Source organism: Ruegeria sp. CDSA141 (assembly GCF_059612005.1).
The window spans coordinates 230,085-287,755 of the sequence record NZ_JBXWPT010000004.1 but is presented as its reverse complement, the minus strand read 5'-3'; the positions used below and the strand labels follow the sequence as shown (position 1 = coordinate 287,755).

Annotated in this window: 52 protein-coding genes and 1 pseudogene (2 of these 53 cut by a window edge); 36 read left to right on the top strand and 17 right to left on the bottom strand. The window is 57.0% G+C overall.

What is annotated here, in order from left to right:
* The 5 genes in view from AC2FLP_RS09255 to nqrF are tightly spaced (at most 10 nt apart) and all read left to right on the top strand, a layout consistent with a single transcriptional unit that may run on beyond the window.
* Positions 1-1,017, top strand: partial view of an NADH:ubiquinone reductase (Na(+)-transporting) subunit B gene (locus tag AC2FLP_RS09255; RefSeq protein WP_117873113.1) — the 3' portion only. Its footprint begins 192 nt before the window's first position; 1,017 of the gene's 1,209 nt are visible here — the last part of the coding sequence; the start codon falls outside the window, past its left edge; it ends in the stop codon at positions 1,015-1,017.
* Positions 1,010-1,825, top strand: a complete 816-nt coding sequence (locus AC2FLP_RS09250) for a Na(+)-translocating NADH-quinone reductase subunit C (protein WP_496682785.1) — start codon at positions 1,010-1,012, stop codon at positions 1,823-1,825. Before AC2FLP_RS09255 ends, AC2FLP_RS09250 begins: the two co-directional genes overlap by 8 nt.
* Complete coding sequence (locus tag AC2FLP_RS09245) at positions 1,825-2,478, top strand: NADH:ubiquinone reductase (Na(+)-transporting) subunit D (protein ID WP_117873115.1); 654 nt, start codon at positions 1,825-1,827, stop codon at positions 2,476-2,478. Before AC2FLP_RS09250 ends, AC2FLP_RS09245 begins: the two co-directional genes overlap by 1 nt.
* Positions 2,478-3,086 (top strand): NADH:ubiquinone reductase (Na(+)-transporting) subunit E, encoded by a 609-nt coding sequence (gene nqrE, locus AC2FLP_RS09240; RefSeq protein ID WP_050603817.1) that lies wholly within the window; start codon positions 2,478-2,480, stop codon positions 3,084-3,086. The genes AC2FLP_RS09245 and nqrE overlap by 1 nt, the downstream gene beginning before the upstream one ends.
* 10 nt (positions 3,087-3,096) lie before the next feature.
* Positions 3,097-4,320, top strand: a complete 1,224-nt coding sequence (nqrF, locus tag AC2FLP_RS09235) for an NADH:ubiquinone reductase (Na(+)-transporting) subunit F (protein WP_117873116.1) — start codon at positions 3,097-3,099, stop codon at positions 4,318-4,320.
* A 59-nt stretch (positions 4,321-4,379) separates the two neighbouring features.
* Here the strand turns inward: nqrF and AC2FLP_RS09230 are convergent, their stop codons facing one another.
* Complete coding sequence (locus AC2FLP_RS09230) at positions 4,380-5,393, bottom strand: NAD-dependent epimerase/dehydratase family protein (RefSeq protein WP_496682789.1); 1,014 nt, start codon at positions 5,391-5,393, stop codon at positions 4,380-4,382.
* 184 nt (positions 5,394-5,577) lie between these two features.
* On the opposite strand from AC2FLP_RS09230, the gene AC2FLP_RS09225 reads away from it, so the two are divergent.
* Positions 5,578-6,342 carry a metallophosphoesterase family protein gene (locus AC2FLP_RS09225; RefSeq protein WP_299897946.1) on the top strand — a complete coding sequence of 255 codons (765 nt, stop codon included), beginning with the start codon at positions 5,578-5,580 and terminating at the stop codon, positions 6,340-6,342.
* Between the two features lie 11 nt (positions 6,343-6,353).
* Here the strand turns inward: AC2FLP_RS09225 and AC2FLP_RS09220 are convergent, their stop codons facing one another.
* A complete protein-coding gene (locus AC2FLP_RS09220) occupies positions 6,354-6,878 on the bottom strand; it encodes a CBS domain-containing protein (protein ID WP_496682793.1) in 525 nt (174 codons plus the stop codon).
* 123 nt (positions 6,879-7,001) lie between these two features.
* Here AC2FLP_RS09220 and AC2FLP_RS09215 point away from each other — a divergent pair, with 123 nt between their 5' ends.
* The 7 genes from AC2FLP_RS09215 (at position 7,002) to AC2FLP_RS09185 (ending at position 14,457) form a co-directional block, all read left to right on the top strand.
* Positions 7,002-7,187, top strand: a complete 186-nt coding sequence (locus AC2FLP_RS09215; protein WP_496682796.1) for a hypothetical protein — start codon at positions 7,002-7,004, stop codon at positions 7,185-7,187.
* Positions 7,188-7,262: 75 nt separating this feature from the next.
* The gene (locus AC2FLP_RS09210; RefSeq protein WP_496670975.1) at positions 7,263-8,279 is read left to right on the top strand and encodes an FAD:protein FMN transferase; all 1,017 of its coding nucleotides are present in this window, start codon (positions 7,263-7,265) and stop codon (positions 8,277-8,279) included.
* 15 nt (positions 8,280-8,294) lie between these two features.
* Complete coding sequence (gene nqrM, locus AC2FLP_RS09205) at positions 8,295-8,531, top strand: (Na+)-NQR maturation NqrM (protein WP_117873122.1); 237 nt, start codon at positions 8,295-8,297, stop codon at positions 8,529-8,531.
* A 71-nt stretch (positions 8,532-8,602) separates the two neighbouring features.
* A complete protein-coding gene (locus AC2FLP_RS09200; protein ID WP_496682798.1) occupies positions 8,603-10,273 on the top strand; it encodes a sulfatase-like hydrolase/transferase in 1,671 nt (556 codons plus the stop codon).
* A 192-nt stretch (positions 10,274-10,465) separates the two neighbouring features.
* Entirely contained in the window at positions 10,466-11,983 is a 1,518-nt protein-coding gene (gene gpmI / locus AC2FLP_RS09195) for a 2,3-bisphosphoglycerate-independent phosphoglycerate mutase (RefSeq protein ID WP_299897960.1), read from the top strand.
* Entirely contained in the window at positions 11,980-13,110 is a 1,131-nt protein-coding gene (locus AC2FLP_RS09190) for a murein hydrolase activator EnvC family protein (RefSeq protein WP_117873125.1), read from the top strand. The genes gpmI and AC2FLP_RS09190 overlap by 4 nt, the downstream gene beginning before the upstream one ends.
* Before the next feature lie 6 nt (positions 13,111-13,116).
* Entirely contained in the window at positions 13,117-14,457 is a 1,341-nt protein-coding gene (locus AC2FLP_RS09185; protein WP_117873126.1) for a S41 family peptidase, read from the top strand.
* Between the two features lie 41 nt (positions 14,458-14,498).
* Here the strand turns inward: AC2FLP_RS09185 and AC2FLP_RS09180 are convergent, their stop codons facing one another.
* From AC2FLP_RS09180 to AC2FLP_RS09170, 3 genes are all read right to left on the bottom strand, one after another.
* Positions 14,499-16,025, bottom strand: a complete 1,527-nt coding sequence (locus AC2FLP_RS09180; protein WP_496682803.1) for an MFS transporter — start codon at positions 16,023-16,025, stop codon at positions 14,499-14,501.
* Between the two features lie 79 nt (positions 16,026-16,104).
* Positions 16,105-16,464: a hypothetical protein gene (locus AC2FLP_RS09175; RefSeq protein ID WP_117873128.1), complete on the bottom strand. Its 360-nt coding sequence runs from the start codon at positions 16,462-16,464 to the stop codon at positions 16,105-16,107.
* 11 nt (positions 16,465-16,475) lie between these two features.
* Positions 16,476-17,237, bottom strand: coding sequence for a DUF6478 family protein (locus tag AC2FLP_RS09170; protein WP_496682806.1), 762 nt, complete (start codon positions 17,235-17,237; stop codon positions 16,476-16,478).
* A 252-nt stretch (positions 17,238-17,489) separates the two neighbouring features.
* Here AC2FLP_RS09170 and AC2FLP_RS09165 point away from each other — a divergent pair, with 252 nt between their 5' ends.
* The 4 genes from AC2FLP_RS09165 to AC2FLP_RS09150 are packed head-to-tail and all read left to right on the top strand — an operon-like array spanning position 17,490 to position 23,735.
* The gene (locus AC2FLP_RS09165) at positions 17,490-20,597 is read left to right on the top strand and encodes an ABC transporter transmembrane domain-containing protein (protein WP_496682809.1); all 3,108 of its coding nucleotides are present in this window, start codon (positions 17,490-17,492) and stop codon (positions 20,595-20,597) included.
* Positions 20,590-21,474: a CPBP family intramembrane glutamic endopeptidase gene (locus AC2FLP_RS09160; RefSeq protein ID WP_496682812.1), complete on the top strand. Its 885-nt coding sequence runs from the start codon at positions 20,590-20,592 to the stop codon at positions 21,472-21,474. The genes AC2FLP_RS09165 and AC2FLP_RS09160 overlap by 8 nt, the downstream gene beginning before the upstream one ends.
* 60 nt (positions 21,475-21,534) lie before the next feature.
* On the top strand, positions 21,535-22,464 hold the full coding sequence (gene accD, locus AC2FLP_RS09155; RefSeq protein ID WP_299897979.1) for an acetyl-CoA carboxylase, carboxyltransferase subunit beta: 930 nt from the start codon (positions 21,535-21,537) through the stop codon (positions 22,462-22,464).
* Positions 22,461-23,735, top strand: a complete 1,275-nt coding sequence (locus AC2FLP_RS09150) for a bifunctional folylpolyglutamate synthase/dihydrofolate synthase (protein WP_496682815.1) — start codon at positions 22,461-22,463, stop codon at positions 23,733-23,735. The genes accD and AC2FLP_RS09150 overlap by 4 nt, the downstream gene beginning before the upstream one ends.
* A gap of 62 nt (positions 23,736-23,797) precedes the next feature.
* Here AC2FLP_RS09150 and zapE read toward each other — a convergent pair whose 3' ends face one another.
* Positions 23,798-24,865: a cell division protein ZapE gene (gene zapE / locus AC2FLP_RS09145; RefSeq protein ID WP_496682818.1), complete on the bottom strand. Its 1,068-nt coding sequence runs from the start codon at positions 24,863-24,865 to the stop codon at positions 23,798-23,800.
* A gap of 148 nt (positions 24,866-25,013) precedes the next feature.
* Here zapE and AC2FLP_RS09140 point away from each other — a divergent pair, with 148 nt between their 5' ends.
* Positions 25,014-26,249 carry an MFS transporter gene (locus AC2FLP_RS09140; protein ID WP_496682821.1) on the top strand — a complete coding sequence of 412 codons (1,236 nt, stop codon included), beginning with the start codon at positions 25,014-25,016 and terminating at the stop codon, positions 26,247-26,249.
* A gap of 45 nt (positions 26,250-26,294) precedes the next feature.
* On the opposite strand, the gene AC2FLP_RS09135 is transcribed toward AC2FLP_RS09140, so the two are convergent.
* The 6 genes from AC2FLP_RS09135 to AC2FLP_RS09110 form a co-directional block, all read right to left on the bottom strand.
* Positions 26,295-28,334, bottom strand: coding sequence for a bifunctional aldolase/short-chain dehydrogenase (locus AC2FLP_RS09135; protein ID WP_496682824.1), 2,040 nt, complete (start codon positions 28,332-28,334; stop codon positions 26,295-26,297).
* Between the two features lie 75 nt (positions 28,335-28,409).
* A complete protein-coding gene (gene mtnA, locus AC2FLP_RS09130; protein ID WP_299897997.1) occupies positions 28,410-29,504 on the bottom strand; it encodes an S-methyl-5-thioribose-1-phosphate isomerase in 1,095 nt (364 codons plus the stop codon).
* A 122-nt stretch (positions 29,505-29,626) separates the two neighbouring features.
* Positions 29,627-30,082 carry a YaiI/YqxD family protein gene (locus AC2FLP_RS09125; protein ID WP_496682827.1) on the bottom strand — a complete coding sequence of 152 codons (456 nt, stop codon included), beginning with the start codon at positions 30,080-30,082 and terminating at the stop codon, positions 29,627-29,629.
* Positions 30,079-31,536 carry a Si-specific NAD(P)(+) transhydrogenase gene (gene sthA, locus AC2FLP_RS09120; protein ID WP_496682829.1) on the bottom strand — a complete coding sequence of 486 codons (1,458 nt, stop codon included), beginning with the start codon at positions 31,534-31,536 and terminating at the stop codon, positions 30,079-30,081. Before sthA ends, AC2FLP_RS09125 begins: the two co-directional genes overlap by 4 nt.
* Positions 31,537-31,539: 3 nt before the next feature.
* Positions 31,540-32,373, bottom strand: coding sequence for an S-formylglutathione hydrolase (gene fghA / locus AC2FLP_RS09115; protein ID WP_496670544.1), 834 nt, complete (start codon positions 32,371-32,373; stop codon positions 31,540-31,542).
* A gap of 103 nt (positions 32,374-32,476) precedes the next feature.
* Positions 32,477-33,406, bottom strand: a complete 930-nt coding sequence (locus tag AC2FLP_RS09110; RefSeq protein ID WP_496682832.1) for an AEC family transporter — start codon at positions 33,404-33,406, stop codon at positions 32,477-32,479.
* Between the two features lie 146 nt (positions 33,407-33,552).
* On the opposite strand from AC2FLP_RS09110, the gene AC2FLP_RS09105 reads away from it, so the two are divergent.
* Positions 33,553-34,170: a TetR/AcrR family transcriptional regulator gene (locus tag AC2FLP_RS09105; RefSeq protein WP_117873141.1), complete on the top strand. Its 618-nt coding sequence runs from the start codon at positions 33,553-33,555 to the stop codon at positions 34,168-34,170.
* Positions 34,171-34,657: 487 nt separating this feature from the next.
* Here AC2FLP_RS09105 and AC2FLP_RS09100 read toward each other — a convergent pair.
* The 4 genes and pseudogenes from AC2FLP_RS09100 to AC2FLP_RS09085 all read right to left on the bottom strand — a co-directional run.
* A pseudogene (locus AC2FLP_RS09100) lies at positions 34,658-34,870 on the bottom strand (IS3 family transposase); the annotation flags it as partial.
* A 46-nt stretch (positions 34,871-34,916) separates the two neighbouring features.
* Complete coding sequence (locus tag AC2FLP_RS09095) at positions 34,917-35,051, bottom strand: hypothetical protein (protein WP_496682836.1); 135 nt, start codon at positions 35,049-35,051, stop codon at positions 34,917-34,919.
* A 389-nt stretch (positions 35,052-35,440) separates the two neighbouring features.
* Entirely contained in the window at positions 35,441-36,142 is a 702-nt protein-coding gene (gene hutC, locus AC2FLP_RS09090; protein ID WP_299898008.1) for a histidine utilization transcriptional repressor HutC, read from the bottom strand.
* A gap of 78 nt (positions 36,143-36,220) precedes the next feature.
* A complete protein-coding gene (locus AC2FLP_RS09085) occupies positions 36,221-37,582 on the bottom strand; it encodes a formimidoylglutamate deiminase (RefSeq protein ID WP_117873143.1) in 1,362 nt (453 codons plus the stop codon).
* Positions 37,583-37,664: 82 nt separating this feature from the next.
* Here AC2FLP_RS09085 and hutI point away from each other — a divergent pair, with 82 nt between their 5' ends.
* From hutI to AC2FLP_RS09020, 13 genes are all read left to right on the top strand, one after another.
* Positions 37,665-38,876 carry an imidazolonepropionase gene (gene hutI / locus AC2FLP_RS09080; protein ID WP_496682840.1) on the top strand — a complete coding sequence of 404 codons (1,212 nt, stop codon included), beginning with the start codon at positions 37,665-37,667 and terminating at the stop codon, positions 38,874-38,876.
* Between the two features lie 5 nt (positions 38,877-38,881).
* Positions 38,882-40,411, top strand: coding sequence for a histidine ammonia-lyase (hutH, locus tag AC2FLP_RS09075; protein ID WP_496683153.1), 1,530 nt, complete (start codon positions 38,882-38,884; stop codon positions 40,409-40,411).
* A complete protein-coding gene (gene hutG, locus AC2FLP_RS09070; protein ID WP_299898017.1) occupies positions 40,408-41,202 on the top strand; it encodes an N-formylglutamate deformylase in 795 nt (264 codons plus the stop codon). Before hutH ends, hutG begins: the two co-directional genes overlap by 4 nt.
* Positions 41,199-42,881, top strand: coding sequence for a urocanate hydratase (hutU, locus tag AC2FLP_RS09065; protein ID WP_496682843.1), 1,683 nt, complete (start codon positions 41,199-41,201; stop codon positions 42,879-42,881). The genes hutG and hutU overlap by 4 nt, the downstream gene beginning before the upstream one ends.
* 142 nt (positions 42,882-43,023) lie before the next feature.
* Entirely contained in the window at positions 43,024-44,073 is a 1,050-nt protein-coding gene (gene nadA / locus AC2FLP_RS09060; RefSeq protein ID WP_496682846.1) for a quinolinate synthase NadA, read from the top strand.
* A gap of 6 nt (positions 44,074-44,079) precedes the next feature.
* A complete protein-coding gene (locus AC2FLP_RS09055; protein WP_496682848.1) occupies positions 44,080-45,648 on the top strand; it encodes an L-aspartate oxidase in 1,569 nt (522 codons plus the stop codon).
* Positions 45,645-46,493, top strand: a complete 849-nt coding sequence (gene nadC / locus AC2FLP_RS09050) for a carboxylating nicotinate-nucleotide diphosphorylase (protein ID WP_496682850.1) — start codon at positions 45,645-45,647, stop codon at positions 46,491-46,493. The genes AC2FLP_RS09055 and nadC overlap by 4 nt, the downstream gene beginning before the upstream one ends.
* A 115-nt stretch (positions 46,494-46,608) precedes the next feature.
* Positions 46,609-47,589 carry a biotin synthase BioB gene (gene bioB / locus AC2FLP_RS09045; protein ID WP_117873155.1) on the top strand — a complete coding sequence of 327 codons (981 nt, stop codon included), beginning with the start codon at positions 46,609-46,611 and terminating at the stop codon, positions 47,587-47,589.
* Positions 47,586-48,719, top strand: a complete 1,134-nt coding sequence (locus tag AC2FLP_RS09040; RefSeq protein WP_496682853.1) for an 8-amino-7-oxononanoate synthase — start codon at positions 47,586-47,588, stop codon at positions 48,717-48,719. Before bioB ends, AC2FLP_RS09040 begins: the two co-directional genes overlap by 4 nt.
* Positions 48,716-49,336 carry a dethiobiotin synthase gene (bioD, locus tag AC2FLP_RS09035; RefSeq protein ID WP_496682856.1) on the top strand — a complete coding sequence of 207 codons (621 nt, stop codon included), beginning with the start codon at positions 48,716-48,718 and terminating at the stop codon, positions 49,334-49,336. Before AC2FLP_RS09040 ends, bioD begins: the two co-directional genes overlap by 4 nt.
* A complete protein-coding gene (gene bioA, locus AC2FLP_RS09030) occupies positions 49,333-50,619 on the top strand; it encodes an adenosylmethionine--8-amino-7-oxononanoate transaminase (RefSeq protein ID WP_299898037.1) in 1,287 nt (428 codons plus the stop codon). Before bioD ends, bioA begins: the two co-directional genes overlap by 4 nt.
* Positions 50,616-51,236: a DUF452 family protein gene (locus AC2FLP_RS09025; RefSeq protein WP_117873164.1), complete on the top strand. Its 621-nt coding sequence runs from the start codon at positions 50,616-50,618 to the stop codon at positions 51,234-51,236. The genes bioA and AC2FLP_RS09025 overlap by 4 nt, the downstream gene beginning before the upstream one ends.
* Positions 51,233-51,988 (top strand): methyltransferase domain-containing protein, encoded by a 756-nt coding sequence (locus AC2FLP_RS09020; RefSeq protein ID WP_299898041.1) that lies wholly within the window; start codon positions 51,233-51,235, stop codon positions 51,986-51,988. The genes AC2FLP_RS09025 and AC2FLP_RS09020 overlap by 4 nt, the downstream gene beginning before the upstream one ends.
* Positions 51,989-51,992: 4 nt before the next feature.
* Here the strand turns inward: AC2FLP_RS09020 and AC2FLP_RS09015 are convergent, their stop codons facing one another.
* Positions 51,993-52,766, bottom strand: a complete 774-nt coding sequence (locus tag AC2FLP_RS09015) for a DeoR/GlpR family DNA-binding transcription regulator (RefSeq protein WP_117873168.1) — start codon at positions 52,764-52,766, stop codon at positions 51,993-51,995.
* Between the two features lie 217 nt (positions 52,767-52,983).
* Here AC2FLP_RS09015 and AC2FLP_RS09010 point away from each other — a divergent pair, with 217 nt between their 5' ends.
* From AC2FLP_RS09010 to AC2FLP_RS08995, 4 genes are all read left to right on the top strand, one after another.
* The gene (locus AC2FLP_RS09010) at positions 52,984-53,928 is read left to right on the top strand and encodes an ABC transporter substrate-binding protein (RefSeq protein WP_117873170.1); all 945 of its coding nucleotides are present in this window, start codon (positions 52,984-52,986) and stop codon (positions 53,926-53,928) included.
* Positions 53,929-54,002: 74 nt separating this feature from the next.
* Positions 54,003-55,025, top strand: a complete 1,023-nt coding sequence (locus AC2FLP_RS09005) for a quaternary amine ABC transporter ATP-binding protein (RefSeq protein WP_117873172.1) — start codon at positions 54,003-54,005, stop codon at positions 55,023-55,025.
* On the top strand, positions 55,022-57,013 hold the full coding sequence (locus AC2FLP_RS09000) for an ABC transporter permease (RefSeq protein ID WP_496682862.1): 1,992 nt from the start codon (positions 55,022-55,024) through the stop codon (positions 57,011-57,013). The genes AC2FLP_RS09005 and AC2FLP_RS09000 overlap by 4 nt, the downstream gene beginning before the upstream one ends.
* A gap of 1 nt (position 57,014) precedes the next feature.
* A protein-coding gene (locus AC2FLP_RS08995; RefSeq protein ID WP_496682865.1) for a choline/ethanolamine kinase family protein crosses the window boundary here: on the top strand, positions 57,015-57,671 show its 5' portion. It continues 225 nt past the right edge of the window; 657 of the gene's 882 nt are visible here — the first part of the coding sequence; the start codon lies at positions 57,015-57,017; its stop codon lies beyond the right edge, outside the window.

Sequence of the window (57,671 nt, the reverse complement as noted above, 5' to 3'; positions counted from 1 at the left end):
ATCCCCTGTATCTTATGGGGGATGTGGAACACCGGTTATCAGGCCAATTCAGCCATTGCTGAGCTTGGGTCGGACTCGGCTACCGGCTGGCGGATCGCGATTTTGCAGGTATTTGGCATTTCGCTGAACCCGGACAGCATTTTTGCCAATGTCATGCACGGGCTGATGTACTTCTTGCCGATATATATCGTCACGCTGGTGGCAGGCGGCATCTTCGAGGTCATTTTCGCGACCGTTCGCGGGCATGAGGTGAACGAAGGTTTCCTTGTTACATCAATGCTGTACACGCTGATCATGCCTGCAACCACGCCCCTTTGGCAGGTCGCATTGGGCATCATCTTCGGTGTTGTGATCGGCAAGGAAGTGTTCGGTGGAACGGGTAAGAACTTCCTCAACCCGGCATTGGTTGGACGGGCCTTTTTGTACTTTGCTTACCCCGCGCAGATGTCGGGCGATGCGGTTTGGACCCCGGTTGACGGGTTTTCGGGCGCAACGGCTCTGGCGGTATCGGCTGCTGACGGCGTGCAGGCCCTGGCTGCTGACGGCATCACGTGGTCGAGCGCGTTCTTCGGCCAAATCCAGGGCAGTTTTGGCGAGACATCGACACTGGCCTGCATGATCGGTCTGGCTTTCCTTCTGATGACCAAGATCGCCAACTACCGCCTGATTGTGGGCTGTCTGGCGGGCACCATCGGCTTTACCCTGCTGCTGAACCTGATCGGATCGGACACGAACCCGATGTTTGCGATGCCATGGTACTGGCATATCGTGTTGGGAGGTTACGCTTTCGGCCTGGCCTTTATGGTGACGGAACCGGTTTCGGCCAGCCACACCAATGTGGGTCGCTATGTCTACGGCGCGCTGATCGGTGTGATGGTCGTGATGATACGTGTGATCAATCCGGCTTTCCCCGAAGGCATGATGCTGGCAATCCTGTTCGGGAACGTTTTCGCACCGCTGATCGACTATTTCGTCGTGCAAGCCAACATCAAACGGAGGGCGCGTCGCCATGTCTGATACGCAATCCCACGAACCCAAGGGCGCATTGGCCAAGTTTCTGGCGGCATCGCCGGATTCAGTTGGCAAGACGATCTTCATCGCCGTTGCCGTCTGTCTGGTCGCCTCAATGGTAGTGTCCGCGGCCGCAGTCAGTCTGCGCCCGGTGCAAGAGGCCAACCGCCTGAAGGACAAACAGGTGAACGTTCTGCAAGTTGCGGGCGTGTTCGAGCCCGGCATCGACGTAACAGAGGCTTTTGCCGCGTTCGAACCACATGTGTTGGAACTGTCCACCGGTGCGTTCGTCGATGATCAGTTTGATCCGACCACGTTTGACGACATCGCCGCCGCCAGCGATCCAGAGATGAGCGTCGCGCTGGACAACGACCCCGCCGGTATCGGACGCAAATCCAAGTACCGCGTTATATATCTGCTGCGCGATGACGCAGGTGAACTGGACAAGGTGATCCTGCCTCTGCACGGCTATGGTCTGTGGTCGACGCTCTATGGTTTTATCGCGCTTGAGAATAACGGCAACGATATCTACGGCTTGCAATTCTATCAGCATGGTGAAACACCGGGCCTTGGGGCCGAAGTGGACAACCCACGCTGGAAAGCATTGTGGAACGGTAAAAAGCTGCGCGACGAAGCAGGTGAATTGCAAATCACCGTTGCCAAATCGCAGCCCTCAGCCGGACCAGATTTCTATGTCGATGCGCTGGCGGGAGCCACGCTGACGTCGGTCGGTGTCGATAACCTTGTGAAATTCTGGATGGGCGATGCGGGCTATGGTCCCTTCCTGGCCAAACTGCAAGCAGGAGAGATTTGATGTCCCAGACCAAAAAAGAGATGCTGGTCGACCCGCTTGTCGACAACAACCCGATTACCTTGCAGGTGCTTGGTATCTGTTCGGCACTGGCGGTGACATCATCGCTGCAAGTGTCGATGGTAATGGCGCTTGCGGTGATCTTCGTGACCTCTTTCTCGTCCTTCTTCATCTCATGCCTGCGCAACCAGATCCCAGGCTCGATCAGGATCATCGTTCAGATGGTGATCATCGCCTCGCTGGTGATCCTCGTGGATCAGATCCTGAAGGCTTATGCGTTTGAGATTTCGAAAACCCTGTCGGTCTTTGTCGGCCTGATCATCACCAACTGTATCGTGATGGGTCGCGCGGAGGCGTTTGCGATGAAGAATCCCCCGGTTGCGTCCTTCATCGACGGGATGGGCAACGGAATGGGCTATGGCCTGATCCTGCTGCTGGTCGGCTTCATTCGCGAGCTTTTTGGGGCAGGGTCGCTGTTCGGAATCACGATTCTGGAAACCGTCAACAACGGCGGCTGGTACGTGCCCAACGGCATGCTGCTGTTGCCGCCTTCGGCGTTCTTCATCATCGGTCTGATCATCTGGGCCTTCCGCACCTGGAAGCCGAACCAGGTGGAAGAGCGTGAATACAAAATTCAGCAGGTAGAGGCCCACTGATGGAAGGTCTGATCTCACTGGCCGTAAAGGCCATCTTTGTCGAAAACCTTGCGCTCAGCTTTTTCCTTGGCATGTGCACTTTCATCGCCGTGTCCAAGAAAATATCAACCGCGCTGGGTCTGGGTATTTCGGTCATGGTTGTTCAGGCCATCACCGTACCTGCCAACAACCTGTTGCTGAACTATCTGCTCAAGCCGGGCGCGCTGGCCTGGGCAGGGTTCCCGGATGTGGACCTGACCTTCCTTGGCCTGATCTCCTATATCGGTGTGATTGCGGCGATGGTGCAGATACTTGAGATGGTTTTGGATAAGTACTTCCCACCGCTTTACAATGCGCTGGGGATCTTCCTGCCGCTGATCACAGTAAACTGCGCCATCCTTGGCGGGTCTCTGTTCATGGTGGAGCGTGACTACAACTTTGCCGAGGCGGCGACTTATGGCTTGTCTTCCGGTTTTGGCTGGGCACTGGCAATCACGGCAATGGCCGGAGTTCGGGAAAAGCTGAAATATTCGGACATCCCCGATGGCCTGCAAGGTCTTGGCATTACCTTCATTACCGCAGGTCTGATGGCTATGGCCTTCATGTCCTTCTCAGGCGTGAAACTGTAAGGGGGCGTTGATGGAAACCTTTACCCTAGGCGTAGCTCTTTTCACCTTAATCGTTCTGGCATTGGTGGCCATCATCATGGCCGCCCGATCCAAGCTGGTTTCGACTGGCAACGTCAACATCACGATCAACGGCGAAAAGACCATTTCCGTTCCAGCAGGTGGCAAGCTGTTACAGACATTGGCTGCCGAGAAGCTCTTTGTTCCTTCGGCCTGCGGTGGCGGCGGCACCTGCGCGCAATGTCGAGTGCGGGTGCATTCGGGGGGCGGGTCGATCCTGCCAACCGAAGAAAGCCATATCACGAAACGCGAAGCGTCGTGTGGTGATCGCCTGTCTTGTCAGGTTGCCGTCAAGCAGGACATGGACATCGAAGTTCCGGAAGAAGTTTTCGGCGTTAAGAAATGGGAATGTACCGTTCGTTCGAACGAGAACGTGGCGACCTTTATCAAAGCGCTGACCCTGGACCTTCCGGAAGGTGAGGATGTGAATTTCCGCGCTGGTGGCTACATCCAGATCGAAGCTCCGGCGCACCAGTTGAAATACACCGATTTCGACGTGGAAGAAGAATATCGTGAGGATTGGGATCGCTTCAACCTGTGGCAGTACGATTCGGTCGTTAATGAGCCGATCGAACGCGCCTATTCGATGGCCAACTATCCAGATGAAAAAGGCATGATCATGCTGAACGTCCGCGTCGCCTCGCCCCCTCCGGGCTCAGAGGGTATTCCGGCGGGTCAGATGTCGTCTTACATCTTCAACCTGAAACCAGGCGATAAAGTCACGATCTCTGGTCCCTTTGGTGAGTTCTTCGCCCGCGAAACCCAAAAAGAGATGGTGTTTATCGGCGGTGGCGCGGGCATGGCGCCGATGCGCAGCCACATCTTTGACCAGCTTAAGCGTTTGGAAAACCGTGATCGCAAGATCAGCTTCTGGTACGGTGCGCGGTCGAAGAAAGAGATGTTCTTTGTTGAAGATTTCGACCAATTGGCCGAAGAGTTCGACAATTTCGATTGGCACGTCGCCTTGTCGGACGCACAGCCCGAGGATGACTGGAAAGGCTATACTGGCTTTATCCACAACGTTCTGTTTGAAGAGTACCTCAAGAACCATCCCGCGCCCGAGGATTGCGAATACTACATGTGTGGTCCGCCAATCATGAACCAATCGGTCATCAACATGCTGCTGGATCTGGGCGTGGACCGTGAAGACATCATGCTCGACGATTTTGGTGGGTAAGAAACAAAGAAAAACCGGCGTTGAACACGCCGGTTTTTTCAATTGGCGGCTGGCCCGCGCTATTTTCCGTAATAGTCCCGATACCACGCGACGAATTGAGCGATACCGTCACTCAGCTCTGTCTGTGGACGATAGTTCGTCAGTCGTTGTAGCAGTCTGTTGTCAGCCCAAGTGGCGTAAACATCACCCAACTGCATCGGCATGAAATTCTTCACGGCTTTCTTTCCTACGGCCTGCTCGATGGCTTCGATGAAATCCATCAGACGCACTTTGTCTCCGTTGCCGATGTTTACGACGCGGTAGGGCGCGACGGGTGACAGGCTGTCACCGTCCACGATGTCATCACGACTGGCTGGCCGTACCGGAGGCACGTCGATCAGCAATCTGATCCCGCGCACAAGGTCTTCGACATGGGTGAAATCCCGATACATGTCACCGTGATTGTAGATATCGATCGGGCGGCCATCCAGGATGGCTGCAACAAATTTGAAATACGCCAGATCGGGCCGTCCCCAAGTGCCGTAGACAGTGAAGAACCGGAACATTGTCGTCGGTAAGTCCCACAGATGCGCGTAGGAATGCCCCATCGCCTCATTCGCCTTCTTTGTCGCGGAATAGATGGTCAGTTGGGTGTCGGCTTTTTCCGTCTCGGTGAACGGCATCTCTTCGTTGGCACCGTATATCGATGAGGTCGATGCCATCAAAAGATGTTCCACCTTATGCTGACGCGCAATTTCCATCACGTTGAAAGTTCCAACGACGTTTGATTCAATATAGCTGCGGGGGTGTTCCAAACTGTGTCTAACACCGGCTTGAGCCGCCAGATGAACAATGACATCCGGCTGAAATTCTTCGGCGACCTGCAGCAGCCGATCATAGTTTTCCAACCGATCCTCGGTTGCCGTAAAGCCGGGTGTCTGAAGCAGAATTTGATGGCGGCGCTGCTTCAGGACCACGTCATAATAATCCGTCATCCCGTCGTAGCCATGCACGCGGTACCCTTCCACCAACAACAGTTTCGCCAGATGGAACCCAATGAACCCCGCAGAGCCCGTAATCAAAACCCGTTTCATAGAACCCTCAATACGCCCTGCATGACTATTGCTGATCAAAAGACTTTGTCCCTGGTATCGGGGCAAGTACTTTTGACCACTTCGAAAGTCATATCGGACATCCCGACGTCATTGGTCAACTCTTTGCCGATTCAATCAGTTGTTCATTGCCGCCAATTGACGAGAAGGGTAGGGATCAACGTGCATGATTACGAACTGGATCAGACGGCGGTTCGACCGCGCACCGGGGCAGACAACGGATACAGTGCCTTGCGACATCGCTCCGGCTGCGAAAGTGACGGCCGTGGGCGATATTCATGGTCGTCTGGACTTGCTGCAGGCGTTGTTGCCCAGGCTGGACGATCAGTGCTCGCTGGTTTTTGTCGGCGACTACATCGATCGGGGGCCGTACAGCGCACAGGTATTGCACCATCTGCGTCACCTGAGCGAGACGTCAGAAGGTCGTGTTCACTGTCTTCTTGGAAACCACGAAGAGATGCTATTGCGATTTCTGGATGTGCCGGAATGCAATGCCCGGCTCTGGTTTCAAAACGGGGGCGTGCAAACGCTGGCGTCTTTCGGGCTAAAACCGCCTGAAAATACCAATGAAAACCAGCAGGTTCAAAAGTTGGCGGATGACCTTCGCCTGAAGATGGGAGAAAGCCTGCTCAACTGGCTTGCCGATCGGCCCCTGGCCTGGACCAGCGGCAACGTCACATTTGTTCATGCGGCCCTGGACCCCCGACAGCCGGTTGAGGTCCAGGAACCACAGATTTGCCTCTGGGGGCATCCCATGTTTCCCAGGCTCGCACGCAGCGATGGCCAATGGGTGGTGCATGGCCACACCATCGTAGACCTTCCCCGGGTCAAGAACCGGGTGGTGTCTCTTGACACAGGAGCTTTCGCTTCGGGTCGCTTGACAGCCGCCGAGATCAACACCGGCTGCGTTCGGTTCACCTCAACCGTTTGAACAATGGACGATTAACCGACGATCATTTGCTTCATGCGAAGGGCTTCGTATTCCAGCTCTTTCAGGCGGAAGTGGACAACGTCTCCGATCGTGATAACGCCGCATAAATTACCGTCGCGCAGCACCGGCATATGGCGAAAACGGCCTTCGGTCATTGTTTTCAGGACTTGATTCAGCAGATCATCGGGTGTGCAAGTCTTTACGTCCTTGGTCATCAGGTCTTCGACCGATTGCGGCAGGGTCTGGCCGGGTGTATCTGCCATCCGCCGGACAATGTCCCGTTCTGACAGAATCCCCTGCAACACCCCGTTCTGATCCGTCACAAGTACAGCGCCAATCCGTTTTTCCTTCAGCGTGTTGACCACAGAATGAATGGTGTCGTTTGGGCGCACCGAAAAAACCGCGTCCCCTTTACCTTCAAGCAGCTTGGCCACAGTTGTCTGCGAGTGCGAAAGGTTCGATTCCGCTGACTGGCTGTACGTCGTCTTGTCAGCCTTGTCGCCGCGCGAGGGCGACTGGTAAGAGGTTGGAGCCATGGGCAATCTCCTTGTGGTTCTTGCAAAGTCTTTCCCTTTCACCTTAGCGCAGCTAAACGACCTGTATAGGGTGCAATTGCGCGGATCGGCAAAAACGCGGGCCCGGAAAGGACGTTTAAGCTATTGAGTGAACTCTATCTTACTCCACCCATAGCGGCATTGATCTTCTTTGCGGTTGTCGTATGCGGCCACAATTTTCGCATGGAGTGGAAGCAGCAGCCGCCGGGTTGGCAAAAACGTGCGTGGTTCTTTGGCGTGCCGGCGGGGGTCGGCCTGTTGGTGCTGGGATTCCTGCCGCTAAAGATGTGATCGCAGTTTGACTCTGGCCGGGGCCACTGGCATATGCCGGGCACAGAATTTCCCGGAGATCGACCGATGCGTCTTATGCCTGTACTGGCCGTTGCCACCCTCCTTTCCGGCTGTCTGTTCGACAAGGAACCCGAGGTGGTTCGTCTGTCGGGCGAAACAATGGGCACGACCTTCAATATTACCGCGATCGGTGAAGATATTGATGAGGCCGCATTGGCCGCCGCGGTCGAAGAGACGCTGGCCGAGGTCAACGCCAAAATGTCCAACTGGGATCCAAAGTCCGAGGTTTCTGTCTTTTCGGCTTCAACCAGCACAGCCCCGGTTCCGGTTTCAGACGAACTCGCGCTGGTCCTTTCGGCAGCCAATGACGTGCACGAAAAAACCGGTGGGACCTTTGACGTAACTCTGGGCCCGCTGATCGAACTTTGGGGCTTTGGCCCGCGCAAGCCCGAGGATCCGGTGCCATCGGATGCCGAAATCGAGGCCGCGTTAAGCGGCGTCGGGCAAGCCAGTTTGCTGACGCTCAACACCGAATCTGGCACTCTGTCAAAATCTGATCCGCAAGTGGGCATCAACCTGTCGGCGATTGCGAAGGGCTATGGCATCGATGCGGTTGCCGGCGCTTTGCAGGATGCCGGTATCGACGATTACCTTGTCGAGATCGGCGGTGATCTTGTCGCCAAGGGAAAGAATGAGCAGGGCGAAGCCTGGCGCATTGGCATCGAAAAGCCTGAAACGGGCACTCAGAGCATTCAATTGATCGTTTCCCTGGATGATCGTGGCATGGCCAGCTCGGGTGATTACAAAAATTTCTTCGAACAGGACGGTGTGCGTTATTCGCATATCATCGATCCGACCACGGGACGCCCGATCACACATCGCACGACCTCTGTCACGGTTCTGGCGGGAAACGCTATGTTGGCGGATGCCTGGGCAACAGCCATGCTGGCTTTGGGTCAGGAGAAGGGAATGGACATTGCGGAAAAGCATAAACTTGCCGTGTACTTCATTTCGCGGGATGTGACAGGCGGCGAAGATGCCTATATTACGTCGCACAGCACCGCGTTCAAAGACGCTTTGGGAACCAACTGACAGGCAGGGACCAAGATGAGCACTTTTATTCTGGCATTTATTCTGCTGGCACTTGTTATGGTCGGTATGTCTTTGGGTGTCATACTGATGGGTAAGACCATCAAGGGCAGCTGTGGTGGCCTGAACGCGATTTCGGGCGCTGATAAGTGCGTTGTGTGCCAGAAAGATGTTGACCCGGACAGCCCGCTGCGCGACCAATTGCAATGCAAACGTGCCAGGAAGATGCTGGAACAAATGGAACAGCAGACCTGAAGCAAGTTTTTCTTCGCTCTGCGGGCGGAAATGGCTAACTAGGTCCCCATGACTTTCGGAGAGGCGTCGCGTTGGCCAAGGCAAAGAATATCCTGTTCATCATGTTCGACCAGCTGCGCTGGGATTATCTGAGCTGTTATGGGCATCCACATCTGCACACTCCGAATATCGATCGTCTGGCCGCGCGCGGTGTCCGCTTTGACCGCGCCTATATCCAGTCCCCGATTTGCGGCAGTTCACGTATGTCGACCTATACCGGACGATATGTGCATTCCCATGGTGCATCATGGAACAACATCCCTCTGAAAGTGGGCGAGATCACGCTGGGCGACCACCTGCGCAAAACGGGAATGGATTGCTGGCTTGTTGGCAAGACACATATGGCCGCGGATGCCGAGGGGATGGCCCGTCTTGGGCTGGAGCCCGACAGCGTCATCGGTGCCCGCGTGGCGGAATGCGGGTTTGACGTGTTCGAACGCGATGACGGGTTGCGTGCCGAGGGTCCGGATGGGTTCTATGATCCGGACGGGGCAAAGAAATACAACCAATACCTTGCGGACAAGGGATACGAGAGCGACAACCCTTGGCATGACTTTGCCAATTCCGGTCTGGATGCCGATGGCAATGTTCTGTCAGGCTGGTTCCTGAAGAATTCATCCGAGCCTGCAAACATTGCAGAAGAGGACAGTGAAACTCCATATCTGACGACCCGTGGGATCGAGTTCATGGAAAGCCATGAAGGACCATGGTGCTGTCACCTCAGTTATATCAAGCCGCACTGGCCTTACGTTGTGCCAGAACCTTACGCTTCGATGTATGGACCAGAGCATGTTGTGCCCGTGGTCCGCTCTGAGGGCGAGCGAATGACTGCACACCCCGTCCTGAAGGCCTTTATGGACACCAAGGTCGGGCAGGCATTTTCGCGTCAGGATGTCCGCGAGGCGGTGATCCCAGCTTACATGGGGCTAATCAAACAAGCTGATGACCAGATGGGTCGCCTGTTCGACTGGATGGAGAAAACCGGGCGGATGGACGACACGATGATCGTGTTGACCTCAGACCATGGCGACTTTCTGGGCGACCACTGGATGGGTGAAAAGACGTTTTTCCACGATGCCTCAACCAAAGTGCCGCTGATTATTTATGATCCGTCACCTGAAGCAGACCTCACGCGCGGCACCACCTGCGACGCGCTGGTCGAGTCGATCGATCTGGCGCCAACGTTTCTGGAACAGGCAGGCGGTGGAAAAGCCGGTCATATTCTCGAGGGGTATTCTCTGCTGCCGATCCTGCATGGTCAGTCCGACAAAACGCCCCGAACGGTCGCAATCTGCGAGTACGACTATTCCGCGTCTCCGATCGCGCAGCGGCTGAACGCATCTGTTCGCGATGCGGTGATGTTCATGGTCGCGAATGAAAAGTGGAAGCTCATCCATTGCGAAGGTGGGTACAGGCCGATCCTGTTCGATCTGAAAAACGACCCGGATGAGCTGATCGATTTAGGTGAAAGCGCGGACCATTCGGATGTTATCGCGCAGATGTATGATCACCTGTTCGCCTGGGCGCGGCGCACGTCTCAGCGCACTACCCGATCCGAACAGCAGTTGGTCGATGTGCGGACGCGAAGTGGGGGTACAGGAATCATGATCGGTATTTACGACGAAAACGACACGCCGTTGGAACTGACGGTCAAGTATCGCGACCGCATGGCGCAGCCATACAAAAGCTACCTAAAAGATTAGTTTTGTCCGCGTTTTCATCGAACAAAACATGAGGCCCTTTAATCGAGTTGTTCAGGGGTTCGTTGTCTTCCAGCGGGAGATCTTGGGCACCCGGCGGCTTGATTAATTCTGCGCAAATTAACGCAAAGACGGTTCACCCCTTGCCAGCCAGACGGTAGAAGATGACCCAAGAGCAGTAATCGGAGAATTTCAATGTCCACCCCCAAACCAGTTGTACTGTGTATTCTTGATGGTTGGGGCCTGTCTGACGACAAGCAGGCGAATGCGCCTTTACTGGCGAACACTCCGACCTTTGACGCGATCATGGCCAAGTTCCCGCACGCCACGCTGGTAACGCACGGCCCTGATGTGGGTTTGCCCAACGGGCAGATGGGTAATTCCGAAGTAGGCCATACCAATATCGGCGCAGGTCGCGTTGTTGCCATGGATCTGGGTCAGATTGACCTGGCCATCGAAGACGGTTCATTTTTTGGCAATGAGGCCCTGCAGGCTTTTATTTCCAAGGTCAAAGCCTCCGGGGGGACGGCTCACCTTATGGGGTTGGTCTCGGACGGTGGTGTCCATGGGCATCTGAACCACATCATAGCTGCAACCAGGGCCATTACGGACGCCGGCGTTCCTGTCGCCCTTCATGCCGTTACCGACGGGCGCGATGTGGCCCCCAAATCTGCGCTGACCTATTTGTCCCGGTTGGAAGAGCGGCTGCCCGAGGGTGCCCGCGTTGTCACGGTGAGCGGTCGCTATTTCGCCATGGACCGCGACAATCGCTGGGAGCGGGTATCAGAAGCTTACGACGCGATGATCAACGGCAAGGGCAGGGCGGCCAACACCGCACATGGCGCCGTGGACCACGCCTACAACCAGTCGGAGTCTGACGAATTCATCACGCCAACCGTACTGGAAGGTTACGAAGGCGTCGTCGACGGAGATGGCTTCTTCTGTCTGAATTTCCGAGCAGATCGCGCTCGCGAAATTCTGCGCGCGATTGGTGAACCGGGCTTTGCAGAGTTCGAAACCGGGCCGCGGCCAAAACTGTCGGCGCTGCTGGGTATGGTGGATTATTCGGACGGTCACAACGCATACATGACCACGGTTTTTCCGAAACGGGCGATTGAGAACACGCTCGGGGAATGGGTGGCTAAGCAGGGATTACGTCAATTCCGGCTGGCTGAAACTGAAAAATACCCCCATGTAACCTTTTTCCTGAACGGGGGTAAGGAAACCCCGGAACAGGGTGAAGATCGATGTATGCCCAAGTCACCTAAAGTCGCGACCTATGACTTGCAGCCCGAGATGTCCTCGGCTGAGGTCACAGCCAGGTTTGTCGAGGCGATTGAACAAGGGTATGACCTGATCGTGACCAATTACGCCAACCCTGATATGGTCGGGCATACCGGCGATCTGCAAGCTGCGATCAAGGCATGTGAGGCTGTCGATACAGGGTTGGCACAGGTCGTTGCTGCCTTGGAAAAGGCAGGCGGTGCAATGATTATCACCGCCGACCACGGAAACTGTGAAGTGATGGTTGATCCGGCAACCGGTGGTGCACATACGGCGCACACGCTGAACCCAGTGCCCGTTGCGTTGGTTGGCGGACCTGAAGGGGCGCGATTGCGTCAAGGTCGATTGTCTGATCTGGCGCCGACGCTGCTTGACTTGATGAACCTGCCCAAACCGCCAGAAATGACCGGAGAAAGCCTATTGTCATGAGGCTGACCGCCCTTGCACTATTTTTGCTGTCAACCTTGCAGGCTCTGGCCCAGACTGACTCATCCCAGGCTGCACTTGAAGCCGCAGAGATGCTGGAACAGGCGTCTATCTCTCTGACTGAAGCCGAAGGTGCCCGGGATCGGGTGCGCGCGTTGACCGAAACGATACAGGCCTATGAGGCCGGGCTAAGCGCGATGCGGAATGGACTGCGCAAAGCTGCGACGCGCGAAGCGCAACTGAGCGCGCAACTGAGGGTGCGCGAAAAGGATGTCAGGCAATTGCTTGGCGTTTTGCAGACCATTGAAACGACCGCCCCGCCGGTGCTGATGTTGCACCCTTCAGGCCCATTGGGCGCGGCGCGGGCCGGAATGATACTGTCTGAGGTCACGCCTGGTCTCAACGCTAAAGCGCAAGCGCTGGCACAGGACCTGAACGAAGTTCAGACACTGCGCCTTCTGCAGCAAAGCGCCTCGGAAACTCTGACAGAAGGGCTGAGCGGTGTGCAAGAGGCCCGCACACGGTTGAGTGAAGCGATTGCCGACCGCACTGATTTGCCGCGTCGATTTGTTGAAGACCCGGTGCGCACGGCCATTCTGATATCATCCACCGAGACTCTGGATGGCTTCGCAAGCGGCCTGTCAGAAATCTCGGAAGGTGAGATCATGGAATCCGACGCTAGCGTCTTGGACCAGAAAGGGCAGATCGCTTTGCCAGTTCAAGGCGTCGTGCTTCGGAAGGCAGGTGAGCCGGACGCGACAGGGGTTACCCGCGCAGGTCTGGTTATCGGCACTCGTTCCCGTGCGCTTGTAACATCCCCAACCGCGGCCACGATCCGCTATCGCGGGCCATTGCTGGATCTGGGAAACCTGGTCATTCTGGAGCCGCAACCGGGCCTGTTGTTCGTGTTTTCGGGCTTGCAAGAGGTCTATGGTCACCCCGGGCAGGTGATCCCAAAAGGCACTCCGGTTGGTCTGATGCCGGGTGAAACGCCGGAAATCGGCGCAATATTGTCAACAAGCGGTGATGGCACTGGAACTGATCGCCCAGAAACGCTCTATATAGAGGTAAGAGAAGATAACAGCCCGGTGGACCCGGAAACGTGGTTTCGGACCGACAAGGATGGATAAACGAGTATGAAGAAATTTGTGATGGCCGGTATGGCCGGAACGGTGGCAGGCATTCTTGCTACAACGCAGATCGCAGGCCCCCTGCTGGCGCAAGAGGCCGTGAACAAGGCCAGCGTCTATGAACAGCTTGACCTGTTCGGTGACATTTTCGAGCGCATCCGTGCACAATATGTCGAAGAGGTTGAGCCCGAAGAACTGATCGAGGCTGCTATCGATGGCATGCTGACCTCTCTTGATCCGCACTCCAGTTATCTTTCGCCCGATGATGCCGAACAGATGCGCGTGCAGACTCGGGGCGAGTTCGGTGGGCTGGGCATTGAGGTCACGCAGGAAGACGGTTTTGTCAAAGTCGTGTCTCCCATAGATGACACACCCGCTGACGAGGCCGGGATCGAAGCCGGCGATTTCATCACACATGTGGATGGAGAAAGCATTCTGGGCCTGACGCTGGACAAAGCGGTGGATCTGATGCGTGGTCCGGTCGGCTCAGAGATTGTCATTACCGTCGTGCGCGAAGGCGAGCCTGATCCCTTCGATGTCACCATTATCCGTGACACGATCAAGCTGACCGCCGTTCGTGCGCGCACCGAAGGCACTAGCGTCGTCCTGCGCGTAACGACCTTCAATGATCAGACCTTCCCAAACCTGCAGGAAGGGTTGCGGGAACAGATCGAAGAAGCCGGTGGCATCGACAAGGTCAATGGTGTCGTATTGGACCTGCGCAACAACCCCGGCGGACTGTTGACACAGGCCATAAAAGTTTCGGATGCGTTCCTGAACGAAGGTGAAATCGTGTCGACCCGTGGACGGGACCCGGAAGAGGGTGAGCGGTTCAACGCTGCGCCCGGAGATCTGGCGGAAGGCAAACCCATTGTCGTGCTGATAAATGGCGGATCGGCTTCAGCGTCCGAAATCGTTGCCGGTGCCTTGCAGGATCATCGCCGCGCTATCGTCGTCGGCACCAAAAGCTTCGGCAAGGGGTCGGTTCAGACGGTGATGCCGCTGCGGGGTGATGGTGCGATGCGCCTGACCACGTCCCGGTATTACACCCCATCAGGGCGGTCGATTCAGGCTCTGGGTGTCAGCCCTGATATTATCGTGGAACAACCCCGCCCGGCGCCTGAACCGGAAGAGGAAGAAACCAACGCCCGTTCGCGGTCCGAGGCCGATCTGCGGGGCAGCCTCAACAATGACAGCCTGAGCGAAGATGAGATCCGCCAGATCGAAGAAGATCGCGCCAAGGCTGAGGCGACGGCTGAGTTGAGGGAAGAGGATTACCAGCTGGCCTATGCTATCGACATCCTGAAGGGGCTGTCGGCCTTCAACCCCAACGGGCCGTCACAGTAAACTGTAGGGGCTGCGCATGTCGCAGCCCTTTCTGACCGGCTTCAGCTTTCGATCCTGTGCAGTTTCTTTTCATCGAGAAGCAGCGCCAGAACGAGACCGACCGAGACCGATAAGGCTGAAAAGACGAAAGCCATACTCATCCCGCTGTCAAACGCTGCCGACAATGCCCGATGAACCGTCTCTGCTTCGCTGGATGACAACCGGCTGATAACCGCGTGGGCGGACGGCGTATCAAGTGTTCCGCCATTGATCGCCCGAAGCTCTGCTTCCGTCAACTTGATACCGGAAGCAACCACATACTGGCGAAGCTCAGACAGGCTGACGACGTACATAATGGCCGTGGCACACGCGACAGAAATTGCGCCATAAACCAGATGGGTCATAAAGCTCAGACCGCCGACCAGCCCAGCCCGTTCCGGCTTCACTGCACACATTGCAGCCGTGCCGGACGGTCCGACGGTCAGGGTTGCCCCCAGTCCGATCATCGCCATGCCGGGCAGGATACGAAAGTATCCCAGATCGCTGGGCATCACCACAATCGTCGCAGCCCCAATCGTGGCAATCAGGTACCCCCAAAACAGTAACCGCTTGGGGCCGAAATCATTGTAAAGCGTGCCTGAAACGACTGACCCCACCGCGAGCAACACGGTTAGCGGTGCCAACCCCAGTGCAGATTCAAACGTGGACCAGCCCAGCACCTTTTGCATGTATTGCGGGAAATACAGCAGCCCCACAAAAGCCGCGGACACGTTGAACATGTTCAGGCCAAGGGTGATGCGAAACTCGCGGTTTTGCATCATCTGCGGTAAAAGCAGTGGCTCTGTTACGCGTTGCTCGACTTTCGGGAACAGAATGAATAGCGCAGCGCTGATGAAAAAGAGCATCAACAACGGTACGGACGTCCACCCCCAATCCGCGCCCACATCCAGACCGTAAAGCAGAATTAATACGGCAAAGGACAATACACCCATTCCGGCGAGGTCGAGATGCTCACCCTGTTTGTGATGGGTTTCCCGTTCCATCAGGATCAGCGCGGTGGCCATCGAAATGCAGGAAAAGACGACATTGGCGAGGAAGAAGTACCGCCACTCTCCCAGGTTCACAGCCAGCCCGCTGATCATCGGGCCAAACACATTACCGGTCGTCACACCCGCCAGAATAAGCCCCATCACCAACGCCCGATGCTCAGGCTTCGACACCTTGGTTGCCCCGAACGCCAAAGTGCAAGGCCAGACGCATCCCGCGCCAATACCTTGCAACGCACGTGCAACGATCAGGAAGTCAAGGCTAGGCGAAACAAAGCACATGACCGAGGAAAACAGAAAGATCGACAAGCCAAAAAGCATCATCCTGCGGTGGCCATACATGTCGCCAAGCCGCCCGCCTGCGACCATGGTCATGGCAAAAAACAACGCATAGATGTTCAGAACCCATTGGGTGCTGGTGATATCGGCGTCAAAGCCGTTTTCGATTGCAGGCACCAGCATGAGGGCACCGGTAAAATCGATACCGATGCCAAATCCTGTCACCATCAACGCGATGACTTTGACAATGCTGCTGCGGTCCATGGCTGGGCACGATCCGTTTCGAATGCAACCATGATGCACGGAATCGGTGAAAAGGATAGAAAAAACAGGCCAGAACGGATCAGTAGCCGTCCCGGCAGATACGACGAAATGCGCGTTTCAGCATATCCAGCTCTGCACGCAACAAATCTACTTCGGCCCTGAGATCATCTGCTGCAGGCTCACCCGAGATTACCGTGAAGTGTCCCAGTTTTTCAGCATTAGCTGCGTCTGCAATGACGAACGTGTGCACGCCTTCGGATAGGGCGGCAACAGGCACCTGTATGCGTAAATCCCATCCGTCTTCTGCGGGCGACAGGTCAACATTGTTAAGGGTTTCGCCCTGGTAGCTGACCTCCAGAATCGGCTCACTGCTGGCTTGAATATGGCCTTGCCAGCTTCCGTTTTCGAACCGAATGAAGGTTAACGTGGTTTGCGTCATGTCTGATCTTCTCACAAGTCGGCGCGATGAAAACGGCAAAACGTAAGATCCCGCACCACTATGCGGTTCATCTCGGGCATTTCAAAAATCAGGTCCAGCCAGATTTTTTCGATCCTGCGCTCATTCAGGGGGAGGTGCGCCAGATCAAAATCCACCGCATTCGACGCCTCAGTGGGATCAAGGCTTCGCAACACTTGCTCCATATTGGGCCCGTGCTGAATGTTGAGGCGCGCGAACACGCTCGATGGCTTTTCACACTCGATCAGGGTTTCCACCCTCACAAGGTGCTCGCGTGTGAGGTTAACTGCTGCATCCTCAGGTAATTCGACCGAAACTGACAGAAAGGATCCTTCAAAGCTGAAAACCTCGACCACGAGACTGAACGGGGCCAGATCCCTGCCTTCCCTGTTGCGGACCTGCCGCACGGCAATTTCAGAATGCGGGCAATCGTGGAACAGGCTGACCTGCCTATCCAGAACGGCCTTTCGCGGGGCCGAAGCCACACCCGGTTGCGTCAGGGGGCCACGCCAAAGGTCGGGGCGACAGCTCCAGTCCGTCCCGAGGGGCTTGGAAAACTGCGTGGACCCAACCTTTGGCCGGATAAGGCGGCTGTCCGCCTGCTGAATCAAATGATCAAGATGCCGGCGCAAACCGCGGGCCTGGTCTCGTTGCAACCGCAAATCTGCCTGCGTGGCATACGGGGCCTGGTGCGCGGCCCGGCGCCAACGCCCCATAATCTTGCGATGAATATAGCGATCCAGAATCCTGCTCATGGCCACGTCGTCCGATAATGCCCGTCGTTAGTCAAGGAGAAGAGCATGAACAAACCCGCAATAACAAAATTGCTATCGAAAGCCTGCGGTTTTCTGTTGGGGTCGGACCATAATTTGGATAGGCGCGACGTGTTGGATATGAACTGGTCTATTCTTGCAATACACAGGGTCAGTGCTTACCGTCTGGTACCTGCAAAGTGGGTCACCCCAAAAACAGCCACGCAACAGTTTAGCTCATGACAAGGCCAGGTTATGGAGTCCACTTTATTTGCCTTCATTTGGAAACATTCGAAGAAACAGCAACTTGTTCTTCTTCTGCTGACAGTCTTGTCGTTCCCGTTTCTTTATGCCTCGCTGGAATTGCCCAAACAAATCATCAACGACGCAATCGGCGCGCCGGGTGACACGGTAACCATCTGGAATTTCACCGTGACGCAGGTGCAGTATCTGATGATACTGTGCATTGCATTCCTGGCGACGGTGATCGCAAGTGGTGTGATGAAGATGCGCATCAACACGATGAAGGGCATCCTTGCGGAACGCATGCTGCGGCGCCTGCGTTATACGTTGATCCAGCGCTCGATGCGGTTTCCGAAATCCTATTTCGCGACCACCAGCCAGGGTGAGCTGGTATCGATGATCACATCCGAGGCCGAACCGATGGGCGGCCTGATGGGGGATGCCATCGCACAGCCGGTTTTTCAGTTCGGCCAGATGATGACGATCGTCACATTCCTGTTCATGCAAAGTGTTTGGTTCGGACTTGCCAGTATCGCGCTGATCCCGCTTCAGGCCTGGCTGATCCCCAAGCTTCAGCGGCAGATCAATCTTCTGAACAAGGACCGCATTCAGGAAGTTCGACGTCTGAGCTCGGAGATCGGCGAAACTGCGGCGGGTATCAGCGATCTGCGTACCAATGGCGGTTGGCGCTATCGCCTGGCGCAATTCAGCCATCGGTTGGGGACCCTGTTCGAGATCCGCTTCAAGATCTACAACAAAAAATTCTTCATGAAGTTCCTCAACAATCTGATTACTCAGATAACGCCCTTTCTGTTTTATTCAGTGGGTGGATATCTGGCGATTACCGGTGAAGTGACCGTAGGCGCTCTGGTTGCTGCATTGGGTGCCTACAAGGATCTGAGCGGCCCATGGAAGGATCTGCTGACCTATTACAACCAGGTGCAGGACATGTCTTTGCGGTGGGAGATCGTCACCGAGAGATTTGCTCCGGATAACATGATACCGGAAGAGCTGTTCGAGGGTGAACCTGAAACCATCCCGCGTCTGACTGGCGATATCGAGCTGCGAAATGTGACGGTCCGCGATATTGATGGTAAAACCGTTCTAGAAGATCTCGATCTGACCATTCCACGTGGCGCGCGTGTCGCGATTCAGTCTTCACACGCGTCGGAGCGTAGTGCGTTGGGGCAGCTCCTGACACGTGAAGTGTTACCGGTGCAGGGCGAGGTGATCATGGCCGGACACAATCTACGTGGCCTGCATCAGTCCGTCATTGCGGCCCGGATCGGCTATGCCTATTCGCGCCCGTACCTGTTTGACGGGACGTTGGGCGATAACCTCATGATGCCCTTGCGGACGCACCCACGTCATGAAGCAGAAACGCTCAAAGCCCCGACACGGTGGCAGATCGAAGCTGTTCGTGCAGGCAATTCACCGGATTCTCTGGGCGATGAATGGATTGATCCGGGTCTCGCTGGCCTTGACGATATCGAAGACATACGTGACTGGTGGTTCCAGCTAGTGGAAGCGATGGGCATTGATGAGTTCATGTTCCGCCGCACATTGCGTACGCAGTTTGACCCCGAAATTCACCCGGTTCTGGCACAGGAAGTGGTCAATCTACGAGGGACAATCGCCAAGCGCCTGGCGGAAAAGGGGCTTGACCGCTATGTGTACCGGTTTGACCCCGATCGCTTCAACCCGGCAGTTCCGCTGGGCGGCAACCTGTTGTTCGCGGCACCATCCAGGGACATATCTCCGGACATTCTGGCAGGTGACGAACGGTTCGTTCAGATGCTCAGCGCCCATGATCTGGCTGACGACGTGATTAGTATCTCTCAGGCCGTTATGGATACGCTCAGCAAGACCTTCGGGAGGGACGGAGCGGATCACCCGCTTTTCCTAAGGCTTGGTATGTCCAAGGACATGTATCACAAATTGCTGGATATCGAAGAACGGCGCAAAGCCAAAGGTGATATGGCTGTGAGCGATCAGGAGCGTGCATTGCTATTGACGGTGCCGTTCCTGTTGACGGCAGAACAGATCGGTCCGGACTTTCCGGACGAGTACAAGGAAAAGATTCTTGCCATTCGCAAAGGTCAGGCCAAGCGGCTGCGGGATGCGATGGGTGGTATGTTCATAACGGTTGCGCCGGATATCTATGTGCCACGCCTGACAGTATTGGAAAATGCGATCTACGGCCGGGTGTCTTTGATGGCAGGTGCACATGCAGACGACATAGAAGACGTCGTGGCCGAAGCCATGAACGAAGCCGGCTTGCGACGCCGGGCAGCGGCCATCATTTATGATCTGCCAACGGGTCTGGGCGGGAACAATCTGCCGACCGTCTTTCAGGAACGTGCCGCTTTCTCTCGCGCCGGTATCAAGCGTCCTGACATCCTGATTTTGGATAAGGCTCTGGCAAGTCACGATTCTGAAAGCCGACTGCGCACCCGCCTGAAGCTACGGGAGTTGCTGCCGGATTCCATTATGATCTTTATGGAAGATCACTTTGCACATCCCGAAGCTTATGATTTGTTTGTGGAAATCAAAGAAGGTCGTATCGACGGAGTATCACGCACTTCTTCAACAAAAGAAGACAGCACTTCGGACGACCTGAGCCGAAAGCTTGAAATCCTATCCGCCACTGAGTTGTTTTCCGGCGTGGACGGTCGCAACCAGCGACTGCTGGCCTTCTCAGCGCAATGGTACGAGGCTGCAGCTGGGCAAGTCATCTTCTCGCGTGGTCAGGCACCGGACGCGGCGTATCTGTGCATCTCAGGTCGGGCCAGACTGGACTGGCCTGCGGATGATGGAACAAAACGCCCAATCTCGATCATCGAGCCCGGGCGTCTGATCGGTGATCTATCCATCATTACAGGAGAACCCAGACAACTGGATCTGGTCGCCATCGAAGACTGTAGTTTCCTGCGTATCGGTGCAGAGGAACTGCGTGCCGTGGTCGAAAGCGACGCTTCGGTTGCAACACAATTGCTGCAGACTGTCGCGGGGTATCTGACTACGCTGTCCACAAGAATCAACGCAGCACAGAACCCTGAGGAGCTGCTCCCTGCCATTGCGGATCAGGTGACTCCGGAAAGCACGGATAAAAATGCCTAAAGCATATACCGCTCATAGCAATTTGGTCGAAACGGCACGCGCCAAACCGGAAATCTGGCGCCTGTTGCTGGGGCTCTTGCTGGTTGCAGTGCTGGTCAGCGTTCTGAATATCGTGTTTTTTACCGTGATCGCCGGGATGGGGCCGGAAAGCTGGGCGCAGACGCTTTTGATGGGCAGTTCACCCCTCGAGCTGCTGTTGCTGTTGGCCAGTTTCGGTTTCATCATTCTAGGCGTGGCAGTCGCCGCGCGGCAAGTTCAGCAAAGGTCTTTGGCGTCTATCATCGGCGGGTACCGATTGGCAGCGGGGCAATTCCTGAAAGTGTTGAAAGCACTTCTTATTTTGGGTGTGGTCGGGTTCTTGTTGCCGCCTTATGGCTTCGGCGGATCTCTATCGCAGAACCTGCCATTGTCGACCTGGCTTCTTCTGTTGCCGGTTTCGGCGTTGGTTGTTCTGGTACAGACCAGCGCCGAAGAACTATTGTTCAGAGGGTATATCCAGCAAACTCTGGCAGCCAGATTCCAATCTCCTGTCATCTGGATGGGGGTACCCTCAATCCTTTTTGCCGTTGGACATTACACGCCCGACATGGCTGGCGACAATGCGCTGCTGATTGCGCTATGGGCTTGCGTTTTCGGTCTGTTGACGTCGGACCTGACGGCCCGGGCTGGAACACTGGGACCTGCTATTGCGTTGCATTTTTTCAACAACATCATTGCGTTGCTGTTCATCTCGTTGCCTGACAACCTGAACGGGCTGGCCCTGTTTACCCTTCCGTTCGACGCATCTGACGCCGAGCAGCTTCGTCCCTGGCTTCTGGTGGACCTGGCTGTGATGTTCGTTTGCTGGCTGGCCGCGCGACTTGCGCTCAGGCGTTGATTGCAATTCCTTCCGTGGCGTCCTATTTGACGTCAACACCGCACAAGCCAAGGTTCCGACATGAACTGGATCACAAACTACGTCCGCCCCCGGATCAACTCGATCTTCTCACGCCGCGAAGTGCCCGAAAACCTCTGGCACAAATGCGACGAATGCGGAACGATGCTGTTCCATCGCGAGTTGGCGGAAAACCAGAATGTCTGCACACAGTGTGACCACCATATGGCGATCACGCCGCGTGAACGGTTCAAGCACTTGTTTGACGGCGGAGTCTTTGCCGAGGTTGAGGTGCCCACCCCAAAAGACGACCCGTTGCAATTCCGCGATCAGAAGAAATATCCCGACCGCATGAAAGCAGCGCAGAAAAAGACCGGCGAAAAGGAAGCCATGCTGGTCGCCTTGGGTGAAATTGGCCGCACCCCAATCGTGGCCGCAGCCCAGGACTTTTCGTTCATGGGCGGATCGATGGGGATGTATGTCGGCAACGCGATCATCTCTGCCGCGCAGGAAGCGGTAAAACTCAAGCGTCCTCTGATCCTTTTCTCGGCTGCCGGTGGGGCCCGTATGCAGGAAGGCATCCTCAGCCTGATGCAGATGCCGCGCACCACTGTGGCAGTTGAGATGCTGAAAGAAGCCAACCTGCCATATATCGTTGTTCTGACTCATCCGACGACTGGCGGGGTCACTGCATCTTATGCGATGCTGGGCGATGTCCACATCTCGGAACCCAATGCGCTGATCTGCTTTGCCGGACCTCGCGTGATCGAGCAGACGATTCGCGAAAAACTACCCGAAGGCTTTCAGCGCGCCGAATACCTGCTGGATCACGGTATGCTGGACCGTGTCACCAAACGTACCGAATTGCGTGACGAGTTGATCACCATCACGCGCATGCTGATGAAGCTGCACCCTGCGATCAAGGGTGATCTACCCGCACCGGAACCAGCCGACGCAATCGAGGCCCCAGTGGAAGAGACAGATCCAAAATGAAGGCCAAGACGTCTGACGCCATCCTCGACCGGATGATGGCGCTGCATCCCAAGATCATTGATCTGACCTTGGACCGCGTTTGGCGTTTGCTGGCGGCGCTGGACAATCCTCAACTTAAACTGCCGCCGGTCATTCATATTGCCGGCACCAACGGCAAGGGCTCGACTCAGGCGATGATCAGAGCGGGGCTTGAGGGGGCAGGACGCTCGGTACACGCTTATACGTCGCCGCACCTGGCACGATTTCATGAACGCATTCGATTGGCCGGAGAGCTGATCTCGGAAACAGAACTGACGGCGGTTCTGGATGAATGCTACGCTACCAACGGCGGTGAAAACATCACCTATTTTGAGATCACCACATGTGCTGCCCTGCTGGCCTTTACCCGTGCCAAAGCAGATTACACACTGCTCGAGGTCGGGCTGGGCGGGCGTCTGGACGCTACAAACGTGATCGAAAACCCGACCGTCACAGTTATTACACCCGTATCCATCGATCATGAACAATTCCTGGGTGATACCTTGGGCAAGATCGCGGCGGAAAAAGCGGGTATAATCAAGCCCGGCGTTCCGTGCATTGTCGGCCCACAACAGGACGAAGCGCTTGAGGTCATCGAGTACAACGCCGCCCGTTTGGGTGCGCCTTTGCTGGTCCATGGGCAGCACTGGCATGTGCAGGAAGAAAACGGGCGCCTGATCTATCAGGACGAAACAGGTTTACGCGATGTGCCTCTGCCCAACCTTCTGGGCGCGCACCAGGTTCAGAACGCCGGCGCAGCGTTGGCAGTTCTACGTCACCTGGACATGGGCGACAACGCATACGAAGCCGCTGTCACCAAAGCCGAATGGCCGGCACGCATGCAGCGTCTGAAATCCGGCCCGCTCGTAGATCAGGCCCCGCAGGCCGAGCTTTGGCTGGACGGTGGTCATAACGCCGCCGCAGGTGTCGCGTTGGCGGATGTGTTGACGAATCTGCCACTAAAACCGACCCACATGATTTGCGGCATGCTCAACACCAAGGATGTGACCGGGTATCTCGCACCTCTTGCTGAGAAGGCCGCAAGCCTTACAGCCGTCTCCATTCCGGGCGAAGCGGCGACGCTTAGTGCAGAAGAAACCGCTGCGGCTGCGACCAAGGTCAACCTGCCCGCATCCACCGCAGACAGCGTAGCGGACGCATTGAAAGTGATCACGGACAATGACCCACAGGCGCGTGTTCTGATCTGCGGTTCGCTTTATCTGGCCGGAAAAATTCTGCAAGAAAACGCGTAGGCGCGTTCCAGCCCCTTGACCTGGCTGACATAGTCTTGGGTGGGGCACGCGATACGGGCGGATCAGCGCCTAAGTTGCCCCCAATCCTGATCCTGCATTTCCCGCAGGCGCGATGCGGTGCGTTCAAACTCGAATGTCCCTTCGCCTTCGACATACAGCATCTCGGGTTCGGCCGCGGCCGAGCAGATCAATCGCACCCTGGCTTCGTAGAGCGCATCGATCAGGGTGACAAAACGCTTGGCCTCGTTGAAATTGTTCCGCGACAGGCGCGGGATATCCTCAAGCACCAGCACCTTCACTTCTTCCGCAATCGCCAGATAATCCCCCGGTCCCAGCATGCGCCCACACAGGTCATAAAATGAAGCCCGGGCCACTCCGTTGCGAAAGGCTGGCAGTTCAACGGCACGGCCTTTGACTTGCAATAAAAGCGGTTCTGCGGGTCCACCGGCAAGATCTGTCCAGACCTCTCTGATTTTCTGCCGGGCTTCTGGGCCAATCGGTGTGAAGTAGACCGGGGCACCCTCCAACCTGTTTTGCCGGTAATCCGTGGGTGACACCAATTCCCACACCTGCGACTGCTCTTTGATATGCGCGATGAAAGGCAGGAACAGCTGCCGGTTCAGCCCATCCTTGTACAGATCGTCGGGATGCCTGTTCGACGTGGTTACAACGACTACGCCGCCCTCGTGCAGCAAGTCAAACAGCCGCCCGACAATCATTGCGTCCGTAATGTCGGTGATCTGCATTTCGTCAAATGCGAGCAAGCGAACTGAATTGACCACCTCTTTCGCCACTGGTGCCAGGGCATCCTCGACATTTTGTTGTCGTGCCTTGTGCATTCCAGCATGGATTTCCTGCATGAAAGCATGAAAATGCACACGTCGTGCGGGGATGTCGCTCAGCGTACCGACGAACATATCCATCAGCATCGATTTTCCACGCCCGACACCGCCCCATAGATACAGTCCTCTGGGGGGCGGAGGTGCCTTGCGGAAGAACCCGCGTTTGACCGGCTCGGACAAAGCGGCTCGGATACGTTCGAATTGAGGCAGAACGGCCTCTTGCGCGTCGTCGCGTGTCAGGGTTCCATCCGCGATGCGGGCCTCGTAGAGCGAAATTAGATCCGTCATGAATCTGAGCCTTACCCGTCACCTCGCCTGTTGAAAAGAAGCCATTTTTGGCGACACATCAATTTTGTATATCCGTGACCGCAAATCTGCTGAATTGACGCTGACACCAAAACTAATACGGTCCTTCGGACGCAATGCCTGAGGTCCCATGCCCCAATACGCCCGCTTGTTGAATCCGATCCTGATCGTCGGATGCATCATCGTCACGGTCAGTTTCGCCGTGCGCGCCTCTTTCGGCTTATTCCAGATTCCGATAGCGGATGAGTTCGGCTGGCTGCGGACCGATTTCTCAATGGCGATTGCAATTCAGAACCTGGCTTGGGGTATCGGACAGCCGATCTTTGCCGCTATTGCCGAAAAGGTAGGCGACCGACGAGCCATCATTCTTGGCGCTCTCACCTACGCGGCCGGCATGGTGCTGACAGCGTGGTCTGTCACACCGTTCGAACATCAGATGTATGCGTGGCTGGTGGGTTTCGGTATCGCCGGGACCGGGTTTGGTGTGGTTCTGGCGGTCGTCGGTCGCGCGTCTGCCGACGAAAACCGGTCCATGTCGCTTGCCATCGTTACCGCCGCGGGCAGCTTTGGGCAGGTTGTGGGGGCGCCAACGGCGGAATGGCTGCTGTCATTCTTGCCATGGCAACACGTCTTTGTCGTGTTCGCCGTGGCGATTCTTGCGCTTGTGTTGACCTTGCCCTTTATGCGCGCACCACAGACGATCTTGAAGGCTGAGCTGGAAGAAAGCATGAGCGAGATACTGGGCAAGGCGTTCCGCGATCCTTCCTACGCTCTCATTTTTCTGGGGTTTTTCAGCTGCGGATATCAACTGGGCTTCATCACCGCGCATTTCCCGGCTTTCGTAACCGAGATGTGCGGGCCAATCCAGCCCGGAGGTGTACTGCATTCCATCGGTATCACCTCCACATCGGCGCTTGGTGCGGTGTCGATTTCATTGATCGGTCTGGCCAATATCGGCGGTACGCTTCTAGCAGGTTGGGCCGGCAATCACTTTCACAAGAAATACCTTCTGGCCGCAGTCTATACGGGCCGGACGATTGCCGCGGCATTGTTCATCCTGTTCCCGATCACACCACTTACGGTCATCGTATTCTCGTTGATGATGGGATCTCTTTGGCTGGCTACCGTGCCGCTGACTTCGGGTCTCGTCGCGCATCTTTACGGTCTGCGCTATATGGGCACGCTCTATGGTTTTATCTTCCTGAGCCACCAGATCGGCAGCTTCCTGGGCGTCTGGCTTGGCGGTCGCATGTATGACCAGTATGGCGACTACAACATGGTTTGGTGGATCGGGGTCGCGATCGGTGCCTTCAGCGCGATAGTACACCTGCCGATCCGTGAAGACCGATCCGCAGTTCCTGCCTGAGGCACATCGGTACACCACAGGCAGGGAAACAATCGGGCAAAGGCGTTACCGAAGTTCGGCTTCGGTGTTGCCGCCATCCACCGTCACGACATGACCGGTGGTGCGTTCCATCAGCGCCAATGCAACAAAGGCATTTGCGACGTGCTTTGCCTCGACTTCGCGGCCCAGCAGGTTGCCTGACATATAGGTCTCCTCGGAAACGCCACGTGCGGCAGCGCGTTCCTGAATGAACCCATCCGTCAGCAGGCCAGACCGAATTCGGTCTGCATTCACCCCATTCACACGGATTCCATATTCGGCCAATTCAAGTGTCAACTGGCGCAACAGGAACAGGGTGGCGGCTTTTGGCGTGCCATAGGCCCCCATGTTCCGGCCCGGGTTGATCGCCTGTTTCGAGATATTGAACAGGATCTGACCGCCGCGGCCCTGAGCTTGCATAACTCGGGCTGCCTGTGTCGCAAACGCCTTGTGCGCGAAGAAATTCAGTTCAAAAGCAGCACGGAATTCCTCTTCGCCAAGATCCAGCAATGCGCCCGAGGTCGCGGCCCCGGCATTTGACACCATTACATCGAGCCCACCAAACCGGTGTATCACCGCGGCTATTGCGGCATCCGCGGCGCCTCTTTCGGTTACGTCGCAAGCGTATGTCGAATGCCATGTGCCAAGGGTCGATTTGGCCTCGGCCAACGCGCCTTCATCACGATCCACCAGAACGACATTTGCACCGGCATCAGCAAAGGCCTTGGCGGTCGCCAGACCTATCGCCCCTGCACCGCCAGTCACCATCACGATCTTACCCTGAAGCGGAGGTGGTGAGCTTTTGCCCAGCTTCGCCTGCTCCAGCGACCAGTATTCACAATCAAAGCGATCTTTTTCATTGATAGGGAAAAACCCGCCCGCGTCTTCGCCCACTGATCGGACTCGCAGGTTTTGCTCCGCAAGATCCGCCGCTGTCGAGGCAGCCTTCGCGTTTGGGCCTATTCCAATGATCCCAACACCCTCGATCCAAGCATGCTTGGGGTCTTGGGACAGCAGTTTCTTGGGCTCGTCGGCCTGCGGGGCCTGCCGTTCAAAATATTCCCGATAGTCTTTGGCAAACTCTGCGACCTTCGCCTTGATCCGCGCCCGGCCCCCAGACAAATCCGATGCTCGCAATATAAGCGGGCAGCCTTTTGTCCGTAATACATGATCCGGCGACGCCATGCCTCGCTGGGCCAATGAATCAATATCCGGACGATCAAAAAACTGCATGACATCCGGCCCGTTGCGGAGGTCAAAAACCGGCATCGGGTCATCCCGTTGGGCTGCAACTTCGGCAATGACCCCGCGCAGGATCGGCAATACCTCAAGATTCTCAGCCGGATCGCGACGGCCAATTGTCGTCAGGTCCTTCATTCCGAAATAGGCAGCGACTTCGTTGGTATGGGCCACGATCCGGTCATAGCTTTCCTGCGCCGTCGCGCCGAACGTAAAATGCCCATGCTGAAGCAGCAGAAGTCCTTCGACATTCGGGTTTTTGTCAAACACCTCGGCCGCCTTTTTGGCCAGCCCAAAGCCAGGCATGATATAGGGTACAATGCCCAATCGGTCACCAAAAATCTCGCGGCAAACCTCCTCGGAGTTTGGCAGATTGGCGAGCACCAGAAAGGGTGTCGCGTGCGTATGATCCACATATTTGTGCGGCAGAAACGCATGCAACAGTGTTTCTACAGAGGGGTTCGGTGAGCCCGAGTCCAGCAGATTGGCGCGCTGAACATTGACCATCTGCGCATCTGAAAGGTGGTCCAGCGCGCGCAGTTTCATCAAAGGATCAAGCCAAACACCTGGCAGGCCCGGCGCCTCGATGCTGTCCAGATCCCACCCAGACCCCTTGACATGCAGAACACGCCGCGGATCGCCGAACAGATCAGGGCGTTCCAGCTTGACTGACGTGTTGCCTCCACCATGCATCAGAAGGTCCGGGTTCTGACCGATCAGCCGCGAGGTGTAGACACGTTCGCCCAGTTCCTGATCTGCGGGATCTGTTCCGGCCTGAACCCGCCATTTTCGTGCCTCATCGGCCCTGTACCAGTTTTCAATCATCATTCATTCTCAGCAAGTTAAGCGGGTGCATGATCCGCGGGGGCGATTGCACAATTCAGGACTGCGCTAAACAAAGTATTAACCAGCCCGTTCGGGAAACAACCGGGCAAGCCCGTCGGCAGAAGCCTCGCTGATGCCGCGCTCGGTGATAAGCCCCGTCACCAGACGGTTTGGTGTGACATCAAAGGCAGGATTGCCACCTTCTGTGCCATTTGGCGTCACGCGTACGTCCGAGATATTCCCCTGCCCATCAACCCCCATGACATGGGTTACTTCCCTTGCGTCACGTTCCTCGATCGGGATTTCGGCCACACCGTCGCGAACTGTCCAGTCAATCGTAGGAGAGGGCAGGGCGACGTAAAATGGCACACCGTTGTCACGTGCAGCCAAAGCTTTCAGATAAGTCCCGATCTTGTTGCAAACATCACCTTGGGCCGTGGTTCGGTCTGTGCCCGTAATCACCAAATCAACCAAGCCGTGCTGCATCAAATGACCGCCGGCATTGTCCACGATGTAACGATGGGGAATGCCATGCTCACCCAATTCCCAGGAGGTCAGTGCGCCCTGGTTGCGCGGTCTGGTTTCATCCACCCAGACTTGCAGGGGGATACCCGCGTCATGCGCGTGATACATCGGGCTTGTCGCGGTGCCCCAGTCCACAGTCGCCAGCCATCCCGCGTTGCAATGGGTCAACAGCCGTACCGGCTCACCGGCGGGTTTTCGGGCGGCGATGTCCTTGATCAGTTCCAGCCCGTGCCGGCCAATCGAGGCATTGATTTCAACATCTTCGTCCGCGATCTCTTGCGCCAACGCCCAGGCCCGCTCGGCCCGCTCACCCGGAGCAAGTGGCATCAGCGCTTCTCGGCATCTGTCCAATGCCCAGCGCAGGTTGATTGCGGTGGGTCGGGTTGTGTGCAGAACGTCATACGCAGCGTCGAAGGAAGCTTCCGAACTGTCCCGAGACATCTGCTCGGCAATTCCAAACGCAGCGGTCGCACCAATCAGGGGCGCACCCCTGACCCACATATCCCGTATCGCAGCCGCGAATTCATCCAGCGTTTTCAGGGTTACGACCCGAAAATCATGCGGCAACCATCGTTGGTCGATGATCCGAACCTCACCTGCCGGTTTGTCCCACCAAATCGACCGGTAATGGGTGCCCTGTACTTTCATAATGCAGTCTCCGTATTCGAATGGCCTGGCCAGAATTCAATTACAGGGTGCTTTCTTATGAAGAACTTGTAAACGGGCGTTTCTGATTTCGCGTCAGTAATTTGGGCAGGCCGCCGCCTTGGCTATCCCCGTCTGGCGGCACGTAATTCCCGTTCCAGGGCGTCCAGAAATCGCGAGCGGTCTGCCTTGCCGAACGGTCGACCACCACCGCCGGTTCCCAACGGATTGGCCGCGCGCAGATCGGCCATCAAATCACGCATGGCCAGTTGCTGACCAATATTCGCCGCGGTGAAGGTTTCACCGTTCGGGCGCAGCACGCGCGCACCCGCTTCGACGCATTTTGCAGCCAAAGGGATGTCGGACGTAATGACGACATCCCCCGCTCCACAGCGTTCGGCAATCCATTTGTCGGCCTCATCGGCGCCTTCGGAAACGACAATGACCTGCACCAGCGGGTTGGCCGATGGTCGAAGACCACCATTAGACACCAGCGCCATCGACACTTTGTGTCGCGTTGCGACCCGTTCGGCCTCGGCCTTTACTGGACAGGCATCGCCATCGACGTACAGCGTCGTCACGCTTTCTTCGCCTCTTTCTTTGCCGGTTCCGCGGGTTTCTTTTTTACCTTGAATTCCTCTGGTATGGGCATTCGGTTGAACGCATCCAGGCCCGCAATTTTGTAAGCTTCGGCAAGTGTCGGGTAGTTGAACGTGTTCTGAACGAAGTAGTCCACTGTGCCTTTCAGGTTCAGCACGGCCTGCGCGATGTGAATCAGTTCAGTCGCGCCTTCACCGACGATCTGAACGCCCAGCACCCTGCGGGTCTTTAGCGAGAACAGCATCTTCAACATGCCGTGTTCCAGCCCCATGATATGCCCGCGTGACGTCTCGCGGAACCGTGCCACACCGACCTCGTAGGGTATGTTGCGCTCCTGCAATTCTTCTTCTGACATTCCGCAGGTTGAGATTTCGGGCACTGAATAGATGCCGTACGGATACCACGGGCTTTCCGGCAGCGTGGGCGTCTCGAGCGCATGACAGGCAGCCACTCGCCCCTGTTGCAAAGAAGTTGACGCCAGTGACGGATGTCCGATCACATCGCCTGTGGCATAGATATGCGGCACAGCCGTTTGATAGGTCTTGCGGTCGACCTTGATCCGGTTGCGGTGGTCCGTCTCCAGCCCGACGGCATCCAGATTGAGTTTGGACGTCGCTCCCATGCGCCCGGCCGCGAACAGAAGCATTTCAGCACGAACGTGGCGACCGTTGTCGAGGGTCACTTCCACATGTTCGCCGGCGTCTTCAATCTTCTCGACAGCCGAGCCCAAACGCAGGTCGACACCGTTTTCCCGAATCTGGTGGGTGAAGTCGTGGATCAACCGGCTGTCGATGAAATCCAAAAACGTGTCGCGGGGTTCAATCAACGTGACGCGGACGTCCAGTGCCGAAAACATTGTGGCGTATTCCACGCCAATGACCCCGGCACCGATGACAACCAGCGAGCGCGGAATCTCTGCCATTTCCAGAAATTCGTCACCATCGACCACGGTTTTGCCGTTGAACGGAACATAATCCGGGCGATAGGTTTTCGTGCCTGTCGCAATCAGGAACTTCGCGGCCGTCACTCGCGTTGTTTCTCCGGCATCGGTTGCGACTTTTACTTCTTGCGGTCCAACAAACCTGGCCAAACCGTCCAGAGTTTCGACGTGGTTCCGGTTGAACTGATGCTCCAAGACGTCGACCTCATGGTCGAGGGTCATATGCAGGCGGGCTTTCAGATCCTCTGCACGAATCTGATCCTTTACCCGGTAGGAACGCCCATAAAAGCTGCGCTCGCGCCAGCCCGACAGGTTCAGCACCGTTTCGCGCAGGGTCTTGGACGGAATTGTACCGGTATGGACAGAGACGCCACCAAAACGGTCCTTGCGATCGATGACCAACACACGCCGTTTCAGTTTGCCTGCCTGAATTGCCGCAGAACGCCCTGAAGGTCCTGACCCGATGATGATCAGGTCGTAATCGTATTTGTTCATCCCTCAGTCTCCGTACAGTGCCTCGGCATGGAAGATGATGTGATCTTCCATAAACGTGGACACAAAGAAGTACGAATGATCGTAACCCGGCTGGAAGCGATATGTCGCTTGCTGGCGACGTTCGGCGATGGCTTGCGCCAAAGCTTCGGGACGCAGAAGATCCATGAACTGATCGTTTGCACCGGTGTCGATCAGGATCGGACCGTCGAAACCGGTTTTCTTCATCAACAAAGACGCATCGTGTTTTGCCCAAAGCGCTTCGTCGTCACCGAGATAGGCGCTCAGCTGTTTGCGGCCCCAATTCGCTCCGGTCGGGTTCGAGATCGGCGCAAAGGCTGACACCGAACGGAAGCGTCCGGGCAGGTTCAAGGCAAGTGTCAGGGCGCCGTGCCCCCCCATGGAATGGCCCGTAATGGCCTGGCGTTCGCTGTCGATGGCGAAGTTTTCGAACAGCAGAGCGGGCAGCTCTTCGGCAACATAGTCCCACATCCGGAAATGCGGTGCCCAAGGTTCCTGTGTCGCGTTCACATAGAACCCTGCGCCCTGACCCAGATCGTAATCTTCGTGATCCGCGACGCCTTCACCGCGCGGCGACGTATCCGGAAACATCACGGCGATCCCTTGTTCCGCAGCCCACGCCTGAGCCCCGGCTTTGGTCATCGCGTTTTCATGGGTGCAGGTCAATCCTGACAAATACCAAAGAACCGGAACCGGCCCGTCCTTAGCCTCGGCTGGAAGAAACAGGCCAAAAGTCATGTCACACTTGCACGACGAGGACGCGTGGCGGTACACGCCCTGCACACCGCCAAAACAGGCATTTTCCGAAAGGGTTTCCATCAGGCACCGTCCTTATTTTAGAGTCGCAACATGGCTAACGATCAGCAGACCCGGCGTAAAGTCTGCGCGCCTTCGTTGAGAGATTTTTTCGAAAAGGTGAAAGTCAGAATGCGCCCATCCAGGCGATCACCATTGGCACGGTGAGAATACTGACGATTGTGGATAGAAGGATTGCGGCTGACGCGCGATGCGGGGCGATTCCATAATGCGCGGCCAGCATGTAAACATTGCCCGCAACAGGCAAAGCGGCTGCTGCGATGGCAACAGTTGCCGGAAAAGTTTCAATCGGTATCAGCCACAACAGAGCGACCGCAACGCAGGCCGGGTGGATCACCAGTTTGCAAAAGCTTAACCAAGCGGCGATCTGGACACGTTCAGCCGACTTGCTTGCCAACGATGCGCCAATAGCGAACAATGCTCCGGGAGTTGCGGCACCACCGAGAATGGTCAGAAAATCGCCAAGAGGTTCAGGGACAGGTATTTGCAGCCAGGACCAGACGAGGCCGGCTGAGATGGATACGATCATGGGATTCCTGACCAAACCCATTCCGATCAGCTTGAACGTGGCCGGAGTCAGCTTTCCGTCACGGCCGCCATTGATCAAGATCACGATAAGGGATGAAAACACCACCAAATCGACGGTCAGGACCAGCATCACGGGCCCAATCGCAGCCTCAGAGAACAAAAGAGCAAGCATGGGAAGTCCCAGAAACCCGACATTGCCGATGGCCGCGCACTGAGCTTCGACCGCGGCGGTCGGAATGTCGAGCCCACGCAGCCACGCGACGACCGTCGCCAGCACATATACAATCACGGTTCCCAGCAGATATCCAAGGATGAGCCGGGCATTGAAAATCTCGGCAAAGGGTAGGGTGGCTGCAAAGCGAAACAGCATCGCCGAAAGCGCAAAATAAAAGACGAACTTGGTCAGATATGCCGTGGCTTTAGCCGTGAAAAACCGTGTGCGCCCCGCCCAAAAGCCCAGGCCGATAATCGCGAAAAACGGAAGGGTGCGCAGAAAGATGTCGACCATGGGCCAAGTCCTAGCACGGTTTGAACTCGCTGCAAGTACCAGACATCAAAGCAACTGCACCGTCGGATTCGCTGAAGTATCCGAGAATCGTTGTATCTAAACCGAACGGTTTATAAGCTGGTGTAGTTATCGATCAAGGAGACGACATGACCCAGACCGCCACCATCCTGCGCACCGGCCGAAAATTCGACCAGGTTCTGCGCGGGGCCCGAGAGGTTTTCATGGCGGACGGGTTTGAAGGTGCAAGTGTAGATGACATCGCCCGCGCGGCTGGCGTGTCAAAAGCAACGCTATACAGCTACTTCCCTGATAAGCGCCTTTTGTTCATGGAAGTTGCCCAAACAGAATGCTGCCTGATGGCCGAGCGGGTCATCTCGATGATCGACGAAACCAAACCTGCTCGTGAAGTGCTTCAGATCACGGCGACACAGCTGACCAGTTTTCTTGTGTCAGATTTCGCGCAACAGGTATTCAGGATCTGCGTTGCCGAACGCGACAGGTTCCCCGAACTAGGTCGCGCTTTCTATGAGGCTGGGCCACAAAATGGCCAGCGACAGATGGCCGAGTACCTGGAAAAGGCCGTGGCCAAAGGCGAATTGGCCATTGAAGATGTACATATCGCCGCCGAGCAGTTTTCCGAACTGTGCAAAGTGCGGATCTGGACCCGGGCAGCTTTCGGCATTCAGAACACTTTCACCCAGGATGAAATAGATCAGGTCGCTGCTCAGGCCGTTGACATGTTTCTTGCTCGTTATGGGGTGTAACCCACCAAAGGGATGGCCCGCGCCCGGAACAGGGGCGCAGACCATCGCTCACACACCCAAACACTCGATACACAACAGTTTAAAGCTATAAGTCTTGTAAAACCGTTTACTCGATAAACGTTTGGGCCAGACACTCGCTGATAGGCTGTGCCGGATACGCAATCACTGCGCGTTCGTCTGTGCTTGCGAACAGGTCTGCGGGCATACCGGGGACCAACCCCAAAGCCGCCACAGCAACGGATTGCTTTTCATCCACTTCGACCCGGGCTTTTGAAAGATCCCGCAGGTATGTTCACTTTCCAATGTGTTAGCCGAGATATCAAAGATAACACCTCGGGCCTCGGGCACATCGGCCTGCGCGAAAGGGGACAAACTGACTTGCCCCAGAAACGTCCCTCGTTCTGATGTAGAGTTTGTTTAGCTTTGGAAGGCGCAAATGAATGCGAAAAGCTGTTTCACGAAAGCCCGGATCATTGGGATGGACCCGTCACGCTTTCGTGCCGCTCCGATTGCTTGCTATTGCAGCCTTTGCATCGAAGGCCAAAGGGCTTTTCCAGCCGAGGGCCGAGTGCCTGCGTCGTGGATTGTAGAAGCCGTTGAAATATTCGAAGATTGCGATCTCGGTGTCTTTACACGTTTTCCAGTATTGCTGCCACAACAACTCAGCTTTGATCGCCTTGAAGAAGGTTTCGACCATTGCCCGGCAGGCTCATGTATAGCATTCTTTCCAGAGGCGGGCGGCGTTATCATAGCATTAGCTGGTTCTGGCTGAGCGGACGATCGCGGTAGCCGCGATACCCTCTTGGACTGACATCCATGATCTGGCACAGCCGCTCGACAGGGAGGATGTCGGAGGTCTTGACGATGAAAGCAAACCTCATTTGCTTTACTCCGCAAAGAACTGGGTGGCAATTTTCAGCTCCTCTCCTTCTTAAGCATGCGGTTCTCTTTCCGCAGTTCCGCGACCTTGCGCTCGAGATCAGACTGGGCGGATGGCTTCTCAGGATTGCGCCGATCCTGCTGGATCAAACGGCTCAGCGTCGAGAAGCCAATACCAAAATCTGTTGCAACCTGCTTTCGCGGCAGGCCGCTGGTTAACCTTACCCGCACTGCCTCCGCGCAAAACCCCGGGACAGGGCCAGATAGGCTGGCTTTAGGATCGAAATGTCATCTTTCGGAAGGGTCAAAGGGGCTATGACGGCAGTAAGGAAGGTGTGTTCAAAACAGTAAGGTTTTTCACCACCATCAAAACCTGTTCAGCGCGTTGGCCTCAATACGTGGTGCGCATCTGGTATCCCTGATGGAAAGTCATGCGCACGAATGTAACCGGATCGCTGCGAAACCAGGTCGTGCGTTCCAATCGAAACAACGGTGTGCCGGGCGGTACCGCCAGGAACTCCTGCAAATGCCCTGTTGCCGGGACGGCCGAGAAGGCAATTTCAGCGTTTGAAAACGGCACCTCGGACAGCAGCCATTCATTCGGCCCGGTGGTCAGGAAATCTTCGTCGAGAACCTGAGGCACGGTGCTGACGTTGATCCAGCGTTCCTCGAACTGAAACGGACGGTTGTCGGCGTGGTGCATACATTGCAAATGGACGACCTGCGCGCCTTCGGGAATGCTCAGCTTTGCCTGTAACCACGCGGGGCAGTCGATCAGTGTTCGGCTGACCAAAGCATAGCGGTATTCGGCATTCATTTCTTCTATTGTCTGCCGAACGACAGTGATTGGCAGCTTCGCCTGCTTTACCGGCGTGGTCACAACACGCGTGCCACCCTTACGTTTGCGGGTGACAATGCCCTGTTCGGCAAGTTCCCGCAGCGCCCGATTGACCGTCGCCCGTGCTACGCCGAACTCGGCTGCCAATTCCATCTCGGTGGGCAACAGACTTCCCTGCGGCCAGACTCGGGTTTGAATGCGGTTCACGACTTCGTCTCGAATGTCCTGAAAGCCGAGGTGTTTTTGATCGGTCACGTGGTGTTCATCCAATTACGTACAAACATATTGGTATTATGAAGCCATTTTTGTCAGCCCGTAAAGGGAACAGCAAACTCAAAGCCTCAGTATGAGATCAGCCATAGCCCGCCGATAGTCAAATACGATTCGATCCCGTGCAATATGACGGCCCTGGCGTACCTGATGGCGGCCCGCCGACCACAGATCGGTCACTACGTGATCCTTCGCGGCAAAGACCAACCCGTCGAGCAACTGTTCAGGACGCAGGGCACAAAGCGCGGGATCCTGACTGTCAATGGCAACAAGATCCGCCAGCATCCCTTCTGCGATCTGACCCGCTGCGCGCGCCAGGGCTTGCGCGCCACCCAAAGCCGCATTGCAATAAAGTGTCTGTCCAACCGAACCGTCCCCGTCGACCAGAACATTGCGCGACAGGTCTCGCAGGCGTTGTGAGTACTCCAGCGTTCGCAGTTCCTCTGTCATCGAAATCAAAATGTTTGAATCCGACCCAACTCCGAAACGACCGCCGGCTTCAAGATAGACAACTCCGTTGAAAGGGCCATCGCCCAAATTGGCCTCGGTGATCGGACAAAGCCCCGCGACCGCGCCGGTTGCCGCCATATCTCGGGTTTCCCTTTCGGTCATATGAGTGGCGTGGATGAGGCACCAGCGATTGTTTACCTCTGCATTGTTCAAGAGCCATTCCACCGGGCGTGCGCCCAGACTCTCGTGAACCTGCGCTACCTCTTTGGGCTGTTCCGCGATGTGAATGTGGACAGGTCCTGTCGTTTTGGTTTCCGAAACCCGGGCAAGATCTTGTGGTGACGTCGCGCGTAAGGAATGCGGGGCAATGCCTATCTGACAGTCATCCGGAAGATCGCCCAGTGCCGCTTGCGCTTGCTCGACCAGCGCTAGATAGCGGTCCACATCATTGCCAAATCGTTGCTGTCCCGATTCCAACGGTTGCTCGCCGACCCCTGCATAAGAATAAAGTACGGGCAGATGCGTCAGTCCGATTCCAGACTCGGCTGAAGCAGCCATGATCCGCTGGGACAGCTCTGCAAGATTGCCATAAGGTGTGCCGTCTGGCTGGTGATGCAGATAATGGAATTCACCAACCGAGGCATAGCCGGCTTCCTGCATCTCCATATAGACCAGTGCGGCAATCGCCTGTACCTGATTGGGCGTCAGGTGCGCGGTGAATCGGTACATTAGTTCCCGCCACGTCCAGAAGCTGTCGCGCCCGGCCTTTCGATATTCAGTCATCCCCGCCATCGCGCGCTGAAATGCGTGGCTGTGAAGATTGGCCAATGCGGGCAGCAAAGTGTCGACGCGCGTATCGCCATCTTGCGTCGTCGCGCCCTTCTGCAACGACGTTATCAGGCCTTCCTTGATTTCGACCCGCAGGTTCGAAGCCCAACCGGTGCTCAATAATGCGCGATTAGCGAAGATAGCCATTTTCCACCTCATTTTATGCATAGACATATAATTGATGGAAATGTACTAGAAAAGAAGGAAATGCACGGAGGTTGCGAGTCACATGCAGACGCAAACGCGGGTTTTGACCGATCTTGACGCCGCAACGATGACCGAAGGCAGCACACCATACGGTTTGGTTCCAGATGCCGCGATCGCGTTGCAGGACGGGCGCATCGCATGGGTCGGAGCTGTCGCTGACCTTCCTTCACGATTCGCCGACCAGCCGCGGACTCGACTCGGTGGACGCCTGGTTACGCCTGGGTTGATCGATTGCCACACTCACGTGGTTCATGGTGGTCATCGCGCCGTAGAGTTCGAAATGCGCCTGAATGGGGCGAGCTATGAAGAGGTTGCCCGCACTGGCGGTGGAATCATCTCGACCGTAAAGTCCACGCGCGCGGCTGACGTGGAGGAGTTGGTCGCACAAGCATTGCCGCGTGTGGACGCGATGCTGGCTGAAGGGGTATCGGTCATCGAAGTGAAGTCTGGTTACGGGTTGGATGACAAGACTGAATTGAACATGTTGCGCGCGGCTCGGGCGTTGCCGGATCATCGTCCCGTCCGTGTTCTGACCAGCTTTTTGGGGGCTCATGCGGTGCCTCAGGACTATAAGGGCAGGGCATCGGACTACATTCATCAGCTGTGCATTCCCACGCTTCGCGCCGCTCATGCCGGGGGATTGGTCGATGCAGTCGATGCCTTCTGCGAAGGCATCGCCTTTCAACCGGAAGAGCTGATCCCGCTTTTTGATGTCGCGACAGAGCTTGGCCTGCCGATTAAGATCCACGCCGAACAATTGTCGAATTTGGGCGGCGCAAAACTGGCTGCCAGATACGGCGCGTTGTCGGCAGATCATTTAGAATATCTTGATGAAACAGGTGTTCAGGCCATGGCACAGGCCGGTACCGTCGGCGTCATTCTGCCGGGTGCGTTCTACACTCTTCGCGAAACCCAGGCACCGCCGATTGACTTGTTGCGCCGGCACGGTGTGCCCATGGCGCTTGCAACGGATTGCAACCCCGGCTCGGCGCCGATGACCTCGGTGCTGCTTGCGTTGAACATGGGCTGTACCCTGTTTCGCATGACGCCAGAGGAAGCCCTTAAGGGCGTGACGACCTACGCTGCCCGCGCTCTCGGCATGGCTGACTGCGGACAGATTTCAGTCGGGCATCGCGCCGATCTGGCGGTTTGGAATGTCGAACACCCTGCGGAACTGGCCTATCGCATCGGCTTCAATCCTCTTCATACCCGCATATTCGGAGGCTCACTTTGACGACCATGACCCTCACTCCGGGCACCGTTACCCTGTCACAGCTGGAACAGGTCTTTCGCGAGGAACGCCCGGTTCAACTGGATCCTGCTTGCCACCCGTCTGTCGAAGAAGCGCACAAGCGCATTGCCGATGCGGCGGCGGGAGAGGCCGCTGTTTATGGCGTGAACACTGGGTTCGGGAAACTGGCCAGCGTCAAAATCGCAGCCGAGGACACCGCCACTTTGCAGCGCAACCTGATCCTCAGCCATTGCTGCGGTGTAGGCCCTGCGATCCCGCGCACCCTTGCCAGATTGATGGTGGTTCTAAAACTGCTGAGCCTTGGTCGCGGGGCCTCGGGGGTTCGGCCAGAGGTGATCACCCTGCTGGAAGGGATGTTGTCCAAGGGTGTGACCCCGGTGATCCCGGCGCAGGGTTCGGTCGGGGCTTCGGGTGATCTTGCGCCCTTGTCCCACATGGCTTCCGTCATGATGGGCGCTGGTGAGGCCGAATTCGGTGGCGATGTGATGCCCGGTGACGCTGCGCTGTCCAAGGCGGGTCTGCAACCAATCGAGCTGGGCCCCAAAGAAGGGCTGGCGCTGATCAACGGCACCCAGTTTTCGACGGCCTTTGCACTGGCCGGCTTGTTTGGCGCGTGGCAGGCGGCGCAAAGCGCGCTGGTTACGTCGGCGCTGACGACGGATGCGATCATGGGTTCGACCGCCCCGTTGCAACCGGAAATCCACACGTTGCGCGGGCATCGCGGGCAGATTGAGGCCGGAGTGACCATGAGAGCGCTGCTGGCCGGGTCGGTCATTCGTGAAAGCCATCGGGATGGCGATACCCGCGTTCAGGACCCGTATTGTATCCGCTGTCAGCCTCAGGTGGTGGGCGCCGCGATGGATGTGCTGAGGCAGGCCGCAACAACGCTGGAAATCGAGGCCAACGCGGCGACGGACAATCCTCTGGTTCTTTCGGAAACCGGCCTGATCGTCTCGGGCGGGAATTTTCATGCCGAACCCGTTGGGTTTGCCGCAGACATGATAGCGCTCGCCGTGGCCGAGATCGGGGCAATTGCGCAACGTCGCATTGCGCTGATCGTCGATCCTGCGCTCAGCTTTGATCTGCCGCCTTTTCTGACGCCCAATCCGGGTCTGAACTCGGGCTACATGATCGCCGAGGTGACGACCGCTGCACTGATGAGCGAAAACAAGCATCTGGCCAATCCATGCGTGACGGACTCGACGCCCACATCGGCCAATCAGGAAGATCACGTTTCGATGGCGGCCCATGGTGCGCGGCGATTGGGGCAGATGGTTGCCAATCTAGAACGCATTCTGGGGGTCGAACTGCTCTGTGCCACACAAGGTGTCGAATTCCGCGCGCCGCTGCCCACGAGCGAAACGTTGCTGGCCGTGATGGCACGGCTGCGTGCCGTGGTGCCGGCCTTGGGTGATGATCGCTATATGGCACCCGAGATCGAAGCAGCCTCGGCCCTGATCGCCAGTGGCGAGATTGCCCGTGGTACTGGCATCGCCATGCCGGAACTTGGCGTATGAGCGGCCCGGTCGAGATTTCGCGCGGTGACAGTCCGATCGTGCTGGGTCTGCCGCATACCGGCACCTATGTGCCCGCCGCGATCGAGGCCAAGTTGAATGCGCGGGGCAAGGCTTTGGCGGATACGGATTGGCATATTCATACCTTGTATGAAGGACTTCTGCCCGGTGCGACCACGGTTCGGGCGACCTTCCACCGATATGTGATCGACGCCAACCGAGACCCGTCGGGTGTGTCGCTTTATCCGGGTCAGAACACGACAACCCTTGTGCCGCTGACGGACTTCGACGGCCAGGGCATCTGGGACATCCCGCCTTCCGGAAAGGATATCCTCGAACGGCGGGAAGTTTTCCATGCGCCGTATCATGTCGCCCTGCAGGCTGAGTTGGAGCGGGTGAAGGCGGCCCATGGGGTTGCGGTGCTGTATGATTGCCACTCGATCCGCAGTCATATTCCTTTTCTGTTCGACGGTACTTTGCCCGATCTGAACATCGGCACGAACAATGGGGCGACCTGTGCACCGGAAATCGAAGCCATAACGCATGAGTTCGCGGCGTCCTCGCCCCATACGGCTGTTCTGAATGGGCGGTTCAAGGGCGGATGGACAACGCGCCATTATGGGCGCCCCTCCGAAGGGGTTCACGCGATCCAGATGGAGCTGGCTCAGTCGGCTTACCTGAGCGCCGAAGCGCCGCCCTGGACTTTTGATACTGACAAAGCCAACCGCCTGCGCCGTTGGCTCAAAGACATCCTTGACGCCATCCACGACACTGCATTGGAGCTTGCCCGATGACCGACCCTCGTAAAAACACCCGTGACATCTATCCCCCGACAGGGCCCGAACTGAACGCCAAAAGCTGGATGACCGAAGCCCCGATGCGGATGCTGATGAACAATCTGCACCCGGATGTGGCCGAGAACCCGCATGAGTTGGTTGTCTACGGCGGCATCGGCCGTGCCGCACGGACGTGGAAAGATTTCGATACCATCGTTGCCAGCCTCATGGACCTGGAGGAAGATGAAACGCTGGTGGTGCAATCCGGCAAGCCGGTCGCCATCGTTCGGACGCATGCCGACGCACCTCGGGTGCTGATCGCGAACTCGAACCTCGTGCCGCATTGGGCCAACTGGGATCACTTCAACGGGCTCGATAAGAAGGGCCTGATGATGTACGGCCAGATGACGGCCGGGTCGTGGATCTATATTGGGACGCAAGGCATCGTTCAGGGCACTTACGAAACCTTTGCTGAGGCGGGGCGTCAACACTATGACGGGGACCTGACCGGCAAGTGGATTCTGACTGGCGGTCTGGGCGGCATGGGCGGCGCGCAACCTCTGGCGGCCGTCTTTGCAGGGGCATGTTGTCTGGCCGTCGAGTGTAATCCTGACAGCATCGATTTCCGCCTGCGCACCAAGTACCTCGACGAAAAGGCCGAGACACTGGATGAGGCGCTCGAAATGATCGACCACTGGACCAGGGCGGGCGAGGCGAAATCGGTTGGTTTGCTCGGCAATGCCGCCGAGGTTTTCCCCGAGGTTTACCGCCGCATGCAAGCGGGTGGTAAGCGCCCCGATATCGTGACCGATCAGACCAGCGCCCACGATCCGGTAAACGGCTATCTGCCATTGGGCTGGAGCATGGCGCAGTGGAAAGACAAGAGGGAAAGCGACCCCAAGGCCGTGGAAAAGGCAGCCCGAGCGTCGATGAAGCAACACGTGGCCGCCATGGTCGATTTCTGGAACGCGGGTGTGCCAACCTTGGACTATGGCAACAACATCCGGCAGGTGGCGCAGGACGAAGGCTTGGAAAACGCCTTTGCCTTCCCCGGTTTCGTACCCGCCTATATCCGCCCGTTGTTCTGCCGCGGCATCGGCCCGTTCCGCTGGTGCGCGCTGTCGGGTGATCCCGAGGACATCTACAAAACCGACGCAAAGATGAAGGAACTGTTCCCCGAAAACACTCATCTGCACAACTGGCTCGACATGGCGCAGGAGCGCATCGCCTTTCAGGGCCTTCCCGCCCGGATCTGCTGGATTGGACTGGGCGACCGCCACAAGGCTGGGCTGGCATTCAACGAGATGGTTAGGAATGGAGAATTGAAGGCGCCGGTCGTCATCGGTCGTGACCACCTCGACAGCGGCTCGGTCGCGTCGCCGAACCGCGAAACCGAGGCGATGAAGGACGGCTCGGACGCCGTGTCGGATTGGCCGCTGCTGAACGCGCTGGTCAATACCGCCTCGGGCGCGACGTGGGTCTCGCTGCACCACGGAGGCGGCGTTGGCATGGGTTTCAGTCAACACGCGGGTGTTGTGATTTGTGCCGACGGAACCGATGCAGCGGCCAGACGTCTCGAACGGGTTCTGTGGAACGATCCGGCTTCAGGTGTGTGGCGTCACGCAGATGCGGGTTACGAGGATGCCAAGGCTTGCGCACGTGAACACGGGCTGCGTCTGCCGGGGATTCTGGGCTGATTTGCCGTTCATCTTTGAATTTGTCTGCATGGCTTAGCGCTAACGCCGAATTTTCCGGTTTCGAACCGGGGATGTTTCAGCTAGGGCTAAGCCGTTAAGCAGCCCGCCAGGCTAACGACAACTGACAAAGGTGGCTCGCCCGTTGCTCGATATTGCACAAGTCCGCACTGTTCTTTCGGACGTCTATGACCTCGCCCCATCGGCCACGTTGGCCAATGAGATGAAAGACACGTTTGCCCGTATGGATCGTGTGATCAGCCCGCCGGATTGGGCGATCTATGCGCCCTATGTGCGGGCGATCAACGCGCTCAAGAAAGAGCGTAACGCCGTGATCCTTGGGCACAATTACATGACACCGGAAATCTATCATGGTGTGTCCGATTTCGTGGGTGACAGCCTGCAACTGGCGATCAAGGCCAGTGAGGTGGAAGAGGATGTGATCGTTCAGGCTGGGGTTCATTTCATGGCCGAAACATCGAAAATTCTGAGTCCCGAAAAAACGGTTCTGATGCCGGACATGGATGCGGGCTGTTCTTTGGCAGAATCGATTACTGCTGAAGGAATCGACGAAATGCGGGCCAAATACCCCGGCGCGCCGGTTGTGTCATATGTGAACACCACTGCCGAGGTCAAAGCGGCTTCTGATATCTGCTGCACCTCGTCGAACGCCTTGCAGATCGTGAATGCCATGGAGAGCGACACGGTCATCATGACGCCGGATCAATATCTGGCTCAAAACGTGGCCAATGAAAGCCACAAGAACGTGGTGTACTGGCCCGGTTCCTGCATCGTGCATGAACAATACACCGCGCAGGACTTGCGCGACTTCCGAGAATGGAACCCCGGTACGCGCCTGATCGCTCATCCGGAATGTCCGCCGGATGTGGTGGCCGAGGCGGATTATTCTGGTTCAACGAGCGGTATCATCAAATATGTGCATGATGAGAAGCCTCAGAAGGCGATGCTGATCACCGAATGTTCCATGGCGTCGAACATCGCTGATGAACTGCCCGAGGTCGATTTCGTAGGGCCGTGCAACATGTGCCCATATATGAAAAAGATCACGCTTGAAAAGATCCTCTATGCTCTGCACTCGATGGAAGGCCAGGTCGAGGTCGCTGAAGACGTGGCAGAGAAGGCTCGCAAATCCGTTCAGGCGATGATTGATCTGTCCCGCAAGCTCGGCATCTGACCAGCAATGTCCAATATCACCACGGATCGCGTCATTATTGTCGGGGCCGGGATTGGCGCGCTCTATGCTGCGTTGAAACTGGTACCGCGACCGGTGGTGATCATCTCGCCTGATCCTTTGGGCGAAGGTGCAAGTTCGGCATGGGCGCAGGGGGGCGTTGCCGCCGCGATGGACTTGGCCGACAGTCCGGAAAGCCACGCTGTTGACACCGTCAATGCCGGGGCCGGCACCGTCGAGCAAAACGTCGCAGATTTGGTCACGCGCGAGGCGCGTGAGTATATTCTCGACCTGACCTCTTTGGGCACTCCGTTTGATCGCACCGAGGATGGTGGGTATGTCCTGTCGCGCGAAGCCGCGCACAGTTTTGCCCGCGTGGTGCGGGTTAAGGGGGATCAGGCTGGTAGCGAAATCATGGCCGCCCTGATCGAGCGTGTGCGTGAAACTCCTTCTGTGCAGGTTTTGGAGGGGGTCCTTGCTATTGCGTTGGAAGTGACGGAAGGGCGCGTGGTGGGAGTGGTTGTGCAGGATGCTTCGGAAAGCGGATCCGCGCCTGTGACGCTTCGTGCACCTGCCGTATTGTTGGCGGGTGGCGGTTCTGGCGGGCTTTATGCCCTAACGACCAATCCGGCCCGCATCCGCGGGCAGGTCATCGGAATGGCCGCACGGGCCGGGGCACTGATTGCCGACGCTGAATTCGTACAGTTCCACCCCACTGCCATGGACGTGGGTGAAGACCCGGCCCCGCTGGCGACCGAGGCCCTGCGCGGAGAAGGGGCCGTTCTGATAAACAGGCATGGCGAGCGTTTCATGCCGGCCGTTCATCCTGATGCCGAGCTTGCCCCGCGCGACGTTGTGGCCCGCGCGATATTTGCAGAAGTGCAGGCCGGCGACCGACCGATGCTGGACACCCGCGAGGCTTTGGGCGCGCAAATAAACGAGCTTTTCCCGGCGGTTGCCGCTTATTGCGCGCGCAACGGAATCGATCCGGTCAGGGACGCGATACCGGTCGCTCCTGCAGCGCACTACCATATGGGCGGAATTGCAACAGACACTGATGGTCGCGCGACACTGGATGGGTTGTGGGTGTGCGGTGAGGCGTCTTCGACCGGCCTTCACGGCGCCAATCGGCTGGCCTCGAACGGATTGCTCGAAGCATTGGTGTTTGCACGCATCTGTGCCGAGGACATTACGCGTTTGATACCGGATTCATCCGGGTCGGAGCCTGTGGTCCTTCGATTTGATCAAGCTGACACCCCGGATACGTCCGATGCAGTCAGTATATTACGCACGACTATGTCGCGCGATGTTGGCGTGGTCCGGGATCGCGCCGGGTTATGCCGCGCATTGCGCACGATTGCCGCGCTTGAGGACCAGCATGGCGTGTGCCCGTCTTTCAGAAGCATGTGTGCCACAGCAACCCTCATCGCCGCGGCAGCATTGCAGCGCGAAGAAAGCCGCGGCGCGCATGAACGATCCGACTTTCCGGAAACTGCCGACGGTCCCGGCAAACGATCCCGGATGTATCTTAGCGACGCACTGCACATTCGCGCCGAAGCCTGCAAGGAATTACCATGAGTTTTGCGACCCTGCCCGATCTGATCCTCGAACCCGTCGTCCGCGCGGCGCTGATGGAGGATCTGGGAGCTTACGGTGATGTGACCACCCGCGCCGTGATCCCGCAGAGCACGATCTATACAGCCCGACTGAACGCGCGCGAGGACGCCGTTGTTTCGGGCATGCAGGTGGCCATGATAGCGTTCCGGCTGGTCGACCCGGCGCTTGAGGTTGAGGTGCTTGTCAAGGATGGCCAGTCCTGTCGACGCGGCGACACGCTGATGACCATCAAAGGTTCCGCAGCTTCGATCTTGTCGGGTGAGCGGGTCGCGCTGAATTTTGCCGGTCGTCTGACCGGTATTGCCACAAAAACTGCCACCTTTGTACAGCAGACAAAGGGCACGGATGCCCGAATGACCTGTACCCGTAAAACCACGCCCGGACTTCGCATCGTCGAAAAACAGGCCGTGCTGCACGGTGGCGGTTTCAATCATCGCTATTCGTTGTCCGACGCGATCCTGATCAAGGACAACCACATCGCCGCCGCAGGGGGTGTGAGTCAGGTTCTTGAATCCGCCAAAGCGCAAGCCAGTCACATGATGGCCGTCGAGATTGAAGTCGATCGACTGGATCAGTTGGCTGAAGTGCTCAGGATTGGCGGCGCGTCCGTCGTGTTGCTGGACAACATGGACAACGAGATGCTGCGCGAAGCGGTTGCCATGGTGGATGGGCGAATGAAGACCGAAGCCAGCGGAAATGTGACTTTGGACCGGGTCGCATCGATTGCAGCGACCGGAGTCGATTACATCTCGTCCGGAGCGCTGACGCATTCCGCCCGAACCGTTGATCTGGGCCTTGATTTCTGAAAATCGCGGCATTTTCGCTTGATTTGGGATCGTTTGCGCCAACACTGTTGCGCCTTCAGATTTTATCGATAATAAATCCACGGCAACGCAAGCTGCAGGAAGTTTTATAGATAAAATGATCATCCCTCATTCCGGCTGGACCCGAAAGTCTGCGCAAGCTGTTCATGACCTCCCGTTGATGGACCTTCTGTTCCGGGCACAGACCGTGCACCGCGAGAATTTTGATCCGAACAAGATCCAGACCTCTAAACTGCTGTCGATCAAAACCGGCGGGTGCGCCGAGGATTGCGCCTATTGCTCGCAATCGGCCCGAAACGGATCCACCCTGCCTGCATCGAAACTGATCGAGGTTCAGCGTGTACTGGCCGAGGCCAAAAAGGCCCGCGACGGTGGCGCGACCCGGTTCTGCATGGGGGCCGCCTGGCGCGAGCCCAAGCCGCGCGATATGCCTGCTCTGGTCGCCATGGTTGAGGGCGTCAAGGCGATGGGCATGGAAACCTGCATGACGCTGGGCATGCTGGATGACACCCAGGTGGTTCAGCTGCGCGATGCCGGATTGGACTATTACAACCATAATATCGATACATCCGAACGTTATTATTCCGAAGTGATCACCACCCGTACGTTCTCGGATCGGATCGACACGATGAACCGGGTACAGGAAGCCGGAATCAAGGTCTGCTCGGGTGGTATTCTGGGTATGGGTGAACATACTGGCGACCGTATCGACATGTTGCTGACTTTGGCCAACATGACCCCGCCGCCGGATTCGGTGCCGATCAACATGTTGATGCCACAAGCGGATACCCCGCTGGCTGACGCCGAACCGATTGATCCGATCGACTTTGTGCGGATCATCGCAACCGCCCGCATTCTGATGCCCAAATCCTACGTTCGGCTGTCCGCCGGTCGCAGTGACATGAGTGACGAGATGCAGGCGATGTGTTTCTTCGCCGGAGCAAATTCAATCTTTGTCGGCGAAACTCTTTTGACGGCAGAAAACCCTGAGGAAGATACCGACTCGATCCTGTTTGCGAAACTTGGCCTTCAGGCCGAAACGGCTGAAGAACATAACCGCACGGAAGCCGCCGAATGAAAGCAGTCGAACGACTGGAATCCATGCTCGATGCACTGGAAGCCCGGCACCGCCGTCGGGCTTTGATCCCGGCGCGCGGGCTGGATTTTGCGTCTAACGACTATTTGGGGTTGGCCGGGTCAAACCTGTTGCAAGAGGCTGCGCAGGCAGCGTTGGCGCGCGGCGTGCCCGTAGGCTCGGGCGGCTCGCGGCTGCTGCGGGGAAATCACCCTGAGCATGAGGCGCTGGAACATGAAGCGGCGGCTTTCTTTGGGTCCGAGGCCGCATTGTTCATGGGTGGAGGGTTTCAGGCCAACCAAGCGATCTTTTCCACCCTGCCGGCTGCCGGGGATCTGGTTTTGTATGACGAACTGGTTCACGCCAGCGCCCACGAGGGGATGCGCGCCAGCCGTGCGTATCTGCGTGCCTTTCGCCACAACGACGTCGCGGATGCGCGCAACGTTTTGACCGAATGGCGATCCGCTGGTGGGCAGGGTCAGGTATGGATTGCTGTTGAAAGTGTCTATTCCATGGAGGGCGATCTGGCCCCGCTAAAGGACCTGTCATGTCTGGCGCGTGAATCCGAAGCCGTTCTGATCGTGGATGAGGCGCACGCCACGGGCGTTTTCGGGACAGATGGCAGGGGTCTTGCGCATGATCTGAACGTTGACCTTCTGACCCTGCACACCTGCGGCAAAGGGCTTGGTGTCTCTGGTGGGCTGATCTGTGGCCCACGCGCGATGATCGATGCCCTGATAAACCGCGCGCGGCCATTTGTCTTTGCAACAGCACCGTCCCCTCTGAACGCTGCTCTGGTACGGGCAGCCCTGCGTGAATTGGCCGGGAATGAGGGTTTAGTCACTGCTGCACGCAAGCGGCTGCGCCATGCACATGATGCGGCCCGTCAAGCCGGGCTGCCTGACACGGCCTTGAACAGCCAGATCATTCCCGTCGTTCTTGGCGATGAGGCCCGGACGATGGCGATGGCACAGGCTTTGCAACATCAGGGGTATGACATTCGCGGCATTCGCCCGCCTACCGTTCCAAAAGGCACATCCCGTCTGCGCGTCTCGATCACCGGGAATGTCAGTCCTGAGGACATTTCGGCCCTGTTTGCAACCATCTCCAGCCACCAATCGGAGGCCGCATGAGCGCTCTGGTCATTGTCGGAACCGATACCGGCGTCGGAAAAACAGTTTTTTCGGCTGGCCTGACGGCGGCCCTGAACGCCAGCTACTGGAAGCCGGTTCAATCGGGTCTGGAGGATGCAACGGACACGGAAACCGTCTGCACCTTGTCCGGTGTGGACGTGTTGCCCGAAGCGTATCGCCTGAACATGCCTGCCTCCCCCCATCTTTCTGCGGAAGATATGGGCATTGAGATCGATCTGTCCCGGCTAGCGCTGCCGCAGGTGGACGGGCCACTGGTTGTGGAGGGGGCAGGGGGGCTGATGGTGCCTCTGAACCGCAAATCCTACTATCTGGATCTGATCGCCCAATGGCAGGTCCCGGTCGTTCTGGTCGCACGCACTGCGCTGGGAACGATCAACCACACCACGCTGTCCCTGATGGCGCTTCGAGACGCAGGGTGCGAAGTGGTTGGCGTCGCTTTTGTCGGAGACCCGGAGCCTGGCGTGGAGCGAACCATCGTTGAAATGAGCAACGTTCGACACCTCGGACGCTTGCCATATCTTGCAGACCTGACGCAGCAAAGCCTGTCGGATGCGTTTTCGTCCATAGACGTGGCGACCATACGGAGGTTTCTGTGACCCCGCTTGAGTTTGACGCCCGCCACCTCTGGCACCCCTATACGAACGTGGCTGATCCCGGTGCGATGCATCTTATCGACCGGGCCGAGGGTGTATATCTCTATCGGGAGGACGGTGCGAAGATGATAGACGCCATGTCGTCATGGTGGTGCGCTATCCACGGCCACAAGCATCCCGAAATCACATCCGCCATGCAGGCCCAGCTGGAAAAGATGCCTCATGTGATGTTCGGGGGGCTGACACACCGTCCGGCCATTGATCTGGGGCGCAGGATGGTCGACATGTTGCCCGAGGGGTTGGACCGCATTTTCTATTGCGACAGTGGGTCTGTCTCGGTCGAAGTGTCGATGAAGATGGCGGTGCAGTACCAAATGGCCCATGGCCGCACCCGCAAATTCGAATTTGCCACAATTCGGGGCGGCTATCACGGTGACACGTGGAAAGCGATGAGCGTCTGTGACCCGGTGACGGGTATGCACGGGCTGTTCCGCGGGGCTTTGTCGATCCAGCACTTCCTGCCGCGTCCCCAGGTTCGGTTGGAGGATGACTGGCCCGAGGACCCGGCGCGGAACGGGTTGGAGTCGCTGGCACGACTGTTGGCCGACAAGGGCGATCACCTCGCGGCCCTGATCCTTGAACCCGTGGTTCAAGGCGCCGGGGGTATGTATTTCTATCATCCCCAATGGCTGCGCGCGGCACGCGCCATGTGCGATGCCCATGACGTGCTGATCATTTTCGATGAGATCGCAACCGGATTTGGCCGAACCGGCAAGCTGTTCGCCACCGATCATGCGGGCATCACCCCGGATATAGTGTGTTTGGGCAAGGCTCTGACCGGTGGGCATATCTCGTTTGCCGCAACCGTAACCAGCAAACGGGTAGCGTATGGCATTGGTGAAAGTGAGGCCGGAGTGTTCATGCACGGCCCGACCTACATGGCCAACCCTCTTGCCTGTGCCGCAGGATCGGCCAGCCTCGGCCTTCTGGCAGGGGGGAGCTGGCAACGCCAGGTGGCTGATATTGAAAACCAGATGCGGACCGAGCTGGAACCAGCGCGCGGTTTGTCAGGCGTAGCAGACGTCAGGGTTCTCGGCGCCATCGGCGTTATCGAAATGAAGGAAACGGTTGATCCTTCTGTCGCTCACCGGCTGGCCCCGAAGACCGGAGTGTGGCTGCGTCCCTTTGCGCGAAACATCTATTGTATGCCGCCTTACATTATTTCATCTGATGAACTCAGCCGGGTCACGAGCGCGATGGTCGCTTTGGCCGGGGGGCAGCAATGAAACACCAGTGGCTGGCGCAATCGGATGACAGCAGGCTGACTCTCGTCTTCGGGGGGTGGGCGCTGGGTGCCGCACCGTTCCGCGGTCTCACCGGAGGCGGATCTGTTCTGCTGATGGATGACTATACTCGGCTCGATGATCCCTTGCCCGATCTGGCCGGGTTTGACCGCGTCGAAATGCTTGCGTTTTCCTTCGGTGTCGCATCCGTGGCCCATTGGTTGGCCAGCACACAGTTTCGCCCTGACCGGCTGGTTGCCGTCAGCGGTACGTTGCATCCTGCCTGCGCAGACCGGGGCATCGCGCCTGATATTGTCCGTGCCACGGCGGATCAGCTGTCATCGTCAAGTTTCATCAAGTTTTGCCGACGCGCCGGACTATCTGCTGACATACCTGAACTGGACATCGAGCAGGCAAAAAAGGAACTTCACGCGGTTATTGAGCGCGGCTCGGCGCCTGATCCCGGCTTTGATCGGGTTTGGATATCAGAGCGGGATCGGATCATTCCGTCCAATGCTCAAAGGACGGCCTGGGCCGCGAACCCGGATGCTATCAAACGCGTCGCCGCTCCGCATGTACCTTTCCAACCGGGCCAAAGCTGGGCGGAGTGGATGTCATGACAGCGCAATTGGCGGACAAGGTGCAGCGAAGCTTCAGCCGAAGCTTCCAGACTTACAACGACACAGCCAGCCAGCAGGCCTGGGTTGCCCGCAAGCTGGTTTCCGAGATGCGCCGGGTAGGCGCGCCAAGCCGGTTTGATGTGGCGTTCGAGCTGGGTTGCGGCACAGGCCATCTGACCCGGTTGCTGCGGCAAAGCTTTGACCTTCCCGATCTCTACCTGAACGATATCGCGCCTCAAGCGCGGGCGACGGCAGATGCGGAAAAGGCGGCGTTCATCGCCGGAGATGTTCGCCTGGTCGAGTGGCCAGCGAGGCTGGATTTGGTCGCGTCGGCTTCGATGATCCAATGGATGGAGGATCCGGCCCGATTGTTGCAAAAGGTAGCCGATGCGCTTGAACCCGGTGGGTGGCTGGCGATGTCCGGGTTTGGCCCACTGCAATACCAGGAGCTTACGCAAATCGGTTCAACAGCCCGGGCGCCGGGCCTTTGTGCAACTGATGCCCTTGTGGCTGCCATAGAAGGGCCGCTCAAAGTTCTGTCGGTCGGTGAAAGCGTGAGGCCATCCTACTTTGCCACCCCCAGAGATGTTCTGAAGTATTTGCGCAGGACGGGGGTAAATGGTCGGGCACAAGGTGCATGGACCCGCGCCACTCTGGCCCGGTTCGAAGCTGACTACGTGCAAAAGTTCGGAGCTGACGGCAGGGTTCATTTGACCTACCACCCAGTGTGGGTCATCGCCCAAAAGCGTTAGGCGCCTATTCGGCCACAACAAGGTCAATTTCATTCGCCGAAAGCATCTGGCGAATACCCTCGGGCGGGTTCACATCAGTAAAGAACAGATTGATCTTGTTGGCAGGTTCCAGTGTTACCGGCGCGCGTTTTCCCAGCTTTTCGCCATCGGCCACTACAATACGAACCTGTGCGTTTTGAATGGCGACGCGGGCCAGGTTAGCTTCTTGCAGGTCGTGCAACATAAAGCCCGGATCCGCATTGACCGCTCCAACAGACAGAACCGCGAAACGGACGTTCAAACGTTTGATGAGGTCCTGAGCTTCAACACCAAATGCGCCGCCATCATGTGAGCGCAGCTCGCCACCTGCCATGAATACGCGGTTGTTGTTTCTTGAAGCCAATGCCTGGGCAACAAAAACCGAATTGGTCACTACAAAAAGATCACTGTGGTTGCCAAGCGCCTGCGCCACATATGCGGTTGTCGAGCCGATATCGAGGAAAACTGAGTCTCCGTCGCTGATGACCTCGGCAACCGCTTTCGCCAACTTCTCTTTCGCGTCAACCTTCTTGTCCAGACGGCTTTGCAGCGACGGTTCCAGAATGTCCTCGAGAAGATGAACTCCGCCATGGACCTTACGCACAATGCCGCGCTCTTCCAGATTGCGCACGTTTCGCCGAATGGTTTCGAGGCTGACCCCAAGATCATTTGCCAAAACGCTTACCCGGCATGACCCACCCGCGCGAAAAAGCGCGCGCAAGATTTCTTCTTCTCGTTGGTTGGTGGTCTGAAGGTTCATGGGCCGCGCTCTGATGGCATCGTCATAAGGGACTTAAAGCCATACCACAATACCCACATAAAGCAACGCGAAGCGACAGATTTGCTTTTGAAATCTGCATTAATCAGGAAAAAATGTGGCTTTACGTGGTTTTTATTGACACAAAACCCCACGATGTGGTCGTCTATACTCAATACCACCGATTCATCGAAAAAAATCACGACAGGGAGAAGGTGTTATGAATTGTAAAATGGGAATTTCTGCGCTGGCCTTTATGGCAGTCGGAGCCGCAACAACTGCTTGGGCTGTTGAGTCCTCGGACCCGATCAAGTTGACGCTCCACGACTGGTCGGGGCAGTTGATCAATACCAAGATCATGGGTTCGATACTGGAAGAAGCTGGATACAACGTTGAATATGTTCAGGCGGATTACATCGCTCAATTCGCCGGTCTGAAAACGGGTGACCTGCATCTGGCGATGGAAATCTGGGAAACCACCGGGCGCGAGGCTCTGGACGAAGCAACCGGAACCGGCAAGGTCGTCAATGTCGGCGAAACCGGCCTGATGGCGATCGAAGAGTGGTGGTACCCCAGTTACATGAAGGAACGGTGCCCGGGATTGCCGAACTGGGAAGCGTTAAAAGATTGTGCCGAGGAATTCGCGACGGCTGAAACTGCTCCGAACGGGCGTTATGTCGGTGGACCGGTGACCTGGGGTGGCTTCGATGACGAGCGTGTCGAAGCGCTTGAACTGGATTTCGAAGTCGTCCATGCGGGCACCGACGCGGCCCTGTTTGCCGAGTTGGAATCCGCGTATCAAAGGCAGGATCCGATTGTCTTATGGGTCTACGTCCCACATTGGGCGCCGGCGAAATACGAAGGCGAGTTCGTCGAATTCCCGCCATTTACGCCAGAATGCTATAGTGACCCTTCGGTTGGTGTGAACCCAGACATGGCCTATGATTGCGGCAAGCCGCGTGGCCCGATCTGGAAAGCCGCCTGGTCTGGCCTGCAAGAAAAGTGGCCAGGCGCATATGACATTATCGAAGCCTACAATATCAACAATGATGAAATGAGCGCCATGGTCGGCAAGGCCGATCTTGATGGCGTGGAAATCGACAGCGTTGTTGCAGAGTGGATGGAGACCAACAAAGACCGCTGGTCTGGCTGGATCTCGAAATAATCCACTGGCCAGAGCGGGCCTGTCGCTCTCTCGGTCCGCTCTGGCCTTTTTCGCGAATTAACCGGACCACACTGATGCCCCCCAAGACCAAACTGTCGTGCCGAAATATCTGGAAGCTCTATGGCCCCAACGCAGATCGGCTTCTGCGGACAACCCCTGAACCTACGGCAGATGATATTCGCAAGGCAGGCGTGATCGGCGCAGTCCGCAACGCCAATATCGAGATCTCTGAAGGCGAGATTTTCGTCATCATGGGCCTGTCGGGGTCTGGCAAATCAACTCTGGTTCGGTGCTTGTCCCGGTTGATCGAGCCTACTGGCGGAGAAGTCCTGTTCGATGATGCTGACCTTTTGCGCGCCAGTGAGAAAGAACTGATTGAAATCAGGCGTCACAAGATGGGCATGGTGTTCCAGCATTTCGCGTTGCTGCCGCATCTGACCGTTTTGCAGAACGTAATGTTCCCGTTGACTATTCAGGCCACTCCCAAAGCCGAAGCCGACGCCAATGCCCGCGAGGTCGTGGAATTGGTCGGCCTGAAAGGTCGTGAAGATTATTATCCGCGCGAACTCTCGGGTGGACAGCAGCAGCGCGTGGGGATCGCCCGGTCGCTTGTGACTGAACCGGACCTTTGGTTTTTGGACGAGCCGTTTTCGGCCCTCGACCCATTGATCCGCCGCGAGATGCAGGACGAATTCCTGCGCCTGCAGGAGCGCCTGCACAAGACGATTGTCTTCATCACCCATGATTTTGAAGAGGCGGTCAGACTGGCTGATCGGATTGCCATCATGAAGGATGGTGAGGTGATCCAGATCGCCACACCAGAACAGCTTGTGATGCATCCTGCAACGGATTACGTCGCTGAATTCACACGGCATATCCCCCGGTCCAAAGTTCTGACAGTCGGTGGCGTCATGATGGCCGGGGCTGCTGGCGAAGGGGACCCGATCTTGCAATCGACCCGCGTGTCCGATGTGGCCGAACGGATCATTGCCGCAGACGCGCCGATCCCTGTTGCTGACAACAACGGGCAAGTCGTTGGCGCCATTGATCGCAAGGCCGTGGCGCACGTGCTGTTTGGCGGTGGAGACGTGGCATGACACGCCTGAACCGCAGTCAGATCATCATTCTGGTGCTCGTTCTGATCACGGTCATTCTTGGTTATTATGGTCGCGATCTGAGCAAAGCCTTGGATGCGCGCTGGCTGACAAAGTTCCCTTCGGCCTGGGTCATTCCGTTCAAGTCCTATATCTCGTTGGCAATGTCCTGGCTGATCGAAGATGCGGCCGTTGGTCCGGTCTCGTTCACCGATATCACCCGCGCCATCGCATGGTTGATCGAACAGCCCTATAATCTGGTTCTTGCCCTGCTGGCCGACGGCTTTGTCAGCGGTCAGGGGAATGACGCGCAGGTGATCCTGCCTGCAATCAGCTGGATTGTGGTCATCACCGCCGTTGTCGCCTTGGGTCAATATTGCCGTGACTGGGGATTGGCCGCTTTGGTCGGGGCCTGCTTTATCTATCTTGCAGTTTTCGGACAATGGGGCAGCGCCATGGTGACGCTGGCGTCGGTCCTGATTGCCGTACCAATTGGCGCAGGTGGAGGATTGCTGTTGGGCATTCTGGCCTATCGCCATCCGCTTTTTGAAAAGATCATCTCGCCCATTCTGGACTTGATGCAGACGATCCCGATCTTTGCTTATCTGGTACCGATCCTGTTCATGTTTGGTTTTGGCCCGATCTCTGCCTTGGTCGCGACGATCATCTATGCGACCCCACCGATGGTGCGGATCACCACGCTGGCGCTGAAAGGCGTTGATCCCGAAATCCTGGATTTCGGGCGCATGGCGGGTACAACCCAGCGGCAGTTGATGTGGCGAGTGCTTGTGCCCTCGGCCAGCCACAGCCTGATGGTAGGCGTCAATCAGGTGATTATGCTGACCCTGAACATGGTCATCATCGCCTCGATGATTGGGGCAGGGGGGCTGGGCTTTGACGTCCTCGCCGCGCTGCGCCGTCTGGACATTGGAGCAGGGTTCGAAGCCGGCATCGCCATCGTGGTACTGGCCATTGCCGTCGACCGTCTGAGCCAAGCCTTTGCCGAACGTATGGGGCAAGTGCATCATGAGGCTCCCGGCTCGTGGATCGCTCGTCATCGCCGGACGGTTTTGGTGCTGATTTTATTGGTGCTGACCTGGGTTCTGGGACAGTTCTCGCCACTGCTGCTGGAATACCCCCAAAGCCAGACCATCACGACCGGTGCGTTCTGGGATGACACTGTCGCGTACCTGAACGTCAACTATTTCGACATGTTCGAGGCCATCAAAGTCTTCTTTCTGACGTGGTTCATGATCCCGATCAAAACGGTTCTGCTGGGTATCCCATGGCCTTGGGCCATCGCGATGCTGACCTTGCTGGGATGGCACGCTGGCGGTTGGCGGCTGGCGCTGTTGTGTGGTGGGATGGCCTCATTGATCCTGCTTTCGGGCTTGTGGTCAAAGGCGATGGTAACCGTGTATCTGTGCGGTGCATCCGTCATATTGGCGACGCTGATCGGTGTGCCCCTGGGAGTTTTGTCGGCGCTGAACAAACGCGCCGGGACGGCCATCAACCTGCTGATCGACACGCTGCAAACCCTTCCCAGCTTTGTCTATCTGATCCCTGTCGTCATGCTGTTCCGGGTCGGCGATTTCACCGCCCTGATCGCCATCGTCCTCTATGCGCTGGCCCCAGCTGTCCGCTATGCCGCCCATGGCGTGCACTCGGTCAGTGAGGAACTGATCGAGGCAGGTCTGGTCTCAGGCTGCACCCGTACGCAACTGCTGCGCCATATCCGGCTGCCGATGGCGTTGCCTGAAATCCTGCTGGGCGTCAATCAGACGATCATGCTGGCGCTGTCAATGCTGGTGATCACCGCCCTCGTCGGTACCCGTGATCTGGGGCAAGAGGTCTACATCGCCTTGACCAAAGCCGATACCGGTCGCGGTCTGGTGGCCGGTCTGTCGATTGCCTTCATTGCCATCATCGCTGATCGGTTGATCAATGCCAGTGCCCGTCAGGCCCGCACCCGCTTTGGACTGGAGAGTTGATATGAGCCATCCTGATCTGATGACCCGCATCCGCGCTCTGCCAATCTGGCAGGGTAAAATCGAGGCCACTCCTCTGACCGGTGGCATCACCAACTTGAACTTCAAGGTAACGGATGGCAGCGGGTCTTATGTGGTGCGTGTGGGCGACGACATCCCCCTGCATCAGGTGATGCGGTTCAATGAGCTGGCCGCCAGCAAGGCAGCCAATGCAGCGGGTCTGTCGCCTGCCGTGGTACATTCCTCAGGTGATCTGACAGTGCTGGAGTTCATCGAAAGCCGCACCTTGACGGAAGAAGATGTCCGCCATCCGAACATGCTGCCCCGTGTTCTCGAATTGGTCAAAACCTGTCATGTCGAAGTGCCGAAACACCTGCGCGGGCCGTCGCTGGTATTCTGGGTATTCCACGTCATCCGGGACTATGCCGCAACACTGACCGAGAATGACAGCGCCCATACAAAGCTAATCCCCGATCTGATCGACGCAGGCACGCTGCTGGAGCGTGAGGCAGGGCCGTATGACATCGTGTTCGGCCATAACGACCTGCTCTGTGGCAATTTTCTGGACGACGGCAATCGCCTTTGGCTGATCGACTTCGACTATGCCGGATTCAACTCGCCGCTTTTTGATCTGGGCGGGTTGGCGTCGAACAATGGGCTG

What these genes read in the sequence shown, in the direction of transcription:
- AC2FLP_RS09245 (WP_117873115.1), top strand. Translation starts at nt 1,825, where the DNA reads ATGTCCCAGACCAAAAAAGAGATGCTGGTCGACCCGCTTGTCGACAAC.
- AC2FLP_RS09180 (WP_496682803.1), bottom strand. Translation starts at nt 16,025, where the DNA reads ATGGACCGCAGCAGCATTGTCAAAGTCATCGCGTTGATGGTGACAGGA.
- AC2FLP_RS09085 (WP_117873143.1), bottom strand. Translation starts at nt 37,582, where the DNA reads ATGGCTATCTTCGCTAATCGCGCATTATTGAGCACCGGTTGGGCTTCG.
- AC2FLP_RS09110 (WP_496682832.1), bottom strand. Translation starts at nt 33,406, where the DNA reads ATGGTCGACATCTTTCTGCGCACCCTTCCGTTTTTCGCGATTATCGGC.
- AC2FLP_RS09000 (WP_496682862.1), top strand. Translation starts at nt 55,022, where the DNA reads ATGACACGCCTGAACCGCAGTCAGATCATCATTCTGGTGCTCGTTCTG.
- gpmI (WP_299897960.1), top strand. Translation starts at nt 10,466, where the DNA reads ATGTCCACCCCCAAACCAGTTGTACTGTGTATTCTTGATGGTTGGGGC.
- AC2FLP_RS09175 (WP_117873128.1), bottom strand. Translation starts at nt 16,464, where the DNA reads ATGACGCAAACCACGTTAACCTTCATTCGGTTCGAAAACGGAAGCTGG.
- AC2FLP_RS09185 (WP_117873126.1), top strand. Translation starts at nt 13,117, where the DNA reads ATGAAGAAATTTGTGATGGCCGGTATGGCCGGAACGGTGGCAGGCATT.
- accD (WP_299897979.1), top strand. Translation starts at nt 21,535, where the DNA reads ATGAACTGGATCACAAACTACGTCCGCCCCCGGATCAACTCGATCTTC.
- AC2FLP_RS09020 (WP_299898041.1), top strand. Translation starts at nt 51,233, where the DNA reads ATGACAGCGCAATTGGCGGACAAGGTGCAGCGAAGCTTCAGCCGAAGC.
- AC2FLP_RS09015 (WP_117873168.1), bottom strand. Translation starts at nt 52,766, where the DNA reads ATGAACCTTCAGACCACCAACCAACGAGAAGAAGAAATCTTGCGCGCG.
- AC2FLP_RS09170 (WP_496682806.1), bottom strand. Translation starts at nt 17,237, where the DNA reads ATGAGCAGGATTCTGGATCGCTATATTCATCGCAAGATTATGGGGCGT.
- AC2FLP_RS09165 (WP_496682809.1), top strand. Translation starts at nt 17,490, where the DNA reads ATGGAGTCCACTTTATTTGCCTTCATTTGGAAACATTCGAAGAAACAG.
- AC2FLP_RS09160 (WP_496682812.1), top strand. Translation starts at nt 20,590, where the DNA reads ATGCCTAAAGCATATACCGCTCATAGCAATTTGGTCGAAACGGCACGC.
- nadC (WP_496682850.1), top strand. Translation starts at nt 45,645, where the DNA reads ATGAGTTTTGCGACCCTGCCCGATCTGATCCTCGAACCCGTCGTCCGC.
- bioD (WP_496682856.1), top strand. Translation starts at nt 48,716, where the DNA reads ATGAGCGCTCTGGTCATTGTCGGAACCGATACCGGCGTCGGAAAAACA.
- bioB (WP_117873155.1), top strand. Translation starts at nt 46,609, where the DNA reads ATGATCATCCCTCATTCCGGCTGGACCCGAAAGTCTGCGCAAGCTGTT.
- AC2FLP_RS09225 (WP_299897946.1), top strand. Translation starts at nt 5,578, where the DNA reads ATGATTACGAACTGGATCAGACGGCGGTTCGACCGCGCACCGGGGCAG.
- AC2FLP_RS09220 (WP_496682793.1), bottom strand. Translation starts at nt 6,878, where the DNA reads ATGGCTCCAACCTCTTACCAGTCGCCCTCGCGCGGCGACAAGGCTGAC.
- nqrM (WP_117873122.1), top strand. Translation starts at nt 8,295, where the DNA reads ATGAGCACTTTTATTCTGGCATTTATTCTGCTGGCACTTGTTATGGTC.
- nqrF (WP_117873116.1), top strand. Translation starts at nt 3,097, where the DNA reads ATGGAAACCTTTACCCTAGGCGTAGCTCTTTTCACCTTAATCGTTCTG.
- AC2FLP_RS09190 (WP_117873125.1), top strand. Translation starts at nt 11,980, where the DNA reads ATGAGGCTGACCGCCCTTGCACTATTTTTGCTGTCAACCTTGCAGGCT.
- hutH (WP_496683153.1), top strand. Translation starts at nt 38,882, where the DNA reads ATGACCCTCACTCCGGGCACCGTTACCCTGTCACAGCTGGAACAGGTC.
- hutI (WP_496682840.1), top strand. Translation starts at nt 37,665, where the DNA reads ATGCAGACGCAAACGCGGGTTTTGACCGATCTTGACGCCGCAACGATG.
- AC2FLP_RS09210 (WP_496670975.1), top strand. Translation starts at nt 7,263, where the DNA reads ATGCCTGTACTGGCCGTTGCCACCCTCCTTTCCGGCTGTCTGTTCGAC.
- fghA (WP_496670544.1), bottom strand. Translation starts at nt 32,373, where the DNA reads ATGGAAACCCTTTCGGAAAATGCCTGTTTTGGCGGTGTGCAGGGCGTG.
- AC2FLP_RS09140 (WP_496682821.1), top strand. Translation starts at nt 25,014, where the DNA reads ATGCCCCAATACGCCCGCTTGTTGAATCCGATCCTGATCGTCGGATGC.
- AC2FLP_RS09055 (WP_496682848.1), top strand. Translation starts at nt 44,080, where the DNA reads ATGTCCAATATCACCACGGATCGCGTCATTATTGTCGGGGCCGGGATT.
- AC2FLP_RS09105 (WP_117873141.1), top strand. Translation starts at nt 33,553, where the DNA reads ATGACCCAGACCGCCACCATCCTGCGCACCGGCCGAAAATTCGACCAG.
- AC2FLP_RS09230 (WP_496682789.1), bottom strand. Translation starts at nt 5,393, where the DNA reads ATGAAACGGGTTTTGATTACGGGCTCTGCGGGGTTCATTGGGTTCCAT.
- AC2FLP_RS09135 (WP_496682824.1), bottom strand. Translation starts at nt 28,334, where the DNA reads ATGATGATTGAAAACTGGTACAGGGCCGATGAGGCACGAAAATGGCGG.
- sthA (WP_496682829.1), bottom strand. Translation starts at nt 31,536, where the DNA reads ATGAACAAATACGATTACGACCTGATCATCATCGGGTCAGGACCTTCA.
- mtnA (WP_299897997.1), bottom strand. Translation starts at nt 29,504, where the DNA reads ATGAAAGTACAGGGCACCCATTACCGGTCGATTTGGTGGGACAAACCG.
- AC2FLP_RS09010 (WP_117873170.1), top strand. Translation starts at nt 52,984, where the DNA reads ATGAATTGTAAAATGGGAATTTCTGCGCTGGCCTTTATGGCAGTCGGA.
- zapE (WP_496682818.1), bottom strand. Translation starts at nt 24,865, where the DNA reads ATGACGGATCTAATTTCGCTCTACGAGGCCCGCATCGCGGATGGAACC.
- AC2FLP_RS09025 (WP_117873164.1), top strand. Translation starts at nt 50,616, where the DNA reads ATGAAACACCAGTGGCTGGCGCAATCGGATGACAGCAGGCTGACTCTC.
- hutU (WP_496682843.1), top strand. Translation starts at nt 41,199, where the DNA reads ATGACCGACCCTCGTAAAAACACCCGTGACATCTATCCCCCGACAGGG.
- AC2FLP_RS09040 (WP_496682853.1), top strand. Translation starts at nt 47,586, where the DNA reads ATGAAAGCAGTCGAACGACTGGAATCCATGCTCGATGCACTGGAAGCC.
- hutG (WP_299898017.1), top strand. Translation starts at nt 40,408, where the DNA reads ATGAGCGGCCCGGTCGAGATTTCGCGCGGTGACAGTCCGATCGTGCTG.
- nqrE (WP_050603817.1), top strand. Translation starts at nt 2,478, where the DNA reads ATGGAAGGTCTGATCTCACTGGCCGTAAAGGCCATCTTTGTCGAAAAC.
- AC2FLP_RS09095 (WP_496682836.1), bottom strand. Translation starts at nt 35,051, where the DNA reads ATGAGGTTTGCTTTCATCGTCAAGACCTCCGACATCCTCCCTGTCGAG.
- AC2FLP_RS09250 (WP_496682785.1), top strand. Translation starts at nt 1,010, where the DNA reads ATGTCTGATACGCAATCCCACGAACCCAAGGGCGCATTGGCCAAGTTT.
- AC2FLP_RS09150 (WP_496682815.1), top strand. Translation starts at nt 22,461, where the DNA reads ATGAAGGCCAAGACGTCTGACGCCATCCTCGACCGGATGATGGCGCTG.
- AC2FLP_RS09005 (WP_117873172.1), top strand. Translation starts at nt 54,003, where the DNA reads ATGCCCCCCAAGACCAAACTGTCGTGCCGAAATATCTGGAAGCTCTAT.